55 protein-coding genes, 1 pseudogene and 2 riboswitches (1 of these 58 only partly in view) are annotated in these 56,232 nt (G+C 71.4%); of the genes and pseudogenes, 40 read left to right on the top strand and 16 right to left on the bottom strand.

What is annotated here, in order from left to right; translation table 11 throughout:
* The 5 genes from IO33_RS0135740 to IO33_RS0135720 form a co-directional block, all read left to right on the top strand.
* A protein-coding gene (locus IO33_RS0135740) for an enoyl-CoA hydratase/isomerase family protein (RefSeq protein WP_031172892.1) crosses the window boundary here: on the top strand, positions 1-65 show its 3' end. It extends 703 nt beyond the left edge of the window; the window shows 65 of its 768 coding nt (coding positions 704-768); its start codon lies off the left edge, out of view; its stop codon occupies positions 63-65.
* Positions 66-413: 348 nt separating this feature from the next.
* Entirely contained in the window at positions 414-917 is a 504-nt protein-coding gene (locus IO33_RS0135735; protein ID WP_031172891.1) for an ATP-binding protein, read from the top strand.
* A gap of 77 nt (positions 918-994) precedes the next feature.
* Positions 995-1,792 (top strand): polysaccharide deacetylase family protein, encoded by a 798-nt coding sequence (locus IO33_RS0135730; protein ID WP_031172889.1) that lies wholly within the window; start codon positions 995-997, stop codon positions 1,790-1,792.
* Positions 1,792-2,976, top strand: a complete 1,185-nt coding sequence (locus tag IO33_RS0135725; protein WP_031172887.1) for a YncE family protein — start codon at positions 1,792-1,794, stop codon at positions 2,974-2,976. Before IO33_RS0135730 ends, IO33_RS0135725 begins: the two co-directional genes overlap by 1 nt.
* A gap of 149 nt (positions 2,977-3,125) precedes the next feature.
* Entirely contained in the window at positions 3,126-3,338 is a 213-nt protein-coding gene (locus IO33_RS0135720) for an EF-hand domain-containing protein (protein WP_031172885.1), read from the top strand.
* 40 nt (positions 3,339-3,378) lie between these two features.
* Here IO33_RS0135720 and IO33_RS0135715 read toward each other — a convergent pair whose 3' ends face one another.
* Entirely contained in the window at positions 3,379-4,206 is an 828-nt protein-coding gene (locus IO33_RS0135715; RefSeq protein ID WP_031172883.1) for an ABC transporter ATP-binding protein, read from the bottom strand.
* A 233-nt stretch (positions 4,207-4,439) separates the two neighbouring features.
* The gene (locus IO33_RS0135710; RefSeq protein ID WP_031172881.1) at positions 4,440-5,360 is read right to left on the bottom strand and encodes an AraC family transcriptional regulator; all 921 of its coding nucleotides are present in this window, start codon (positions 5,358-5,360) and stop codon (positions 4,440-4,442) included.
* 101 nt (positions 5,361-5,461) lie between these two features.
* On the opposite strand from IO33_RS0135710, the gene IO33_RS0135705 reads away from it, so the two are divergent.
* Positions 5,462-6,454, top strand: coding sequence for a zinc-dependent alcohol dehydrogenase family protein (locus IO33_RS0135705; protein ID WP_031172879.1), 993 nt, complete (start codon positions 5,462-5,464; stop codon positions 6,452-6,454).
* Positions 6,455-6,467: 13 nt separating this feature from the next.
* The gene (locus tag IO33_RS0135700) at positions 6,468-7,223 is read left to right on the top strand and encodes an NADPH-dependent F420 reductase (RefSeq protein WP_078964022.1); all 756 of its coding nucleotides are present in this window, start codon (positions 6,468-6,470) and stop codon (positions 7,221-7,223) included.
* 12 nt (positions 7,224-7,235) lie between these two features.
* Here IO33_RS0135700 and IO33_RS0135695 read toward each other — a convergent pair whose 3' ends face one another.
* From IO33_RS0135695 to gcvT, 6 genes are all read right to left on the bottom strand, one after another.
* Positions 7,236-7,790 (bottom strand): glycoside hydrolase family 25 protein, encoded by a 555-nt coding sequence (locus tag IO33_RS0135695; protein ID WP_031172875.1) that lies wholly within the window; start codon positions 7,788-7,790, stop codon positions 7,236-7,238.
* A gap of 53 nt (positions 7,791-7,843) precedes the next feature.
* The gene (locus IO33_RS0135690) at positions 7,844-8,881 is read right to left on the bottom strand and encodes a phosphatidylinositol-specific phospholipase C domain-containing protein (protein ID WP_031172873.1); all 1,038 of its coding nucleotides are present in this window, start codon (positions 8,879-8,881) and stop codon (positions 7,844-7,846) included.
* Between the two features lie 212 nt (positions 8,882-9,093).
* Complete coding sequence (locus IO33_RS0135685) at positions 9,094-10,461, bottom strand: L-serine ammonia-lyase (protein WP_031172870.1); 1,368 nt, start codon at positions 10,459-10,461, stop codon at positions 9,094-9,096.
* Positions 10,462-10,522: 61 nt separating this feature from the next.
* A complete protein-coding gene (gene glyA / locus IO33_RS0135680) occupies positions 10,523-11,788 on the bottom strand; it encodes a serine hydroxymethyltransferase (RefSeq protein ID WP_031172868.1) in 1,266 nt (421 codons plus the stop codon).
* A 14-nt stretch (positions 11,789-11,802) separates the two neighbouring features.
* Positions 11,803-12,180, bottom strand: coding sequence for a glycine cleavage system protein GcvH (gene gcvH, locus IO33_RS0135675; protein WP_031172866.1), 378 nt, complete (start codon positions 12,178-12,180; stop codon positions 11,803-11,805).
* Between the two features lie 115 nt (positions 12,181-12,295).
* Entirely contained in the window at positions 12,296-13,414 is a 1,119-nt protein-coding gene (gene gcvT / locus IO33_RS0135670; protein WP_031172865.1) for a glycine cleavage system aminomethyltransferase GcvT, read from the bottom strand.
* Positions 13,415-13,458: 44 nt separating this feature from the next.
* A riboswitch (glycine riboswitch) is annotated at positions 13,459-13,570 on the bottom strand.
* A riboswitch (glycine riboswitch) is annotated at positions 13,571-13,668 on the bottom strand. It abuts the riboswitch before it with no gap.
* Between the two features lie 178 nt (positions 13,669-13,846).
* On the opposite strand from gcvT, the gene IO33_RS0135665 reads away from it, so the two are divergent.
* From IO33_RS0135665 to IO33_RS48175, 10 genes are all read left to right on the top strand, one after another.
* Positions 13,847-14,515 (top strand): AAA family ATPase, encoded by a 669-nt coding sequence (locus IO33_RS0135665; RefSeq protein ID WP_078964020.1) that lies wholly within the window; start codon positions 13,847-13,849, stop codon positions 14,513-14,515.
* Positions 14,516-14,626: 111 nt separating this feature from the next.
* The gene (locus IO33_RS0135660; RefSeq protein ID WP_031172863.1) at positions 14,627-15,418 is read left to right on the top strand and encodes an enhanced serine sensitivity protein SseB; all 792 of its coding nucleotides are present in this window, start codon (positions 14,627-14,629) and stop codon (positions 15,416-15,418) included.
* Positions 15,419-15,605: 187 nt separating this feature from the next.
* On the top strand, positions 15,606-16,391 hold the full coding sequence (locus tag IO33_RS0135655) for an enhanced serine sensitivity protein SseB C-terminal domain-containing protein (protein WP_390991697.1): 786 nt from the start codon (positions 15,606-15,608) through the stop codon (positions 16,389-16,391).
* A gap of 269 nt (positions 16,392-16,660) precedes the next feature.
* Entirely contained in the window at positions 16,661-17,668 is a 1,008-nt protein-coding gene (locus IO33_RS0135650; protein WP_031172858.1) for an ABC transporter permease, read from the top strand.
* 70 nt (positions 17,669-17,738) lie between these two features.
* Complete coding sequence (locus IO33_RS0135645) at positions 17,739-19,523, top strand: ABC transporter substrate-binding protein (RefSeq protein WP_031172855.1); 1,785 nt, start codon at positions 17,739-17,741, stop codon at positions 19,521-19,523.
* Positions 19,524-19,635: 112 nt separating this feature from the next.
* Positions 19,636-20,634, top strand: a complete 999-nt coding sequence (locus tag IO33_RS0135640; RefSeq protein WP_031172853.1) for an ABC transporter permease — start codon at positions 19,636-19,638, stop codon at positions 20,632-20,634.
* Positions 20,631-21,728, top strand: a complete 1,098-nt coding sequence (locus IO33_RS0135635; RefSeq protein ID WP_031172851.1) for an ABC transporter ATP-binding protein — start codon at positions 20,631-20,633, stop codon at positions 21,726-21,728. Before IO33_RS0135640 ends, IO33_RS0135635 begins: the two co-directional genes overlap by 4 nt.
* The gene (locus tag IO33_RS0135630; RefSeq protein WP_037686821.1) at positions 21,725-23,131 is read left to right on the top strand and encodes an ABC transporter ATP-binding protein; all 1,407 of its coding nucleotides are present in this window, start codon (positions 21,725-21,727) and stop codon (positions 23,129-23,131) included. Before IO33_RS0135635 ends, IO33_RS0135630 begins: the two co-directional genes overlap by 4 nt.
* Positions 23,132-23,231: 100 nt before the next feature.
* Positions 23,232-24,623, top strand: coding sequence for a M1 family metallopeptidase (locus IO33_RS0135625; protein WP_031172848.1), 1,392 nt, complete (start codon positions 23,232-23,234; stop codon positions 24,621-24,623).
* A 47-nt stretch (positions 24,624-24,670) separates the two neighbouring features.
* Positions 24,671-25,330 (top strand): trimeric intracellular cation channel family protein, encoded by a 660-nt coding sequence (locus IO33_RS48175; RefSeq protein ID WP_209438974.1) that lies wholly within the window; start codon positions 24,671-24,673, stop codon positions 25,328-25,330.
* On the opposite strand, the gene IO33_RS0135615 is transcribed toward IO33_RS48175, so the two are convergent.
* Positions 25,239-26,528, bottom strand: a complete 1,290-nt coding sequence (locus IO33_RS0135615) for an alpha/beta hydrolase (RefSeq protein WP_031172843.1) — start codon at positions 26,526-26,528, stop codon at positions 25,239-25,241. The genes IO33_RS48175 and IO33_RS0135615 overlap by 92 nt on opposite strands.
* Positions 26,529-26,701: 173 nt before the next feature.
* Here IO33_RS0135615 and IO33_RS0135610 point away from each other — a divergent pair, with 173 nt between their 5' ends.
* Positions 26,702-27,565, top strand: a complete 864-nt coding sequence (locus tag IO33_RS0135610) for a thioesterase family protein (RefSeq protein ID WP_031172839.1) — start codon at positions 26,702-26,704, stop codon at positions 27,563-27,565.
* Between the two features lie 40 nt (positions 27,566-27,605).
* Here IO33_RS0135610 and IO33_RS0135605 read toward each other — a convergent pair whose 3' ends face one another.
* Positions 27,606-28,205: a TIGR03086 family metal-binding protein gene (locus IO33_RS0135605; protein ID WP_031172836.1), complete on the bottom strand. Its 600-nt coding sequence runs from the start codon at positions 28,203-28,205 to the stop codon at positions 27,606-27,608.
* A gap of 100 nt (positions 28,206-28,305) precedes the next feature.
* Between IO33_RS0135605 and IO33_RS0135600 the strand changes: the two genes are divergently transcribed.
* A complete protein-coding gene (locus tag IO33_RS0135600) occupies positions 28,306-29,283 on the top strand; it encodes a helix-turn-helix transcriptional regulator (RefSeq protein WP_031172834.1) in 978 nt (325 codons plus the stop codon).
* 87 nt (positions 29,284-29,370) lie between these two features.
* Here IO33_RS0135600 and IO33_RS0135595 read toward each other — a convergent pair whose 3' ends face one another.
* Entirely contained in the window at positions 29,371-29,997 is a 627-nt protein-coding gene (locus IO33_RS0135595) for a TetR family transcriptional regulator (protein ID WP_031172833.1), read from the bottom strand.
* A gap of 144 nt (positions 29,998-30,141) precedes the next feature.
* On the opposite strand from IO33_RS0135595, the gene IO33_RS51425 reads away from it, so the two are divergent.
* From IO33_RS51425 to IO33_RS0135580, 3 genes are all read left to right on the top strand, one after another.
* The gene (locus IO33_RS51425; protein ID WP_023546589.1) at positions 30,142-30,309 is read left to right on the top strand and encodes a hypothetical protein; all 168 of its coding nucleotides are present in this window, start codon (positions 30,142-30,144) and stop codon (positions 30,307-30,309) included.
* A 47-nt stretch (positions 30,310-30,356) separates the two neighbouring features.
* The gene (locus IO33_RS0135585) at positions 30,357-30,635 is read left to right on the top strand and encodes a hypothetical protein (protein ID WP_031172830.1); all 279 of its coding nucleotides are present in this window, start codon (positions 30,357-30,359) and stop codon (positions 30,633-30,635) included.
* A 274-nt stretch (positions 30,636-30,909) separates the two neighbouring features.
* A complete protein-coding gene (locus tag IO33_RS0135580) occupies positions 30,910-32,079 on the top strand; it encodes a cysteine desulfurase family protein (protein WP_031172828.1) in 1,170 nt (389 codons plus the stop codon).
* Positions 32,080-32,363: 284 nt separating this feature from the next.
* Here IO33_RS0135580 and IO33_RS0135575 read toward each other — a convergent pair whose 3' ends face one another.
* Positions 32,364-32,993 (bottom strand): N-acetylmuramoyl-L-alanine amidase, encoded by a 630-nt coding sequence (locus IO33_RS0135575; RefSeq protein WP_031172826.1) that lies wholly within the window; start codon positions 32,991-32,993, stop codon positions 32,364-32,366.
* A 101-nt stretch (positions 32,994-33,094) separates the two neighbouring features.
* Between IO33_RS0135575 and mnmA the strand changes: the two genes are divergently transcribed.
* Positions 33,095-34,219 (top strand): tRNA 2-thiouridine(34) synthase MnmA, encoded by a 1,125-nt coding sequence (mnmA, locus tag IO33_RS0135570; protein WP_031172825.1) that lies wholly within the window; start codon positions 33,095-33,097, stop codon positions 34,217-34,219.
* A gap of 28 nt (positions 34,220-34,247) precedes the next feature.
* Here the strand turns inward: mnmA and IO33_RS0135565 are convergent, their stop codons facing one another.
* Positions 34,248-35,030, bottom strand: a complete 783-nt coding sequence (locus tag IO33_RS0135565; protein WP_031172824.1) for an alpha/beta fold hydrolase — start codon at positions 35,028-35,030, stop codon at positions 34,248-34,250.
* 37 nt (positions 35,031-35,067) lie between these two features.
* Positions 35,068-35,391, bottom strand: coding sequence for a DUF427 domain-containing protein (locus IO33_RS0135560; RefSeq protein ID WP_031172822.1), 324 nt, complete (start codon positions 35,389-35,391; stop codon positions 35,068-35,070).
* Between the two features lie 74 nt (positions 35,392-35,465).
* Here IO33_RS0135560 and IO33_RS0135555 point away from each other — a divergent pair, with 74 nt between their 5' ends.
* The 5 genes from IO33_RS0135555 (at position 35,466) to IO33_RS0135535 (ending at position 42,479) form a co-directional block, all read left to right on the top strand.
* Positions 35,466-36,005, top strand: a complete 540-nt coding sequence (locus IO33_RS0135555; RefSeq protein ID WP_031172820.1) for an LOG family protein — start codon at positions 35,466-35,468, stop codon at positions 36,003-36,005.
* A gap of 16 nt (positions 36,006-36,021) precedes the next feature.
* On the top strand, positions 36,022-36,711 hold the full coding sequence (locus IO33_RS0135550; protein ID WP_209438973.1) for an SDR family oxidoreductase: 690 nt from the start codon (positions 36,022-36,024) through the stop codon (positions 36,709-36,711).
* 31 nt (positions 36,712-36,742) lie between these two features.
* The gene (locus tag IO33_RS0135545; RefSeq protein WP_031172817.1) at positions 36,743-37,750 is read left to right on the top strand and encodes a methionine synthase; all 1,008 of its coding nucleotides are present in this window, start codon (positions 36,743-36,745) and stop codon (positions 37,748-37,750) included.
* A gap of 15 nt (positions 37,751-37,765) precedes the next feature.
* The gene (gene ligA, locus IO33_RS0135540) at positions 37,766-39,961 is read left to right on the top strand and encodes an NAD-dependent DNA ligase LigA (RefSeq protein ID WP_031172815.1); all 2,196 of its coding nucleotides are present in this window, start codon (positions 37,766-37,768) and stop codon (positions 39,959-39,961) included.
* Positions 39,962-40,220: 259 nt separating this feature from the next.
* Positions 40,221-42,479 (top strand): putative bifunctional diguanylate cyclase/phosphodiesterase, encoded by a 2,259-nt coding sequence (locus tag IO33_RS0135535; protein WP_031172812.1) that lies wholly within the window; start codon positions 40,221-40,223, stop codon positions 42,477-42,479.
* A 58-nt stretch (positions 42,480-42,537) separates the two neighbouring features.
* On the opposite strand, the gene IO33_RS53860 is transcribed toward IO33_RS0135535, so the two are convergent.
* Positions 42,538-42,786 (bottom strand): WHG domain-containing protein, encoded by a 249-nt coding sequence (locus IO33_RS53860; RefSeq protein WP_051927149.1) that lies wholly within the window; start codon positions 42,784-42,786, stop codon positions 42,538-42,540.
* 182 nt (positions 42,787-42,968) lie between these two features.
* Between IO33_RS53860 and IO33_RS49745 the strand changes: the two are divergent.
* From IO33_RS49745 to IO33_RS52920, 12 genes and pseudogenes are all read left to right on the top strand, one after another.
* Positions 42,969-43,124 (top strand): annotated as a pseudogene (locus IO33_RS49745) (DUF4267 domain-containing protein); the annotation flags it as partial.
* A gap of 26 nt (positions 43,125-43,150) precedes the next feature.
* Positions 43,151-43,645 carry a cupin domain-containing protein gene (locus IO33_RS0135520; RefSeq protein WP_031172808.1) on the top strand — a complete coding sequence of 165 codons (495 nt, stop codon included), beginning with the start codon at positions 43,151-43,153 and terminating at the stop codon, positions 43,643-43,645.
* Positions 43,646-43,738: 93 nt separating this feature from the next.
* Positions 43,739-44,035 carry an Asp-tRNA(Asn)/Glu-tRNA(Gln) amidotransferase subunit GatC gene (gatC, locus tag IO33_RS0135515; protein ID WP_006130840.1) on the top strand — a complete coding sequence of 99 codons (297 nt, stop codon included), beginning with the start codon at positions 43,739-43,741 and terminating at the stop codon, positions 44,033-44,035.
* A 5-nt stretch (positions 44,036-44,040) separates the two neighbouring features.
* A complete protein-coding gene (gatA, locus tag IO33_RS0135510; RefSeq protein ID WP_031172805.1) occupies positions 44,041-45,540 on the top strand; it encodes an Asp-tRNA(Asn)/Glu-tRNA(Gln) amidotransferase subunit GatA in 1,500 nt (499 codons plus the stop codon).
* Positions 45,537-45,776, top strand: coding sequence for a hypothetical protein (locus IO33_RS0135505; protein ID WP_031172803.1), 240 nt, complete (start codon positions 45,537-45,539; stop codon positions 45,774-45,776). Before gatA ends, IO33_RS0135505 begins: the two co-directional genes overlap by 4 nt.
* 16 nt (positions 45,777-45,792) lie before the next feature.
* The gene (gene gatB, locus IO33_RS0135500; protein WP_031172800.1) at positions 45,793-47,307 is read left to right on the top strand and encodes an Asp-tRNA(Asn)/Glu-tRNA(Gln) amidotransferase subunit GatB; all 1,515 of its coding nucleotides are present in this window, start codon (positions 45,793-45,795) and stop codon (positions 47,305-47,307) included.
* 265 nt (positions 47,308-47,572) lie between these two features.
* The gene (locus tag IO33_RS0135495; protein ID WP_031172798.1) at positions 47,573-49,804 is read left to right on the top strand and encodes an MMPL family transporter; all 2,232 of its coding nucleotides are present in this window, start codon (positions 47,573-47,575) and stop codon (positions 49,802-49,804) included.
* Positions 49,782-50,357: a GNAT family N-acetyltransferase gene (locus IO33_RS0135490; protein WP_031172796.1), complete on the top strand. Its 576-nt coding sequence runs from the start codon at positions 49,782-49,784 to the stop codon at positions 50,355-50,357. Before IO33_RS0135495 ends, IO33_RS0135490 begins: the two co-directional genes overlap by 23 nt.
* 35 nt (positions 50,358-50,392) lie before the next feature.
* Positions 50,393-50,968 carry a hypothetical protein gene (locus IO33_RS0135485; protein ID WP_031172794.1) on the top strand — a complete coding sequence of 192 codons (576 nt, stop codon included), beginning with the start codon at positions 50,393-50,395 and terminating at the stop codon, positions 50,966-50,968.
* Positions 50,969-51,166: 198 nt separating this feature from the next.
* A complete protein-coding gene (locus IO33_RS0135480) occupies positions 51,167-51,358 on the top strand; it encodes a hypothetical protein (RefSeq protein WP_031172792.1) in 192 nt (63 codons plus the stop codon).
* Positions 51,359-51,561: 203 nt separating this feature from the next.
* A complete protein-coding gene (locus IO33_RS0135475) occupies positions 51,562-54,633 on the top strand; it encodes a helix-turn-helix transcriptional regulator (RefSeq protein ID WP_107069461.1) in 3,072 nt (1,023 codons plus the stop codon).
* Positions 54,634-54,684: 51 nt separating this feature from the next.
* Positions 54,685-54,912: a DUF6191 domain-containing protein gene (locus IO33_RS52920; protein ID WP_031172788.1), complete on the top strand. Its 228-nt coding sequence runs from the start codon at positions 54,685-54,687 to the stop codon at positions 54,910-54,912.
* On the opposite strand, the gene IO33_RS0135465 is transcribed toward IO33_RS52920, so the two are convergent.
* Entirely contained in the window at positions 54,909-56,078 is a 1,170-nt protein-coding gene (locus tag IO33_RS0135465) for a PQQ-dependent sugar dehydrogenase (RefSeq protein ID WP_209438972.1), read from the bottom strand. The two genes, IO33_RS52920 and IO33_RS0135465, sit on opposite strands and share 4 nt — an antisense overlap.
* Positions 56,079-56,232: the final 154 nt, after the last annotated feature.

The following is a 56,232-nucleotide window of genomic DNA, read 5'->3' as shown; positions in this document are numbered from 1 at the left end:
AGGACCGCGAGCGGGGCATGCGCAGCTTCGTGGAGGAGGGGCCGGGCAAGGCGAAGTTCCTCTGAGGCCCCTCGAGCCCTCTCAGGCCCTCGCCGGTCCACCGCGGTTCACCGCTCGTCAGCGGTGTGAACTCTCCCGTAACTCCTGCGGGTTCTCTTGCCCTTGACGCCTCGTCTCATCCGGGTACCTCGATGGGGCGGTTTATGGGAGCCTTAAGGCGGCCTTAAGCCTGCTCTGTCGAGGGAGCCTGTTGATTGCCCGGAAGTAAGCCGTCTTCGCAGGTCAATCGGAATGTACTGGCGAGCAACATGCCGTCGGCATATGTCGGCAGACCGGCGGAGAGCGGGGGCGCACGGAGGGCGTATTCCTCCGGAACGGCCCCCGAGGCGGCTCCGGGCCGCCATGATGGGGGCATGGCGGGGCTGGAGGGCATCGAACAGCCGCGGGGACACAGCCGTGCGGCCGCGGCGCGCTGGTCGCCCGCGGTCGAGGACGAACAGGCGCTCAAGGCGCTCGAACTGTTCGGCAACCCGGCGGAGGCGGAAGTACCGCTGCCGTCCCGCCCCGAGTCCGCGGCCACCGCCCGCCGGCTCGCCCAGGTCGTCGTCCTGCGCACCTGGCGGCTGTCGCCCAAACTGGCGGAGGACGCCGTCTTACTCGTGTCGGAACTGGTCGGCAACGCCGTACGGCACACCGGGGCCCGGGTCTTCGGCCTCCGGATGCGCCGCCGCACCGGCTGGATCCGCATCGAGGTCCGCGATCCCTCCCGCGGCCTGCCCTGTCTGATGCCGGTCCAGGAACTGGACGTCAGCGGCCGCGGACTGTTCCTCGTGGACAGGCTCTCCGACCGCTGGGGCGTGGACCTGCTGCCGCGCGGCAAGACCACCTGGTTCGAGATGCGGGTCGCCGACCGGTAGCACCGACAAGGCGAATACGACCCGAAATCATCCCCCTTTCGGGGCAATCGGACGTTTTCTTACCTACCGCCCCTTAAATGGTGCGGGTGACCACCACCAACCGACGCGAGGTGCTGCGCGCGGGCGCCGGGCTCGCCGCCGGCGGCGCGCTCGCCGCCGGTTGCGGCGCGGGCCACGCCGCCCCGTCCCCCACCCCGGCCGCCCCGTCCCCACCCCCCTCAGGCCGGCCCGCGGCCAGCGCCAAGGCCGCCCCCGCCCCCCGCGCGTACCCCGGACAGCCCGCCCAGATCACCCACGGCCCGCGCACCCGGTCCCAGGTCGCCCTCACCTTCCACGGCCAGGGCGACCCCGCCGTCGCCCACGCCCTGCTCGCCACGGCGGAGCAGCACGGCGCCCGGCTCACCGTGCTCGCCGTCGGCACCTGGCTGGACGAACACCCCGACGTCGCCCGCCGGATCCTCGACGGCGGTCACGACCTCGGCAACCACACCCAGCGGCACATCTCCGTCAACGACCTGCCCGAGGCAGGCGCCCGCAAGGAGATCGCCGACTGCGCGGACCGGCTGAAACGGCTCACCGGTTCCATCGGCACCTGGTTCCGCCCCTCCCGCTCGCCGACCGCCTCCCCGCTGGTCGCCCGGCTCGCCCGCACCGCCGGCTACCCGCACGTGCTGTCGTACGACGTGGACTCGCTCGACTACACCCGCCCCGGAGCGGCCGCCGTCACCCGCAACGTCCTCGCCGACGTGCGCGGCGGGTCGGTGGTGAGCCTGCACTTCGGATACCCGGACACGGTCGCCGCCCTGCCCGCCCTCCTCCACGAACTCGACCGCCGTGGACTGCGCGCGGTCACCACCACGGAGCTGCTGAGCTGATGCGAACCTTGAAAGCCGCCCGCCTGCTGGCCGCCGGTGCCGCCCTCACCGCCCTGACGCTGCTGTCCGCATGCGATTCCGGCTCCCCGCACCACGCGAACGAGGCCGGCAGCAAGGCCCCGGTCCAGCCCCGGGTGGACCAGCCGCGGGTGAACGTGCTGCCCGGGATGCCGCCGGTCGAGGACCTGAAGGACCTCTACTCCGCCGACCGCCCGGGCCGGCTCTCACCGGTCGTCAGAGGCTTCCCGTCCCGCGTGTACGTCCCCAACACCAACTCGGACACCGTCACCGTCATCGACCTGGAGACCTACAAGGTCATCGACACGATCCCGGTCGGCCGCCAGCCCCAGCACGTGGTGCCGTCCTGGGACCTGAAGACCCTCTGGGTCAACAACGACCTCGGCAACAGCCTCACCCCGATCGACCCGCGGACCGGCCGGGCCGGCAAGGCCGTCGATGTGCACGACCCCTACAACCTGTACTTCACGCCCGACGGCAGATACGCCGTCGTCATGGCCTCCATGGACCGCGCGCTGGTCTTCCGCGACGCCCACACCATGAAGACCGTCAAGTCCCTGCCGGTCAGCTGCTACGGCGTCAACCACGCCGACTTCTCCCCGGACGGGCGCTACTTCATCGTCTCCTGCGAGTTCAGCGGCGAGGTCCTCAAGGTCGACACCGCGAAGATGAAGGTCATCGAGCAGGAGAAGCTCCCGTACCACGGGGCGATGCCGCAGGACGTCAAGATCTCCCCGGACGGCAAGCTGTTCTACATCGCCGACATGATGGCCAACGGCCTGTGGATCCTCGACGGCGACAAGTTCACCCGGCCCCGCTTCCTCTACACCGGCAAGGGCGCCCACGGTCTCTACGTCAGCCGTGACTCCCGTGAGATGTACGTCTCCAACCGCGGCGAGGGCACCATCTCCGTCTTCGACTTCGCCCAGAACCGGCTGACCAGGAAGTGGCACCTGCCCGGCGGCGGCAGCCCCGACATGGGCGGCGTCTCCGCCGACGGCAAGGTGCTGTGGCTGTCCGGCCGCTACAACGCCGAGGTGTACGCCATCGACACCCGCACGGGGACGGAACTGGCCCGCATCAGGGTCGGCAGCGGCCCGCACGGACTGGCCGTCTATCCGCAGCCGGGCCGCTACTCGCTCGGACACACCGGCATCTTCCGCTGACCCCGTTCCGGCCGGACATGCCGCACGGGCCGACCGGGTCGAGGTCGCTTGCACCGGCCGTGGCACCGAGGGGTCGTCCCGGGCCGTTAATCTGACCAGCGTCAGTACGCCAGCACGGCATGAGAAACACGAGCAAAAGGGGCGGATCGGTGGCGGACATCGAGGAAGCACGCAAGCAGTTCCAGCGGATCGACGCGGACGGTGACGGATTCATCACCGCCGCCGAGTTCAAGTCCGCCCTGGCCCAGGAGGGTGACTGGAACGTCACCGAGACGGTCGCGGCGGCCATCATCAAGACCCGCGACCTCAACGGCGACAAGGTCCTGTCCTTCGACGAGTTCTGGGCCTACCTGAACAAGTGACGTGCGCGAAGGGGGCCCTCGCAGGCGAGGGCCCCCTTCGTCATGCCCGCCGGATCCTGACGCTCCAGCGCCCCTCGTGCCGCTCCAGCGCCAGCGGCAGGTCGAAGCACTTGCCGACCTGGTCGCCGGTGAGGACCTTCTCGGCGCGCCCCTGCGCGATCACCCGCCCGTCCCGCAGCAGCACGGCGTGCGTGGTGCCGGCCGGCAGCTCCTCCAGGTGGTGGGTGACGAGCACGGTCGCCAGCGCCGGATGGGCGAGCCGCAGCTCCTCCAGCGCCTCGATCAGCTGCTCCCGGCCCTGCAGGTCGAGTCCGGTCGCCGGCTCGTCCAGGAGCAGCAGCCGCGGCTCCGGCATCAGCGCCCGCGCGATCAGGGTCCGGGCACGCTGGCCCTGCGAGAGCGTCGGCCAGCGGGCGTCCCGGAGCGCGCCGAGCCCCAGCGTGACCATGAGTGCCTCGGCCCGTTCCCGCTGATCCGGGGACGGCCGCCACCGCGGCACCGGCTCCACGGAGTTCGTCACCCCGGTGAGCACCACGTCCCGCACGGCCAGCGGCGAGGTCAGCGGATGCCGCGGATTGACATGCCCGACGTGCGCCCGCAGCTCCCGCAGGTCCACCCGGCCCAGCCGCCGCCCGAGCACCTCGACCGCGCCCCGGGTCGGATGGACGACGGCACCGAGCAGGCCCAGCAGCGTGGACTTGCCCGCGCCGTTCGCGCCGAGCAGCGCCCAGTGCTCCCCGGCCCGGACGGTGAGGGACACCTCCTGGAGGATGGGCCGCCCGTCCCGGACGAAGTCGACGCCGTCGGCGCGCAGCACCTCACTCACCGGCCCACCGCCCGGTTCCGGCACGCCTGCGGCACGCACCATGGCGTTCGCGTGCCCCGGACGGCCGTCATGGCGGCGGTGTCACCGAAGCCGGCCATCGGGCCGGCCCCTTGCGCGAAGAGATGCAGAACGAGGTTCACCGGAGCGACGTTACCGGTCCGCTCCCCGTCGGCACAGCGGCATCACGGCCACGGTCACGGGACCGGCCGGCTCCGGCTCCCTCCCGCAACTCGGCCGCGACGCCGAGCAGTTCGGGGAGTGAGCCGGCGGCCGGCCTACGCCGCGCCCCTGCGGTACCGGCCCGGTGCCACCCCGTACTCCCGCTTGAAGGCCTTGGCGAAGGCGAACTCCGAGGTGTAGCCGACGCGTCCGGCGATCTCGCGCAGCGAGAGGTCGTCGTGGCGCAGCAGCCGGCCCGCCGTCGTCATCCGCCACCAGGTCAGATACGCCAGTGGCGGCTCGCCCACCAGCGTCGCGAACCGGCGCGCGAAGGCCGCGCGGGACAGCCCGCCGACGGCGCCGAGCTCCGCCACCGTCCAGGCGCGCGCCGGCTCGCCGTGGATCGCGCGGAGCGCCGCCGCGACCGCCGGATCGCCCAGCGCAGCCGCCCAGCCCCGCGCCCGGCCCGCCGCGCGCTCGCTCTCCCACCAGGCCCGCAGGATGTACAGCAGCAGTGTGTCCAGCAGCGAGGTGACGATCGCGTCGGTGCCCGGGCGCTGCTCCTCCAGCTCCATCCCGAGCAGCTCCACCGCGGCCCGCAGCGAGCGGTGGCTGCCGACGCGGGCGGGCAGGTGCACGACCTCCGGCAGCTCGGCCAGCAGCCGGTGCGCCCGGTCCCGGTCCAGCCGGTAGGTCCCGCACAGGGTGACGGTGTCCGGGCAGCCCTCCCGCGGTTCCTCGGGCGGCACCCCGCTCCAGGTGCCGTCCGGCAGCAGCCGTATCTCCTGCGTGCTCACGCCGGGCGCGCTGACCAGCGAGTGCCCGAACCCGTGCGCGAGGAAGACGACGTCGCCCGGGGCCAGCGCCACCGGCTCCCCGTCGTGCGGGACCAGCCAGGCCGAGCCGCGCAGCACCACATGGAACCCGGCCTCGTCCGCGGCGGCGAACCTGAGCCCCCAGGGTGCGTACTTGTACCGGCGCGAGGAGTGCGGCCGGCCGATGCGCATGGCCGCGACGACATCGCTGAGTACGTCCATGCCCCGCACCCTAGCGGGGCCGCCGTGCGGAAGACGTACGGACAGGAAACGAAGACCAGGGGACATGGAACGTCTTCCCCGCCGGACTTAGCGTCGACGGCATGACAACTTCCGCACACACTGTGCTCTTTCACGAGACCGGCGGCCCCGACGTCTTCACGGTCGAGGAGGTCGCCCTGCCGGACCCCGGGCCGGGCGAGGTGCTGGTGAAGGTCGAGGCGCTCGGGCTGAACCGGGCCGAGGCGATGCTGCGCGCCGGGACCTACTGGTACCAGCCGGCCCTGCCGGGCTCTCGCAACGGCTACGAAGCCGCCGGCGCGGTGGCGGCCGTCGGCGAGGGCGTGACGGCGTTCGCGCCCGGCGACCCCGTCCTCGCCGCGGCGAACTTCAACCTCAGCTCCCACGGCGTCTACGGCGACCTGGTGCTGCTGCCCGAGACGTCGGTCGTGCCGCGCCCGGCCGGCATCGACGCGGTCACCGCGGCCGCCGTCTGGCTCACCTACACGACGGCCTACGGGGCCCTCATCGAGCGGGCGGGCCTGGCGGCCGGGGACCATGTGCTGATCACCGGGGCGTCCAGCGGGGCCGGCACCGCGGCGATCCAGGTGGCCCGGCGGGCCGGTGCGGTGCCGATCGCCACCACACGCACCGAGGCCAAACGCAAGGCGCTGCTCGACCTGGGCGCCGAGCATGTGATCGTCACCGACGAGGAGGACCCGGTCGAGGAGACCCGGCGGCTGACCGGCGGCCGTGGCGCCGAGGTCATCATGGACGCGATCGGCGGTCCGGTCTTCCGGGAACTGGGCGGAGCCGCCGCCGCCGACTCCACCATGATCAGCTACGGCTGGCTGTCGGAGCGGCCCATCGAACTGCCCCGGAACTGGCCCGTCACCGTCCACGGCTACAGCAACTTCACCGTGACCGGCACCGCCGAGGGCCGGCGCCGCGCGGCCCACTACGTCGGCTCCGGCCTCACCGACGGCACCCTGCGCCCGGTGATCGCCGAGGTGTTCGACGGCCTCGGCACCATGGCGGACGCGCACCGCCTGATGGAGTCCAACCGCCACACGGGCAAGATCGTCGTACGCCCCTGAGCCCGTTCGTCCGATCGCCGCGGCGCGGAATAGTGCCCGCGCCGACGGGGTTGTCGCCCGACAACAGACGCATGCACATGCATGGAAGAACCCTGGAGGGTCTGTCATGAAGATCGGCATCATCGGCGCGGGGAACATCGGCGGCAACCTCACCCGGCGGCTCACCGCCCTCGGCCACGACGTCTTCGTGGCCAACTCCCGCGGCCCCGAGACACTGAGGGAACTGGCCGAGGAGACCGGCGCGACCGCGGTCCGGGCCGAGGAAGCGGCCAGGGGAGCCCAGGTCGTGGTCGTCACCGTGCCGCTCAAGGCGGTCCCGGACCTGCCCTCCGGTCTGCTGGACGGCGCCGCCGAGGGCGTGGCGGTGATCGACACCGGCAACTACTACCCGCAGCAGCGCGACGGCCGTATCGCGGCCATCGAGGACGAGGGCGTGACCGAGAGCCGCTGGACCGAACGGCACCTCGGCCACCCGGTGATCAAGGCGTTCAACGGCACCTACGCCCAGGACATCCTGGACCGCCCGCGCCCCGCGGGCGACCCCGGGCGCATCGCCCTCCCGGTCGCCGGCGACGACGAACGGTCCAAGCGCACCGTCCGCGCCCTCATCGACGAACTCGGCTTCGACACGGTCGACGCGGGCCCCCTCGACACCTCCTGGCGCCAGCAGCCCGGAACCCCGGTCTACGGCCTCCGCGCAGGTGTGGAGGGAGTGCGCAAGGCCCTGGCGGAAGCCTCCCCGGAACGTCCGGCGGACTTCCGGGGCTGAGGCCTCGCCGCCTCAGGGCGTGGCCCACTCCTTCAGCGCGGCCTTGCCGGCGAAGTCGGCCACGTCCTTGTCGTGCGGCTCGCTGGCGTACTGGTGGAACCGCCACTTCGCCTTGATGCGGGGCTTGCCGGCGGTGACGTAGTCGGCGATCCACAGGCCGTCGCCCGCGTAGGAGGTGGTGTCGATGTTCAGCCAGAAGTCGCGATTGCAGTAGAGCACGACCCGGTTGTGCGGCCGTAACTCCTTCAGTATGCGGATGAAGTGGTCCTTCTCCGCGTTGCTGGCGTGCGTCCCGTCGCCCGTGGTCTCCCAGTCGACCGCGAGGATGTCGCCCGCGCGGTCCGGGGCGTGCTGGACGAAGTACTCGGCCTGGGCGGTGAGGTCGCCGGGCCACAGGAAGTGGTAGAAGCCGACGACCAGTCCGGCGTCACGGCCCCTCTTGGTCTGGGCGGCGAGCCGGGGATTGACGTACGAACGGCCCTCCGTCGCCTTGATGAAGACGAAGGAGAGGCCGTCCGTGTCGTACGCGGAGGACTGATACGCGCTGACGTCGATGCCGTGGAGCATGCAGGAGTTGTGCCCGCCCCGGCGTCGGCGGAATCCTCAGCTCCGAGTGGTCGTCAGCTCCTGGGTGCCGTCGAACTCAGCACCGGTGCCGGCTTCGCCGACCAGTCGGACGTGATGAGGCTCGCGTGCCCCTTGGCCAGCAGGGCCAGCCGGGCGGCGACTTCGGCGTCCGTCGGGTCGGTGGAGGAGATGGCGGGGGACACCCCGTCGGCGCCGGTCATGATCGAGATGTAGTGGTTCGTCGAGTAGAACGAGGTGTCGTAGCCGTTGTTGACGTACGTCGCCGCGTCACCGTCGAAGAACACGAACCAGGCCCGGATCGAGGTGTCGGAACTCCAGCGGGTCGCCCGCGGGTCACCGTTCGCCGCGCCGAGCACAGCGGGGAAGGCCTGGGCCTGTGCGATGTTCCCGGCCGCGTACAGGTCGCGCAGGTGGTCGCCGTACTCCTGGTCCGTCCAGTAGTGGTCGAACGGGTTGGCCTGCTCCACCGTGCCCGGGATCAGGTCGAAGAGGAACTTGCCCCTCAGGGAGTCACGGGAGGGCCAGGCGTTCGCCCTGGCCGCCGCGTCGAGCGAGGAGTACGTCCCGCCGAGCAGGTCGGCCGGCCTGTAGACGCTGCCGCCGAGCTTGTGGGACACGAGCGTGTCGAACTCGTGGGGCCCCATCCCCGCCTTGCCGTTGAAGCCCACCTTCATCTCGACCTTGATGAGGATCGGCGGGTGGTCGGGGTGGAGCTGGTTCCAGGCGGCCATGTTGTCCAGGCAGCTGCCGAGGTCCTGGTTGCGGCTCTTGCTGTACAGCTCGCCCGGGGTCTTCGCGGCCTCGCAGTTGTTGTCGTCGCCCAGCGGATTGCTGTGGCTGACCCGCCAGCGGTGCGTGATGCTGTCCACGTACACGTCCAGCTCCAGCAGTGAGGCGCCGGAGTCCAACGCCTGGGCGAAGTACGTGTACTTGGCCTTGTCGTAGGCGTTGTGCGTGCCGATGGCCGTCGTCTCGGAGAACTTCGGCGCCGCCGCGTGGGCGTTGCCCGGTCCCCCCACCAGCACAGCCGCCGCCCCCACGAGTGCCGCGACCCGTCTCCCTGCGCCCATCGCCCAACTCCCCTTCGCTTCCGTCAAGTTGGCGGAAGCGTAGGGGTGAGCGGTTACTGTGCGGTAGCCCCCGGGGGAACATCCGTCATTTCCCGGCCCGGCAAGGGCGGCGGGCCCGGCTTGCCGTATCGACGGCCTGTGCCTGTCGGCGGGAGAGGAACTGCTGTCGGCCCGGGCCTGATCGCGTCACGCGCGGCGCCGGGCCCGTGTGCTCAGCACTCGATGATGTTCACGGCCAGCCCGCCCCGGGCCGTCTCCTTGTACTTCACGGACATGTCCGCGCCGGTGTCCTTCATCGTCTTGATGACCTTGTCCAGGGACACCTTGTGGGAGCCGTCGCCGCGCATGGCCATCTTGGCCGCGGTGACCGCCTTGACCGCGGCCATGCCGTTGCGCTCGATGCACGGGATCTGGACCAGGCCGCCGACCGGGTCGCAGGTCAGGCCGAGGTTGTGCTCCATGCCGATCTCGGCGGCGTTCTCGACCTGCTCGGGGGAGCCGCCGAGGACCTCGGCGAGGGCGCCCGCGGCCATGGAGCAGGCGGAGCCGACCTCGCCCTGGCAGCCGACCTCGGCGCCGGAGATGGAGGCGTTCTCCTTGAAGAGCATGCCGATCGCGCCGGCGGCCAGCAGGAACCGCACCACGCCGTCCTCGTCGGCGCCCGGGACGAAGTTGATGTAGTAGTGCAGCACCGCCGGGATGATGCCGGCCGCGCCGTTCGTGGGGGCCGTCACCACGCGCCCGCCCGCCGCGTTCTCCTCGTTCACCGCCATCGCGTAGAGCGTGATCCACTCCATCGCGTGGGCCAGCGGTTCTCCCTCGGCACGCAGCTGGCGCGCGGAGACGGCCGCGCGGCGGCGGACCTTCAGACCGCCGGGCAGGATGCCCTCGCGGGACATGCCGCGCCCGACGCACTCGCGCATCACCCGCCAGATCTCCAGCAGGCCCGCCCGGATCTCCTCCTCGGTGCGCCAGGCCCGCTCGTTCTCCAGCATCAGGGAGGAGATCGACAGGCCGGTCTCCTTCGTCAGGCGCAGCAGCTCGTCGCCCGTGCGGAAGGGGTACTTCAGGACCGTGTCGTCCAGCTTGATCCGGTCCGCGCCGACCGCGTCCTCGTCCACGACGAAGCCGCCGCCCACCGAGTAGTACGTCTTCGACAGCAGCTCGGCGCCCGAGCCGTCGTACGCCCATATCGTCATGCCGTTGGCGTGGTACGGCAGGGCCTTGCGGCGGTGCAGGACCAGGTCGTCGTCGAAGGAGAACGGGATCTCGTGCGCGTCGAGGAGACGGATGCGGCCCGCCTCCTTGATCTTCTCCACCCGCTCGTCCGCGGTCTCCACGTCGACCGTGCGCGGGGAGGCGCCCTCCAGGCCGAGCAGGACCGCCTTCGGGGTGCCGTGACCGTGGCCGGTCGCGCCGAGGGAGCCGTACAGCTCGCAGCGGACGGAGGCCACGGAGGCCAGCAGGTCCTCATTGCGCAGCCGGAGGGCGAACATCCGCGCCGCGCGCATCGGACCCACCGTGTGGGAGCTGGACGGGCCGATGCCGATCGAGAACAGGTCGAAGACCGAGATGGCCACGGTCACTCCTCAAGACAGGGGGGTGGTGGGGCACCCTTCCTCCGGGTACCCCACCGGGGACTTACTTGTTCAGACCCGGGTACAGCGGGTGCTTGTCGGCGAGCGTCTTCACGCGCGCCTTGAGGGCCTCGGCGTCGTAGGACGGCTTCAGCGTCTCGGCGATCACGTCCGCGACCTCGGCGAAGTCCTCGGCCGTGAAGCCGCGGGTGGCGAGGGCGGGCGTACCGATGCGCAGACCCGAGGTGACCATCGGCGGGCGAGGGTCGTTCGGGACCGCGTTGCGGTTGACCGTGATGCCGACCTCGTGGAGGCGGTCCTCGGCCTGCTGACCGTCCAGCTCGGACGCGCGCAGGTCGACCAGGATCAGGTGCACGTCCGTGCCGCCGGACAGCACGTTCACCCCGGCCTCACGCGCGTCCGCCGCCGTCAGGCGCTCGGCGAGGATGCGGGCACCGTCCACGGTACGCCGCTGGCGCTCCTTGAACTCCTCCGAGGCCGCGACCTTGAAGGAGACCGCCTTCGCCGCGATCACGTGCTCCAGGGGACCGCCCTGGAAGCCCGGGAAGACGGAGGAGTTCAGCTTCTTCGCGAAGTCCTTCTTCGCGAGGATGATGCCGCCGCGCGGGCCGCCGAGGGTCTTGTGCGTGGTGGAGGTCACCACGTCCGCGTACGGAACCGGGTTCGGGTGCAGGCCCGCGGCGACGAGACCGGCGAAGTGCGCCATGTCGACCCACAGGTGGGCCTCGGTCTCGTCGGCGATCCGGCGGAACTCGGCGAAGTCCAGCTGCCTCGGGTACGCCGACCAGCCGGCGATGATCACCTTCGGGCGGTGCTCCTTGGCCAGGCGCTCGACCTCGGCCATGTCGACCAGGCCGGTCTCGGCGTCCACGTGGTAGGCGACCACGTTGAACTGCTTGCCGGAGAAGTTCAGGCGCATGCCGTGGGTCAGGTGGCCGCCGTGGGCGAGGTCCAGGCCGAGGATGGTGTCCCCGGGCTGGGCCAGCGCGAACAGGGCCGCCTGGTTGGCGGAGGCACCGGAGTGGGGCTGGACGTTGGCGTACTCGGCGCCGAACAGCTCCTTGATCCGGTCGATGGCGATCTGCTCGGCGACGTCGACGTGCTCGCAGCCGCCGTAGTAGCGGCGGCCCGGGTAGCCCTCGGCGTACTTGTTGGTCAGCACCGAGCCCTGCGCCTCCATCACCGCGAGCGGCGCGAAGTTCTCGGAGGCGATCATCTCCAGCGTGGACTGCTGGCGGTGCAGCTCGGCGTCGACCGCGGCGGCGATCTCCGGGTCCAGCTCGTGCAGGGACGTGTTCAGGACGGTCATACGGCTACGACTCCTCAGCCGGCGTTCTGGGCGGTGTACTCGTCGGCGGAGAGCAGGTCGGCCGGCTCCTCCGTGACGCGCACCTTGAACAGCCAGCCGCCCTCGAAGGGGTCGGAGTTCACCAGCGACGGGTCGTTGACGACGTCCTCGTTGATCTCGGTGATCTCACCGGTGACCGGCGAGTACAGGTCGGAGACCGACTTGGTGGACTCCAGCTCGCCGCAGGTCTCGCCCGCGGCCACGGTGGAGCCGACGTCGGGGAGCTGGGCGTAGACCACATCGCCGAGCGCGTTCGCCGCGAACTCGGTGATGCCGACCGTCGAGACGCCGTCCTCGGCGGCCGACAGCCACTCGTGCTCCTTGCTGTAGCGCAGGTGCTGGGGGTTGCTCATGGCCTGAATTCTCCTGTACGCGCGGGAGTGCTGGTGAAGGGGGGACTGCTGGACCTGCTCGTGAGCAGGGGAGATGTGCGCAGGGTCACGTCACGCGACGCCATGCGCCCAGTGTCTACTTCTGTCGCTTGTAGAACGGCAGGGCCACGACCTCGTACGGCTCATGGCTGCCGCGGATGTCCACGCCGACGCCCTCGGTCCCCGGCGCCGCGTGCGCCGCGTCGACATAGGCCATGGCGATCGGCTTGCCCACGGTGGGGGAGGGGGCGCCGGAGGTGACCTCGCCGATCACCTCGCCGCCCGCGACGACGGGGTACCCGGCGCGCGGGACGCGCCGGCCCTCGGCGATCAGGCCGACGAGGACCCGCGGCGGGTTCTCCTGGGCCTTGGCGGCGGCCTCGGCGAGCGCCTCGCGTCCCACGAAGTCGCCCTCCTTCTCGAACTTCACCACCCGGCCGAGCCCCGCGTCGAAGGGGGTGAGCGAGGTGGTCAGCTCGTGCCCGTACAGCGGCATGCCCGCCTCCAGGCGCAGGGTGTCCCGGCAGGACAGGCCGCAGGGGACCAGGCCGACGCCCTCGCCGGCCTCGGTCAGCGCCTGCCACAGCTCCACGGCGTGCTCCGGCTTCACGAACAGTTCGAAGCCGTCCTCGCCGGTGTAGCCGGTGCGGGCGATGAGGGCCGGGACGCCGGCGACCGTGCCGGGCAGGCCGGCGTAGTACTTCAGGCCGTCGAGGTCGGCGTCGGTCACCGACTTCAGGATGCCGGGGGACTCCGGGCCCTGCACGGCGATCAGCGCGTACGCGTCCCGGTCGTCGCGGACCTCGGCGTCGAAGCCGGCGGCGCGCTCGGTCAGCGCGTCCAGCACCACCTGGGCGTTGGAGGCGTTGGCGACCACCATGTACTCGGTCTCGGCGAGGCGGTAGACGATCAGGTCGTCCAGGATGCCGCCGTCGGCCTGGCAGATCATGGTGTAGCGGGCCCGGCCGACGCCCACGGAGGCGATGTTGCCGACCAGGGCGAAGTTCAGCAGGGCGGCGGCCTGCGGGCCGGTCACGGTGATCTCGCCCATGTGGGAGAGGTCGAACAGACCCGCCTTGGTGCGCACGGCCACGTGCTCGTCGCGCTCGGAGCCGTAGCGCAGGGGCATGTCCCAGCCGGCGAAGTCGGTCATCGTCGCGCCGAGCGAGCGATGCAGGGCATCGAGCGCGGTACGACGGATTTCGGTACTGCTCATCGGACGGTCGTCTCCCAGGGCGAAGGCATGACGGGCGAGGTCGTTCCTCCCCATCTGTCATCGGAACCTGAGAGGTTCGCCAGGACCGCCCAGGGACGATCACGGCTTGCACCTTGGGTGGAGCCACTGTCGCAGCGGCCCGCTTTTCAGATGTGCCTCGCCCGCGCGGTAACGGGGCCTGAGAGATTCAAGGGAGGGACTTGCTCCTTCGGCGCCCCAGCGAAGACTGCTGGGAACTCTCCCGCGCGGATTCAAGCGGCCGGTATGCAGTTGGCGGCCACATCATTGCACGCCACACCCCCGCCCGTCAGGGCCCGCATCTGTAACCGGGCTGTGGCACTACGCGCACCGAACCGCCGAAGACCGTCCATTACCTTCTCTTTACATTAGATGGGCATGGGATGACCGAGCCGACAGGGGAGGACGATCACGGTGACCAGCACCCCGGCGTACGCCGCCACCACCGGTATCCCGGTGCCGAAGCAGCCCTCCGCCCCGGCCCGCGAGTGCTGCGCCGACCGCCCGGCCCCGGTCGTGCGCGACCTGCGCGAGGGCGCCGGCCGCAGCCCGCACGTCCTGCGCTTCGGCCCCGCGGACCTGGTGGTGATCACCGGCCTGCCCGGCAGCGGCAAGTCCACCCTGATGCGGCGCGCGGCCACCGGCCGCCGCATCGACTCCCAGGACGCCCGCGACCGCTTCGCGACCCGCCTGCCCCGCGCCCTCCCGTACGCCCTCTACCGCCCCCTGGTCCGCCTCGCCCACTACGCCCGCCTGCGCCGCGCCCTGCGCGCCGGCGAGGGCGTCGTCGTCCACGACTGCGGCACCCAGCCCTGGGTGCGCGCCTGGCTCGCCCGCGAGGCGCGCCGGCGTGGCGGCACCCTCCGTCTGCTCCTGCTCGACGTTCCGCCGCAGACCGCCCGCGACGGCCAGCGGACGCGCGGCCGGGGCGTCTCGCGCTACGCCTTCCGCCGCCACCGCCGTACGACCGCCCGGCTGCTCGACGCGGTCGAGCGGGGCGAGCTGCCCGCGGGCTGCGGCTCGGCGGTGCTGCTGGACCGTGCCGCGGCGGACGTCCTGCAGCGGATCGAGTTCAGCGGGTGAGGGGCCTCGTGACCGGCGGGTGGGAGGACGGCGTGCGGAGGGTGAGGGGCTGTCACGGGCACCCGCTAGCCTTCATGGTCACAGCAGTGGTTTCCAGCAGGCGGTAGGCAGATGGACTTCCCGGCGGACATTCCCGCGGACTTCCCGGCACAGGCGCACCCCCAGCCGCACGGCGGCTGGCCCGGCAACGAGCTGGAGGAGGTGCTCTCGGCCTCCCTCGGCGTACCCGCCGCGGCCGGCCGGATCATCGAGGTGCTGGGGCGCAGCCTGCTGTGGATCCCGCTGCCGAGCGGCGGCGGCCCGGACAGCGGCCCGCTGGACCTGCCCACGCTGGACCTCGGCGGCCAGGTGTACGTCCCGGCGTTCAGCTCCGAGGAGCAGCTGCGCCAGGCGGCCGGCCCGCACATGGCGTACACCATCGCCCCCGCCGTGGAGTTCGCCCGCGGTCTGCCCCCGCAGGTCGGCATCGCGGTCAACCCCGACGCCCTGGTCGGCATCCCGCTCCCGCCCGAGGCGGTGGCCGAGCTGTGCCGGGCCGGCCGCACCTCGCTCGACGGCCCCGGCACCGGCGGCCGGGTCCGCCTCTTCGAGCCCGACTGGCAGGACGACCCGGTCGACTTCCTCTCCGCCGCGTCCGCCGAGTTCGCCGAGACCGGTGTGGTCCTCACCGCCCGCCGCTGCCTGGCCGCCGTCGAGACGGCCGACCCGGTGATGTTCGTGGGCGTGGAACTCTCCCAGTGGGAGGGCGACCTGCGCGCCCTTCCCCTGCAGGCCCTCGGTAAAGCCCTCGGAAAGATACCGGTGCGGTGGCCGGTCAACCTCGTCCTCCTGGACGTGACGGACGACCCGGTGGCCGCATGGCTGAAGGCCAACGTCCGCCCCTTCTATCAGTACGGTCACTGATCAGCGGGCCAGGGGGCGGCGGAGCTCGGGGGTGCGGGGAAGCGCGCGTGTACCCACCGCGTCCCCGCGCCCGCGTACGGACAGAAGGCCCCGAGCCGCCGGGCCCTTAAGCTGTCTCCGAACGCGGGGCATCAAACAGAGAAGGGCACGACAGGTGAGCGCGAGCCACAGCGGCAGCGTCGAGCACATGCTGCGCCAGGTCACGCCCGGACGCTACGACGCCTACGAGGCCCTGTTGCGTGCCCTCGCCGCCCCGTCCGCCGGTCAGATCTGGATGCTCCTGTGGCACGGCCAGGCCGGCTCCCCGGACGCCCAGTACGGGAACATGGAGATCGACGGCTTCCAGTACGCACCCTGCGTCACCTCCGCCCAGGAGCTCTCGGCCAGCGGCTGGAACCGGTCGTACGAGGTCGTCGACGGCCTCGACGTGGCCCGCACCCTGTATCCCGACCACTACGGTCTCTGGCTCAACCCGCACAGCCCCGGCGGTGGCGTCGGCATCCCCTGGCTGGACCTGCGCCGCATCGCCACGGGCCTGGACCGCCAGCCCGCCGGTCCCCTCCGGCTGAGCGAACCCGGCATCGAGATCCCGCAGTTCTACGCCCTGCTCGCGCAGAACGCCCACCGCACCCCGGCCCTGCGCTCCCTGCGCCGCGCCTGGGTGCAGCCGGCGCTCGGCGCGCCGTACCTCGCCATCGGCCTGGACGTGTACGACACCTCGCCCGCCGCGGTCGACTCGGTGCGCGCGATGATGCAGCAGTCCGTCGGCGCGGTCCCGGAGGGCCTGCCGGTGTCGACGGTCGCGATGACCGACGACTACGACCCGGTCGTGATGTGGATGCGGGCCAGCGCCCGCCCGTTCTACGACCGTGAGGCCCACGCGGCCGCCCCCCAGCCCCAGCCCCAGGCTTCCCCGCGGCCGCAGGCGCCCGCCGCCGGGTACGGCTACCCACCGGTGCACGGCGGCTACTGACCTGGGCTTATGGCCCATACGCACCTTTTGGACCCCCGGCTCTTCCGTCAGGTCCCGTCCGTTCGCCGTGACTTCCTGTCCGCATAACAGGAAACGCCAGCTTGCATCACGGTTGCGCATCCATTCCCCGCCAAGGCTGGCGGCTGATCGCGCAAGCGTTGAAGACTCCCCCTTCAAGGGGTTCGCCCCTGTGTACGACGGACTGTTTGATGCCGCTACCAGCGGCAAGTGCGGGCCGGCTACCGCCGGTTGAGAGGGGTCCCAGCCTGATGACGGCACCATTGCACGAGCCGACCGCGGAAGCGGCCCCGGGTGCGGCAGAGGAAGCGGCTGTCGCGGCCACCGACGCGAAGGCCGTTCAGGGCCGGTCCCTGGGCCGGATCGCCTGGGAACGCCTCAAGCGGGACAAACTCGCCCTGTCGGGCGGCATAGTCGTGCTGCTCCTCATCGTGGTCGCGCTGCTCGCACCCGTGATCACGGACCTCCTCGGGCAGGACCCGGACGCCTACCACCAGGGTCTGATCGACCCGCTGTTCAGCACCCCCAAGGGCTCGCTGGGCGGTCTGAGCGGCGACCACCTGCTCGGTGTCGAACCGGTCAACGGCCGCGACATCTTCGCCCGTATCCTCTACGGCGCCCAGATCTCGCTGCTCGTCGGCTTCCTGTCCGCGGTGGTCGCCGTCGTCCTCGGCACCGTCCTCGGCATCCTGGCGGGCTTCTTCGGCGGCTGGGTGGACTCGGTCATCAGCCGGGTCATGGACGGCCTCCTCGCCTTCCCGCAGCTGCTGTTCATCATCGCCCTGGTCTCCGTCATGCCCAACCAGATGCTGGGGCTCACCGGCACGGGCGTGCGCGTCTTCGTGATGATCCTGGTCATCGGCTTCTTCGGCTGGCCCTACATCGGCCGCGTGGTGCGCGGCCAGACGCTCTCGCTGCGCGAACGCGAGTACGTCGAGGCGGCCCGCTCGCTCGGCGCCGGGCAGTTCTACATCCTCTTCAAGGAGCTGCTGCCCAACCTCGTCGCGCCCATCATCGTGTACACGACGATGATGATCCCCACCAACATCCTGACCGAAGCGGCGCTCAGCTTCCTGGGTGTGGGCGTCAAGCCGCCCACCTCCTCCTGGGGACAGATGCTCTCGAGCGCGATCGACTACTACGACTCGGACCCCATGTACATGGTGATCCCGGGCGTGGCGATCTTCATCACGGTTCTGGCCTTCAACCTCTTCGGCGACGGCGTGCGGGACGCGCTCGACCCGAAGGGCTCCCGCTGAAGTGCCGTACCCCCAGCGTCCCGTGAGCTCACCCACGGGGTCTCTCATCAAATCCGGAGGATCCGAGATCGTGAACACCCAACGCACCTCAGGGCGGCGCAAGCAGGCCCTCGCCGCTGCCGCAGTGGTCGCCGGGCTGCTGACCACGGCGGCGTGCGGCGGAGGCAACGGCGGCTCGAAGGACGGGGCGGCCGGCTTCGACGCGGCGAACAACAAGGTCGCCCAGGCCGACCAGGTCAAGAAGGGCGGCACGCTGAAGTTCGTGAGCACGCAGGACGCCGACTCGTGGGACACCACGCGCGGCTACTACGGGTTCATGTGGGACTTCTCGCGCTACTACAGCCGCCAGCTGCTCACCTACAAGACCGAGCCGGGTGCGGAGGGCGCGAAGCTCACCCCGGACCTCGCCACGGACATGGGCAAGGTCACGGACGGCGGCAAGACGTACACCTTCACGCTGCGTGACGGCGTCACGTGGGAGGACGGCAAGCCGATCACCTCCCAGGACATCAAGTACGGCATCGAGCGCGTCTGGGCGCAGGACGTCCTGTCCGGCGGTCCGATCTACCTGCAGCAGATGCTGGACCCGAAGAACACCTACAAGGGTCCCTACAAGGACTCCGCGAAGGACCACCTGGGCCTGAAGGCGATCAGCACGCCGGACGCCAAGACGGTCGTCTTCCACCTGCCGTCGCCCAACTCGGACTTCCTCCAGGCGCTGGCGATGACCTCGGGCTCGCCGGTCCGCCAGGACATGGACACCAAGTCCAAGTACGGCCTGCACCCGTTCTCCTCGGGTCCGTACAAGTTCCAGTCGTACGCCCCGGGCAAGAACCTGGTCCTGGTCCGCAACACCAGCTGGAAGGCGTCCTCGGACCCGGTCCGCAAGGCGTACCCGGACAAGATCACCCTGGACATCTCCACCAACCAGGCCGACTCGGACCAGCGCCTCATCAACGGCGACTACGACCTCGACGCCTCGCAGACCGGTCTCGGCGCCCAGGGCCGTCAGATCGCCCTGAAGGAGCACAAGGACAACCTGGACAACCCGGTCTCCGGCTTCATCCGGTACGCGGTCTTCCCGCAGAGCGTCAAGCCGTTCGACAACCTGCACTGCCGCAAGGCCGTGATCTACGCCGCCGACCACGTGTCGCTGCAGACCGCCCGCGGTGGCCCGGTCGCCGGTGGTGACATCGGCACCAACATGCTCCCGCCGTCGGTCGCCGGTGGCGAGGGCCAGAAGTACGACCCGTACAAGATCGCGACGAAGAACAAGAACGGCAACGTCGGCCTGGCCAAGCAGGAGCTCAAGGCCTGCGGTCAGCCGAACGGCTTCAAGACCACCATCGCGGTCCGCAACAACAAGCAGCAGGAAGTGGCCACGGCCGAGTCCCTGCAGGCCGCGCTGAAGAAGGTCGGCATCGACGCCGACATCTACCAGTACGACGGTTCGCAGAGCCCGGGCATCATCGGCTCCCCCTCGAACGTCGCGAAGAAGAAGCTCGGCATCATCATCATGGGCTGGGGTCCGGACTTCCCGACCGTCCAGGGCTACGGCATCCCGCTGTGGAGCAGCAAGTACATCCTGCAGAGCGGTAACAACAACTACGCCCTGATCAAGGACAAGTCGATCGACGGTCTGTTCGACCAGTACACCAGCACGCTGGACGAGTCGAAGAAGACCCAGATCGCCACGCAGATCAACCACAAGGTGATGGAGGGCGGCTACTACCTGCCCTTCGTCTTCGAGCGGCTGCTCAACATCCGCTCCTCGCGTCTGGCCAACGTGTACACGACGAACGCGTACAGCGGTTACTACGACTTCGTCAACCTCGGCCTGAAGTCCACGAAGTAAACCCCGGCACACCCGCCGAACGGCACGAAAGGCAGGTGAAGGCCGGCGCGGCGAGATCGCGGGCCCCCCGGACGACCTCCGGGGGCCCGCGGTCCGCGGCGGGCCGTAAGCTGTGCTCGCTTACCTCATCAGGCGGCTGTTCGCCGCCGCAGTGATGCTGGTGGTCATCATCCTGGTGGTCTTCAGCATCTTCTTCCTCGTCCCCAAGTGGGCGGGCGTGGACATCGCCACGAGCTTCGTGGGCAAGCAGGCAGACCCGCACGCCGTCGAGGCGGTGCGCGAGAAGCTGGGTCTCGGCGACCCGATCTACGTGCAGGTCTGGCACTTCTTCAAGGGCATCTTCGTGGGCCGCACCTACGCGGCCGGCGGCGATGTCACCCACTGTGCCGCGCCGTGCTTCGGCTACTCCTTCCGCAGCGAGCAGGCCGTCTGGCCGGTGCTGACCGACCGCTTCCCGGTGACCCTGGGTCTCGCGCTCGGCGCCGCCGTGCTGTGGCTCATCTTCGGTGTCGCGGCGGGTGTGCTCTCGGCCCTCAAGCGGGGCAGCCTGTGGGACCGCGGCGCGATGGTCGTCGCCCTGAGCGGCGTCTCCCTGCCGATCTACTTCACCGGCCTGCTCTCACTGGCGATCTTCAGCTACGGACTGCACTGGATCGACGGCAAGTACGTCTCGGTCGGGGACAGCTTCGGCGGGTGGTTCAGCGGCATGCTCCTTCCCTGGATCACGCTCGCCTTCCTCTACGCGGCGATGTACGCCCGTATCACCCGCGCCACGATGCTGGAGATCCTCGGCGAGGACTACATCCGCACCGCCCGCGCCAAGGGCCTCACGGAGCCGGTCGTCATCGGCAAGCACGCCATGCGCTCCACGATGACCCCCATCCTGACCATGCTCGGCATGGACCTCGGCGCCCTGATCGGCGGCGCGATCCTCACCGAGACCACGTTCAGCATCCCCGGCCTCGGCCAGGCCGTGCTGACCGCCATCAAGAACCAGGACCTGCCCATCATCCTGGGCGTCACCCTGATCACCTCCCTCGCGGTGCTCATCGCCAACCTTGCGGTGGACGTCCTGTACGCCGTGATCGACCCCCGAGTGAGGCTCGCATGACCGAACTCAGCAAGACCGGAGCGGCCGTGGGCGAGCCCACCAGCTCCTCGCCCGCGCCGTCCTCCTTCCTGGAAGTGCGCGACCTGAAGGTGCACTTCCCGACCGACGACGGCCTCGTGAAGTCCGTCGACGGGCTCAGCTTCCAGCTGGAGAAGGGCAAGACCCTCGGCATCGTGGGCGAGTCGGGCTCCGGCAAGTCCGTGACCTCGCTCGGCATCATGGGCCTGCACACCGCCGGCCAGTACGGCAAGCGCAAGGCGCAGATCTCCGGCGAGATCTGGCTGAACGGCACCGAACTGCTGTCCGCCGACCCCGACCACGTGCGCAAGCTGCGTGGCCGCGAGATGGCGATGATCTTCCAGGATCCGCTGTCGGCGCTGCACCCGTACTACACGATCGGCGCGCAGATCGTGGAGGCCTACCGGATCCACCACGACGTCGACAAGAAGACCGCCAAGCGCCGTGCGGTCGAGATGCTCGACCGTGTGGGCATCCCGCAGCCGGACAAGCGGGTCGACAGCTACCCGCACGAGTTCTCCGGCGGTATGCGCCAGCGCGCCATGATCGCCATGTCGCTCGTGAACAACCCCGAGCTGCTGATCGCGGACGAGCCGACCACCGCGCTCGACGTGACGGTCCAGGCGCAGATCCTGGACCTGATCCGCGACCTGCAGAAGGAGTTCGGCTCCGCGGTCATCATCATCACCCACGACCTGGGCGTCGTCGCCGAACTCGCCGACGACATCCTGGTGATGTACGGCGGCCGCTGCGTCGAGCGCGGCCCGGCCGAGAAGGTGTTCTACGAGCCCCGCCACCCCTACACCTGGGGTCTGCTCGGCTCGATGCCGCGCCTGGACCGCGACCAGCAGGAGCGCCTGATCCCGGTCAAGGGCTCCCCGCCCTCGCTGATCAACGTCCCGTCCGGCTGCGCCTTCAACCCGCGCTGCCCGTACGCCGACGTCCCCAAGGACAACCTGACCCGCACGGTCCGCCCGGAACTGACCGGGGTCGGCGACAAGCACTGGGCCGCCTGCCACATGTCGCAGGAGCAGCGGGAACGGATCTGGACCGAAGAGATTGCGCCGAAGCTGTGAGTGAGAACGCAGAGGACAAAGCAGGGAGCATTCCCGCACAGAGCGACGGCGCGGAGGCCGACCCCGCGGGCGAGACCTCCGGTACGGCCACCCTCACCAAGGACGCCGCGCCCGGCGAGATCCTGCTGAAGGTGACCGGGCTGCAGAAGCACTTCCCCATCAAGAAGGGCCTCTTCCAGCGTCAGGTCGGCGCCGTGCGCGCCGTCGACGGGATCGACTTCGAGGTCCGCTCCGGTGAGACCCTCGGTGTCGTGGGCGAGTCGGGCTGCGGCAAGTCGACGATGGGCCGGCTGATCACCCGCCTGCTCGAACCGACCGCCGGTGCCATCGAGTTCGAGGGCAAGGACATCACGCACCTCGGCGTGAGCGGCATGCGTCCCATGCGCCGCGACGTGCAGATGATCTTCCAGGACCCGTACTCGTCGCTGAACCCGCGCCACACCATCGGCACGATCATCGGGGCCCCCTTCCGGCTCCAGGGCGTCGAGCCCGAGGGCGGCGTCAAGAAGGAAGTCCAGCGGCTGCTGTCGGTGGTCGGCCTCAACCCCGAGCACTACAACCGCTATCCGCACGAGTTCTCCGGCGGTCAGCGCCAGCGCATCGGCATCGCCCGCGCGCTCGCCCTGAAGCCGAAGCTGGTCGTCGCGGACGAGCCGGTCTCCGCGCTGGACGTGTCGATCCAGGCGCAGGTCGTGAACCTCATGGACGACCTCCAGGAGGAACTGGGCCTGACCTATGTGATCATCGCGCACGACCTCTCGGTCGTCCGGCACGTCTCGGACCGCATCGCGGTGATGTACCTCGGCAAGATCGTCGAACTGGCCGACCGGGAGTCGCTGTACAAGGCGCCGATGCACCCGTACACCAAGGCGCTGATGTCGGCGGTGCCGATCCCGGACCCGGCGCGCAAGAACGCCAAGAGCGAGCGCATCCTGCTCAAGGGTGACGTGCCCTCGCCGATCTCGCCGCCCTCGGGCTGCCGCTTCCACACGCGGTGCTGGAAGGCGACGGAGATCTGCCGGACCACCGAGCCGGCGCTGCTGGAGCTCAGGCCCGGTCAGCGCGTCGCCTGCCACCACCCGGAGAACTTCGAGGACCAGGCCCCGCAGGACACGGTGCTGCTGGCCGCCGCGAAGGAGGCGGCGGAGCTGGTCGCCGACGAGGTCCTCGCGGAGTCGGCGGAGACGTCGGCGGCGGTGGCGGCGGAACTGGCCGAGGAGTCCGCAGCCGAGGCGGCGGCCTCTGAGGAGACGGCTTCTGAGGAGGTGGCCGCCTCTGAGGAGACGCCCTCCGAGGAGACGCCCTCCGAGAAGGCGGCGTCCGAGGAGGCGGCGTCCGCGGAGACCGCCGAGGCCTCCGAGCCCGGGTCCGGGTCCGGATCCCAGGAGTCAACCGACAAGTAGCGCATGACAACTGGGCAAAGTCATGCACATGCCTGAACGGGAGAGTGCACAGTCGTCCGTGTCCGACCACTGATCGGTACACGCTCGAAAGGGACGACTCATGGCACTCTCCCGTTCGGCACGCCTGGGGGCCGTCGCGACCGCGGCGGCCTCCTTCCTCGTCATCGGCGCTTCCGCCGCCCCCACCCCGGGCGCGCCCGGCACCGGCGACCCCTACTTCCCGGACCTCGGCAACGGCGGCTTCGACGCGCTGCACTACGACCTCGACGTCGCCTACGCCCCCGACACCGGCCGCCTGGACGGCCGTACCACCCTCACCGCCCGCGCCACCCAGAACCTCTCCTCCTTCGACCTGGACCTGCAGCAGCTGAGCATCACCCGGGTCGACGTGAACGGCAGACGCACCCCGTTCACGCGCGAGGGCGACGAGGTCACCGTCACCCCGCGCCAAAGCCTGCCGCGCGGACGGACGTTCGAGGTCACCGTGACCTACGGCGGCATACCCCAGCCGCTCGGCGGGCCCATCGTGTTCGGCTCCAAGTACGGCTGGATGAAGACCGCCGACGGCGTCTTCGTCGCCTGTGAACCCAACGCCGCCTCCACCTGGTTCCCGTCCAGCGACCACCCCTCCGACAAGGCCACCTACGACATCCGGATCCGGGCGCCGAAGGGCCTGACCGGTGTCTCCAACGGCCGGCTCCTGTCGACGTACGACAAGGGCGGCTCGACCTACACCCACTGGCGCGAGTCGAGGCCGATGGCGACCTACCTCGCGACCGCCACCATCGGGAAGTTCGACGTGCGCACCGGCCGCACCCCCGGCGGCATCCCCGTCTACGTCGCGATCGACCCGGTGCTGAAGAACAGCAACAGCGTCGACGTGTACGCCGTCACCGCCGCCGCGACCGACTACTGGTCGCAGGTCTTCGGGCCGTACCCGTTCGAGGAGACCGGCGCGATCGTGGACGACATGCCCGAGGCCGGGTTCTCGCTGGAGGTGCAGAGCAAGCCCGCCTACTCGGCCGTGCGCAGCGAGACGACCATCGTGCACGAGCTGGCCCACCAGTGGTTCGGCGACTCGGTCAGCGTGCGGCAGTGGAAGGACATCTGGCTCAACGAGGGCTTCGCCTCCTACGCCCAGTGGCTGTGGGCCGAGCACCAGGGCACCCGCTCGGCGCACGACTCCTTCCTCGCCGCCTACGACGCCCGCCCGGCCGACTCCGCCTTCTGGCAGATCAAGGTCGCCGACCCGCAGCGGGACACGATGTTCGCCTCCGCCGTCTACCAGCGCGGCGCGATGACGCTCCAGATGCTCCGCGAGCGCATCGGCGACAAGGCGTTCTTCAGGCTGCTGCCCGCCTGGACCCGCCTGCACCGGTACGGCAACGCGGACACGGCCGACTTCATCCGCCTCGCCGAGCGCGTCAGCGGGCAGCAGCTGGACGACCTGTTCGACACCTGGCTCTTCACCACGGGGAAGCCCGCCCTGTGAGCCTGGCTTTGTAAGGTTCACGCCCCGCGACAGGTGAGAATACCTGGGTGCAGCTGCAGCAACTCTTCAGTCCCTCCGTCCAGCACACGCTCGATGTCGTCGGCATCTTCGTGTTCGCGATCTCCGGCGCCCTGCTGGCCGTCCGCAAGAACTTCGACGTGTTCGGCATCGCCGTGCTCGCCGAGGTCACCGCGCTGGGCGGAGGGCTGTTCCGCGACCTGGTCATCGGTGCCGTGCCCCCGGCCGCCTTCACCGACCTCGGGTACTTCCTGACCCCGCTGCTCGCCGCGCTCGTCGTCTTCTTCCTGCACCCGCACGTGGAACGCATCCAGACGGGGGTGCTGGTCTTCGACGCGGCCGGCCTCGGCCTGTTCTGCGTCAGCGGTACGACGAAGGCGTACAGCTACGGCCTCAATCTGACCGCCTCGGCGACGCTGGGCCTCGCCACCGCGGTCGGCGGCGGTGTGCTGCGCGACGTGCTCGCCAACGAGGTGCCCTCACTGCTGCGCTGGGACCGCGATCTGTACGCGGTCCCAGCGATCGTCGGCGCCACGATGGTCGTGCTGTGCCTCCACTACGACGTCCTGACCCCCCTCACCAGTGGACTCGCCGCCGTCACGGCTTTTGTGCTGCGCCTGCTCGCGATGCGGTTCCACTGGCGAGCTCCGCGCGCGTGGAACCGCCGGTCGACGGTGACCGAGGAGTAGTCCCGGTGGTTCCGGCGGCGCTCCCGGTAAGAGAACCCGTGGTTCCGGTAAGAGAACGGTCCTGGCCCCTGGCGTGGTTCTGGCCCATCTGCAGGGTCAGCCAGCGGAACACCGTGTCGACCTGGGGCCGCCACAGCGCCATGTTGTGACCGCCCGCGCTGCGCGGCAGGAACACCACGTGCACGGTCGTCGGCGCCTTGGCGATGGACTCCAGCGCCACGCCCGCCTGATAGCCGTCGCCGGACTCGCCGGAGACGTAGAGCGCGATCCGGGGCGGTACGGCGGACTTCTTCAACAGCAGGTAGGGGTTGTTCTCGGCGCGCAGGGCGGGGCTCTGCGCGGCGAGGGAGTTGCGCTCGCCGATCGGGTCGTTGTAGCCGGACAGGCTCACCGCGGCCCGGTACCGGTCCGGGTGCGCCACGGCCAGCTTGACCGCGCAGTGGGCGCCCGCCGAGTACCCGGCGACGGCCCAGCCCTGCGGCGCCGGCTGGGCACGGAAATTGTCCGTGACCATCTTCGGCACGTCGATGCTCAGCCAGGTGTCGGCGTTGACCTGGCCGGGGATGTTGGCGCAGCCGGTGTCCACGCCGGCCAGCAGGTTGGTGCGCGGGGCGACCAGGATGAAGGGCGCCACCTGGCCGCTGCGCATCAGCGGCAGCAGCTGCTCGTGCGTCTTCATGGAACCGAACCAGGCCTTCGCCGAACCGGGGTAGCCCGGCAGCAGCTCCACCACCGGGAACTTCTTGTTGCGGTAGGCCGGATCGTTGTACTGCGGCGGCAGCCAGACGTAGACCTCGGCGTTCACGCCCGAGACCCGGCCCTTGAGCTGTGTGACGCGCACCCCGCCGGCCGCCTGCATACCGGGCCCGCCGGCCGCCGTGAAGGTCTGCTTGACCTTGGGCAACCGTTTCACCGCTATGCCGCCGGTGCCGTCCCGGCCCAGGTCCTGGGCCTGCTGGACGTGGTTGCCGGTGCCGAGCAGGTCGGCCCAGTTGTCGTACAGGTTGTTCTGGTTGTTGACCAGAACGAAGATCAGTGTGACGGCGGTGCCCTGGGCGAACAGCAGCATCAGTACTCGGGCCGCGGCACGCAGGGGCTTGGGCCCGCGCACTCGCGACCAGAGCACGAGCGGCAGTATCAGTGCAACCACGGCCAGCACGATGGTCGTGTAGAGGAACGGAGTCCCGGTGAGGCTCATGTCCCCATAGAGGGGAATCAGGGGTCCGAGGTTGTGGACGAGTCGGGACACTTACCGAGAAATTGCCGGAACCTCACCCGGCAGAGGGATCCGACGCCGTCCCGGGGGCCGCGTTCACGCGTGCGCAACAGAAAAAGCTACCGCTTAGTAATTTCCTGTTGTACCGTTCACCCATGCCAGAAGCAGCTTCCGCCCCCTCCCCGTCGCGGGCCGTGATCGGCGACAGCGAGTTCGACCGCGACACCGCGGTCGTCCGGCGCGGGCCCGGTGTCTACGACATCGACCTCTCGGCCGGCTGGACCATCATCAGCGCCGTCAACGGCGGCTACCTGCTGGCCGTGCTGGGCCGCGCCCTCGCGGACGCCCTCCCGCACCCGGACCCCTTCACCGTCTCCGCGTACTACCTGACCGCCTCGCAGCCCGGTCCGGCGGTCGTCCGCACCGAGACGATCCGCACCGGCCGCACCCTCTCCACCGGCCAGGCCTCGCTCTTCCAGTACGACGACCAGGGCGACGAGGTCGAACGCATCCGCGTCCTCGCCTCCTACGGCGACCTCGCGAGCCTTCCCGACGACGTCCGCACGACGGCGACGCCGCCCGCGATCCCGCCGCCGGACCAGTGCTTCGGCCCGGCGGACGGCCCCGCCCCGATCGAGGGCAGCAACGCCATCGCCGACCGGCTGATGCTCAAGCTGGACCCGGCGACCCTCGGCTGGGCCCTGGGCGCTCCCTCGGGCAAGGGCGAGATGCGCGCCTGGTTCGGCCTGGCCGACGGCCGCGACCCCGACCCGCTCTCCCTCCTCCTCGCGGTGGACGCGCTGCCGCCCACCGCCTTCGAGATCGGCCTCAAGGGCTGGGTCCCCACGGTGGAGCTCACCGTCCACGTCCGCCGCCGCCCGGCCCCAGGTCCCCTGCGGGTCTCCATCACCACCCGCAACCTGGCCGGCGGCTTCCTGGAGGAGGACGCCGAGGTCTGGGACAGCGAGAACCACCTGGTCGCCCAGTCCCGCCAACTGGCCCGGGCCAGGCTCGCCTGATCCGGCCGGACCGGGCCGTCGTCGGTCTACCGGCGGGGGGTCAGGGCCGGTTGAGCGGGGTGCGGCCGAGCCAGGCGGCGAGTTCGGTGTAGGGGTCGGCGCCTTCGGGGGCCTCGCGGCGGGTGTCGAAGGGGGTGTCCTCGTCGCGGGGGCGGGAGTCCGGCAGTACCTTGCGGGCGTTGGCGAGGGCGAACTCGGCGAGTTCCGCGTCGAGCCGGTGCGGATGGCCGACGGCCTCGGAGAGGTCCCAGGTGTGCGTCACGATCTCCATGACGTAACCCGAAAGCGCCGCATGGCCCGGTACCTCGCCCCACGGCACGCGCACCGACGTCGTCATCCGCTCGTCGCTCTCCCACGCCTTCAGGACGCGGACGCGCACCTCGTCGTAGGCCGCCGCCCAGCCGTCGTCCTCGACGCCGTCGGCGACGGGCCGCACGGCCAGTCCGTCGCCGCCTTCGCCCACCACGGCGATCCGCCGGGTGCCGCCGACGATGTGGCTCAACAGGGCCCGCACGTCGAACTCCGTACACGGCGTGGGGCCGTCGAGCTGGTCCGGCCGTACGGTCTTGATGAGGGCCGCCGCCTGCTCGGTGGCGCGGGTGTAGAGGGGGCGGGGGTCGACGAACTCGTTGGTGGTCATGGTGTGCCTCTCGGTAGTCGGTGCCCTGAGGATGGCGCGATAACCTGACATCCGCCGTCAACATTTGCGCGCGGATCCGTCCCGGCGCGATCCTGGGCGCGTGAAGTCCGACCGGCTGCTGTCGATCCTGCTGCTCCTGCAGACCCGGGGCCGTGTGCCCGCGCACGAACTCGCCGACCGGCTGGAGGTGTCGGTCCGCACCATCTACCGGGACGTCGAGGCGCTGTCGGCCTCCGGTGTCCCGGTCTACGCCGAGCGCGGCCGGCACGGCGGCATCGAACTCCTCGCCGGTTTCCGCACGGACGTCACCGGACTGACCGCCGACGAGTCCCGCGCCCTGTTCATCCTGGCCGCACAGGGCGCGCACGCCGCGCTGGGTCTCGACGCGGCCCTCGGCTCGGCCCTGCGCAAGGTGATGGCCGCACTGCCGGCGCCGTACCGGCCCGCCGCCGAGGTGACCAGCCGGCGCATCCTGGTCGACGCCACCCGCTGGAAGAGCGGCCCCCAGCGGTCCGTCGACCTGGAGGTGATGCAGGACGCCGTCTTCTGTGACCGGCGGCTCAGGCTCCGCTACCGGCACAGCGGGGAGCGGGAGCCGCGGATGTACACCGTGGATCCGTACGGCCTGGTCGCGAAGGCCGGGGTCTGGTACCTGGTCGCCGACCGGCGGGGCGTGCCGCGGCTGTTCCGGGCCGACCGGATCCGCTCGGCCCGCCCGCTGGACGAGCCGGTACGGCGCCGGCCCGGAGTCGAACTCGCCGACGCCTGGGAGGTGTTGCGGCGTCAGGTGGAGGAGCGGCAGGGCGGCATCGAGGTGACCGTGCGGGTCCGGCGTGAGCGGTTCGACATGTTCCAGCGGATGATGGCCGCCGAACTGACCGCCCCGCCCGACGACGACGGCGAGAGCGACTGGGTCACCGCCCGGCTGGCCTTCCCGGCGCTGCGCGCGGTGCGCCAACTCCTCGGGTTCTCCGACCAGGTGCGGCTGCTGGATCCGCCCGAGGCCCGCGCGGAACTGCTGGCGGCGGCCCGTTCCGTCACGGCCCTGTACCGGCAAGCGGACCCGGACGAGGCATGAAACCGCAGGTCACGGGCGGTGCTTGGGCACCGCGAGGGGCGGCGCGCACCGGACACGCGCCGCCCCTGACGCGTCTGCGGGCGCGGCTCAGCCCGGCCAGTGACTGCGGCCGATGCTGATCAGCCGCAACTGCCGGGTGGCGAGCTGTGTGACGCGCTCCCGCTCCTCGGCGGGGGACTCCAGTGCCTCCAGGAACAGCGAGGCGGTGATGAGCATCTGGTCGACGTAGAGGTGCGCGAGCATCAGCAGGTCGTCGTCGCTCCAGCCGGCCGCCTCGGGGTCCTTGGCCAGCTCGGCCTTCACCTCCTCGGCGAACCGGAGCAGTTGCGCCCGGATGGCCTCCCGCACCGGCTGCACCCCGCCATGCCGTTCCCGGGCGATGAACCGGACGTGTGCGGGGTACATGTCCACGTGGTGGGCGATCAACTCGATGGCACGCGCGATGCGTTCCTCGCTGTCGCCCGCGGTGGACACCGTCGTCCGCACCATCGGGTGCAGGCTGCCCAGCGCCTCGTCGACCAGTGCGACGCCGAGGTCGGCGGTCGAGCGGAAGTGCCGGTAGAAGGCGGTCGGAGCGACGCCGACGGCCCGGGTGACCTCGCGCAGGCCCAGGCTGCTCAGGCTCTGCTCCTCCAGCAGCGCGAGCGCCGCGTCGAGGAACGCCTGCCGGGTCTTCTGCTTCTGGGCCTGCCGGATGCCGAGGGTGTGACTCATGTCATCCAGTTAACAACTGTTCTCTGGAATTGAAAAGCCGTGGAGCGCGCTAGAGTAGAAGTCAGTGAACAACTGTTACTACAACTGTTCACCGAAATTTCACACCGGCCCGATACGAGGTATCCCGGAGGGGGATTCGATCCCATGCTGTTCCTCGTCGCCGCACTCATGCTGCTCGGTGTCGTGCTGGGCACCGTCGCCCACGCGCCGCTGACCGTCACCGCCGTCGTGGCCGCGGTCATCGCCGTGTGGCTCGGCGTCTTCGCGATCCGCGAGCGCCACGGCCGCCGACGCCGTACGCCGGCCAACTGACCGTCCGCCACGACTTCCAGGACCACGACTTCCAGGAGCTGAGCACCATGCAACTCACCGCACCGGTCACCAGCCGCAACGACGCCCGGCCGACCGCCCGCGACGCCGACGGCATGGCTGTGGCGTCCTTCATCCTCGGCCTTCTCGGCCTGCTCGTCCTCAACATCTTCCTCGGCCCGATCGCGATCGTCCTGGCCGCGGTCTCCCTCTGGCGCGGCACCGCCCGCCGCGGCCGCGCCCTCCTGGGCCTGACGCTGGGCGTCGCCGACCTGGCCGTCCTGGCCGTGGCGATGGAGGTCTCCCACACCCTGTCGTGGAGCCTGTGACGCCGGGCGACACCGCCTGACCCCGCCGGACCCCGAGGACGACGGGGCAGCCGGCCGACGGCCGGGCGCAGGCGACCCCACCGCCTCCGCCGCCACGCCGTCGTCGCCCACGCCATCGTCACCACCGCCGCGCGGCAGCCGGACCACCACCGCGGTGAGGCAGCGCCGGGCACCTCGCCGGCAGGCCAAAGTGCGTCCCGCGCAAGCCGCTCCCGGCCAAGAGGGACCTCGCAGCCGAGGGGAGCGGGAGAGTCGCCGTAGAATCGGCGTCACCATGGCTTACCTCGACCACGCCGCGACAACCCCGATGCTCCCGGAGGCGGCAGAGGCCCTGACCGCCCGGTTGAGCATCACGGGCAACGCATCCTCCCTCCACGCATCCGGCCGCCAGGCACGCCGCACGGTCGAGGAATCCCGCGAATCCCTCGCGGAAGCGCTCGGCGCCCGCCCCAGCGAGGTCGTCTTCACCTCGGGCGGAACCGAAGCGGACAACCTCGCCGTCAAGGGCCTGTACTGGTCCCGCCGCGCCGCCGACCCGGCCCGCACCCGCGTCCTGGCCAGCCCCGTCGAGCACCACGCCGTCCTCGACGCCGTCCACTGGCTCGGTGAACACGAGGGCGCGACGGTCGAGTACCTCCCCGTCGACTCCTACGGCCGCGTCCACCCCGAGGCGCTGCGCGAGGCCGTCGCCCGTAACCCCGACGACGTCGCCCTGGTCACCGTGATGTGGGCCAACAACGAGATCGGCACCATTCTGCCGGTCCGCGAACTCGCCGACGTGGCCGCCGAGTTCGGCATCCCGATGCACGCCGACGCGGTCCAGGCCCTCGGCCAGGTCCCGGTGGACTTCGCCGCCTCCGGTCTCGCCGCGATGACCGTCTCCGGCCACAAGATCGGCGGCCCGTACGGCATCGGCGCGCTGCTGCTCGGCCGTGACCACACCCCCGTACCGGTCCTGCACGGCGGCGGCCAGGAGCGGCACGTCCGCTCGGGCACCCTCGACGTCCCGGCGGTCGCCTCCTTCGCCGTCGCCGGCCGGCTCGCCACTGAGCGCCGCGCGTGGTTCGCCCGGGAGGTCGGCGCCCTGCGCGACCGGCTGATCGACGCCGTCCGTACGGCCGTACCGGACGCCATACTCGGCGGCGACCCCGCGTCCGAGGGCCGGCTGCCCGCCAACGCGCACTTCACCTTCCCCGGCTGCGAGGGCGACTCCCTGCTGCTCCTGCTGGACGCCCAGGGCATCGAGTGCTCGACCGGATCCGCCTGCACCGCGGGCGTCGCCCAGCCCAGCCATGTGCTGCTCGCCACCGGCACCGACCCGGACCTGGCCCGCGGCACCCTGCGCTTCTCCCTCGGTCACACCTCCACGGAGGCGGACGTCGAAGCGGTGGCCAAGGCGATCGGCCCGGCGGTGGAGCGGGCGCGGGCGGCGGGGCTCAGCTGAGACAGCGGCGCGTACGGACGCCGGGCGCACGAGAACGACCTACGAGGCGGGTTCCCTTCGCCGGTATTGTCCGGATCAGGTGATGGGGGTCGCCGTCTGGTCCAGTCCTTGCGACCTTTCGGCCTCTCAGCCCGAGCGTCGATGTCGGCACCAGCGGAGAAGGTGTACCTCTCGTTGAAGAGATCATGTATCTCTCGCTGACGTCGGCTACTCCGCTTGAACTCCCTCACTCGTCCCGTAGGTCTTCCACCAGAATAGATCCGCCTCTTCCGGACAAAAAGGGGCTAGACCTTGATTTTTTTCAGATATCGCTCCCAGTCCCAGTGCGGCCCCGGATCGGTGTGGTCCGTCCCCGGCACCTCCACGTGCCCGATGATGTGCTCGCGGTCCACGGGTATGCCGTAACGCCCGCATATCGCCGCCGTCAGGCGCGCCGAGGACGCGTACATGGCGTCCGTGAAGGAGGAGGCGTCGTCCACGAAGCCCTCGTGCTCGATGCCGACACTGCGTTCGTTGTACGCGCGGTTGCCCGCGTGGAAGGCCACGTCCAGCTCCCGGATCAGCTGGGTGATCCGGCCGTCCCTGCGCACGATGTAGTGCGCCGCCGCACCGTGCGCGGGGTCCTGGAAGACCTTCACCGCGCTCGCGTAGCCGCCCTGGGTGACATGGATGACGACCCGGTCCACGGAGTAGTCGTCCGGCCGGTCCGCGCGCCGGTAGTTGGCCGGGGAGGCCGGCACCCAGCGCGCCCCCCGGAAGTCCACGGCCCCCGCCACCCGGGGCTTCTCCACCCCCGGCAGCCGCCACCACAGGTGCTTGAGCTCGTCGCGGGCCAGCGCGGCCGTGCCCACGGCGGCCGCCACGCCGCCGACGAGCAGGGCCCGCCGCCCCAGCCGCCGATCCGCGTCGCTCATGCCCTCCCCTTCCGCCTCCGGCCGCCCGCGTCGCGCCCCCTGTGACCGTCAACGGATATCCGGCGGTCCCGGTTCCCGCGGCCCCGTACCCTGGAAGGGCTATGACTGAGACCCCGCAGCGCCCCCTCCGCGTCCTCGCCGCCATGTCCGGTGGAGTCGACTCCGCCGTCGCCGCCGCGCGCGCCGCGGAAGCCGGCCACGACGTCACCGGCGTCCACCTCGCGCTCTCCGCGAACCCGCAGTCCTTCCGGACCGGCGCGCGGGGCTGTTGCACCATCGAGGACTCGCGTGACGCCCGCCGCGCGGCCGACGTCATCGGCATCCCGTTCTACGTCTGGGACCTCGCCGACCGCTTCCGCGAGGACGTCGTCGAGGACTTCGTCGCCGAGTACGAGGCCGGCCGCACCCCCAACCCCTGCCTCCGCTGCAACGAGAAGATCAAGTTCGCCGCGCTGCTCGACAAGGCCCTCGCCCTCGGCTTCGACGCGGTCTGCACCGGCCACTACGCCAAGGTGATCGTGGGCGAGGACGGCGCCCGCGAACTGCACCGCGCCTCCGACATGGCGAAGGACCAGTCGTACGTCCTCGGTGTGCTGGACGACAGGCAGCTCGCCCACGCGATGTTCCCGCTCGGCGACACGGTCACCACCAAGGAGGAGATCCGCGCCGAGGCCGAGCGCCGGGGACTGGCCGTGGCCAAGAAGCCCGACTCGCACGACATCTGCTTCATCGCCGACGGCGACACCCAGGGCTTCCTCGCCGGCCGCCTCGGCAAGGCGGAGGGCGACATCGTCGACGAGTCCGGCGCCAAGGTCGGCACGCACGAGGGCGCCTACGGCTTCACCATCGGCCAGCGCAAGGGCCTGCGCATCGGCACCCCGGCCCCCGACGGCAAGCCCCGCTACGTCCTCGACATCTCCCCGGTCACCAACACGGTCACCGTCGGCCCCGCCGCCGCCCTGGACGTCACCGCCCTCACCGCGATCAAGCCCCGCTGGTGCGGCACCGCCCCCACCGGCCCCGGCACCTACACCGCCCAGCTGCGCGCCCACGGCGGCGAGACAGAGGTCACCGCGCAGCCGGTCGGCGGCGAACTGCGCGTGACCTTCACGGAGCCGGTCCGCGGCGTCGCCCCCGGCCAGGCGATCGTCCTGTACGACGGCACGCGCGTGGTGGGCTCGGCGACGATCGCGTCGACCACACGCGCGACGGCCGCGGCGGTGTGACCGGTCCCCGGTCCGGGTACGACCGGCGCTACTCCGTGAGGAACCCGGCCAGGACCGGTCCGAGCACGTCCGGCTCCACCATGTGGGACTGCCCCGCCAGCTCGCGGTACGTGCCCTCGGGCACCACCCTGGACACCTCCCGGGACGCCTCGCGCATCCACTCCGGGCTCGCCCCGCCCGCGACCGCCAGCACGGGCACGGAGATCGCGGCGAGCCGGTCCCGGGGCAGCAGCCCGTCGCCCATGACCGTGTCGTCGTAGGCGAGGCTGGGCGCGACGGCCTCCATACCGGCCCACATCGGCGACTGGCGGGCGCGCTGGATCATCTCCTCGGCCAGGCCCGTCAGCCGGAGGAACAGCTCCACCGCGTCCCCGCGCCGGCCGTCCGCGAGGGCCTTGTCCAGCTGCTCCTTGTACGCGGCCTCCCGCTCGGCGCCGCCGTGCAGGAAGTCGGCGTACGGCACCTCGTAGACGGCGGCGCGGACGGCCGGCAACCCCCTCGCCACCGCCTGGAGCACCAGCGCACCGCCCGAGGAGACCCCGAACAGCGCCGCCTCGCCCCCCACGGCGTCGAGCAGCGCGGCCAGGTCCTCCACCTCGCGCTCGACCGCGTACGGCTTCGTGTCACCGCTCTCCCCGCGGCCCCGGCGGTCGTAGACGACGGCGGTGCAGCGGTCAGCGAGCCGCTGGGCCAGGGGTGCCACGGTGCCGCCGGTGGACATCGCGCCGCTCACCAGGATCACCGTGGGCCCCTGGCCGATCACTTCGTACGCGAGCAACGTGCCGTCGCGGGAAGTCGTCTTCTTGTCCATGCCCGTGCAGACTGCCGCACCGGCCCCGACTCATCGGTCACGACACGTCGGTTTCGTAGAAGCAGAAGTGGTCCTTGATGCCGGCGACGTCCGGCTTCGGGTCCGGGTACGCCCAGACCAGGTCGGGCGCGTCCGGCAGCGACCAGTAGGACGCCGTGCCCTTGAAGGGGCAGACGGTGTGCGTGTCGGAGGGGGTGAGCAGATCGACGCGTACGTCCTCGGCCGGGATGTAGTACCGCGGCGGGCAGCCCGTCTCGCGCAGCACCAGCGGCCGGTCGGTCTCCGCGAGCACCTGGTCGCCGTGCACCACGCGCACGTGCCGCTCTTCTTCGTCGATGGTGATGGTGTGTCCTCGGGTCATACCGGGACAGCACCGGCGGGCCCGTGCTTCTTCCCGCGTACGGCGAAGCGGGGGCGGACCGTACGGTAGGGGGCATGAACATCTGCGTCTTCCTGTCCGCCGCCGACCTCGACGAGCGGTACACGCGTCCCGCGCGCGAGTTCGCGGAACTGCTCGGCAAGGCCGGTCACACCCTGGTGTGGGGCGGTTCCGACGTCGGTCTGATGAAGGTCGTCGCCGACGGGGTGCACGAGGCCGGAGGCAGACTGCTGGGCGTGTCCGTGGAGTTCCTCGCGAACAAGGCGCGGCCCGGCACCGACGAGATGGTCATCGCCGCCGACCTCGCCGAACGCAAGAAGCTGCTGCTGGAGAAGGCCGACGCCGTGGTGATCATGGTAGGCGGCACCGGCACGCTGGACGAGGCCACCGAGATCCTGGAGCTGAAGAAGCACGGCCGCACCGAGAAGCCGGTCGTGCTGCTGAACACCGCGGGCTTCTACGACGGGCTCCAGCAGCAGTTCCGCCGCATGGAGGACGAGGGATTCCTGCCCCGCCCGCTGTCCGAACTGGTCTTCTTCGCCGAGGAGCCGGCCGGCGCCCTGGCCTACCTGGAGGAGCAGACCGGCGAGCGCTGATGCGAGCATGGCGGGCATGGCTACTCATGTGATCACCGGGGCCGGATCCGGCATCGGCGCGGCCGTCGCCCGCCGTCTGCACGCGCGCGGGGACGAACTCGTCCTGCACGCGCGCGACGCGGGCCGCGCGAAGGAACTGGCGGCCGAGTTCCCCGGCGCCCGCACCCTGGTCGGCGACCTCGCCGACCCGGACAAGCTGTCCTGGGCGTTCTCCCACCAGACACTGCCCGACCGGGTGGACTCCCTGCTGCACATCGCCGGCGTCGTCGACCTGGGCGAGGTCGGCGACCTGACCCCCAAGGCCTGGCGCCACCAGCTCAACGTCAACCTGATCGCCCCCGCCGAGCTGACCCGGCACTTCCTGCCCCAGCTGCGTGCCACCCGCGGCCATGTGATCTTCGTCAACTCCGGCTCCGGTCTCAACGCCCACGCCGGCTGGTCCGCCTACGCCGCCTCCAAGCACGGCCTGAAGGCCCTCGCCGACTCCCTGCGCCAGGAGGAGCACGCGAACGGCGTCCGGGTCACCTCGGTCTACCCCGGCCGCACGGCCAGCCCCATGCAGGCCAAGGTCCACCAGCAGGAGGGCAAGGAGTACGACGCCTCGCGGTGGATCGACCCCGAGTCGGTCGCCACGACGCTCCTCATGGCCCTGGACCTGCCCAGGGACGCCGAGGTCAACGACCTGACGGTGCGACCGGGACGCTGACCCCGGCCGCGAGGTTCCGTAGGCTTCCCCGGTGAGCGAAAACAGCCAGTTCAGCTTCGCCGGGGCCACCGGTGTCGGGTCCATGCCCGGTGACGACGCCCGCGAGGCCGCCAAGACCGTCACCGGCACCTTCGAGGACTTTCCGTTCCTGCCCGAGCTGCCCGCGCGCGGCCCCGGCGCCGACATGATCGGCCGTACCGCGGGGATGCTCGTCGAGCTGTACGCGCGCGTGGAGCCCAGCGGCTGGCGGATCGGGGACCGGCCGGGCCGGGACACCAAGCGGGCGCGCTCCTGGCTGGTGGAGGACCTGGATGCCCTGGAGGAGTTCACCCAGGGCTACGAGGGCGACCTGAAGGTGCAGGCGGTCGGCCCCTGGACACTGGCCGCCGCGCTGGAGCTGAGGAACGGCGAGTCCGTGCTCTCCGACGCCGGTGCCTGCCGTGATCTCGCCGCCTCGCTCACCGAGGGGCTGCGGCTGCATCTCGCGGAGATGCGGCGCCGGGTGCCGGGCGCGCGGCTCGTCCTCCAGCTCGACGAGCCCTCCCTCACGGCCGTCCTGCGCGGACAGGTGCGCACCGCCAGCGGCTACCGCACCCACCGGGCCGTGGACCGCCAGGTCGTGGAGGCCACCCTGCGCGATGTCGTCGGGGCCCACGCCGGCGGCCCCGTGGTCGTCCACTCCTGCGCCCCCGACGTGCCGTTCGCGCTGCTGCGGCGGGCCGGCGCCGCCGCGGTCTCCTTCGACTTCGCCCTGCTCACCGAACGTGATGACGACGCGATCGGCGAAGCCGTCGAGGGGGGCACGAGGCTGTTCACCGGTGTCGTGAGCGGCACTCAAGGGCCATTGTCAGACCCTGCCGGTAGCGTCATGGGTGTCAGGACGCTGTGGCGCAGGCTGGGTCTGCACCCGGGGCTGCTCGCGGAGGCGGTCACGGTGACCCCGGCGTGCGGGCTGGCGGGAGCTTCCCCCGCCTACGCACGCCAGGCGCTCGCCCACTGCGTCCGGGCGGCGAGATCCCTCGCGGACAACCCAGAGTAACGGGAGGACGACACGGTGGCCGGCGACAAGCAGCAGGCGGAGACGGCAGTGCCCGCCGAGGCACGTGACAAGCACGCGCAGCTCGCTGAGCAGATCGAGGAGCACCGCTTCCGGTACTACGTGAAGGACGCCCCCGTCATCAGCGACGCCGAGTTCGACAGGCTGCTGAAGACCCTGGAGGCCCTGGAGGAGCAGTATCCCGAGCTGCGCACCCCGGACTCGCCGACCCAGAAGGTCGCGGGGTCGTACGCGACGGAGTTCACCGCGGTCGAACACCGCCAGCGCATGCTGTCCCTGGACAACACCTTCAACGACGAGGAGCTGGCCGCCTGGGCCGAGCGCATCGCGCGTGAACTCGGCGACCAGGACTACCACTTCCTGTGCGAGCTGAAGGTCGACGGCCTCGCGGTCAACCTCACCTACGAGAACGGCCGCCTCACGCGTGCGGCGACCCGCGGCGACGGCCGTACCGGCGAGGACATCACTCCGAACGTCCGGACCATCGCGGAGATCCCGGACCGCCTCAAGGGCGACGAGGTCCCGGACCTCGTGGAGATCCGCGGCGAGGTCTACTTCCCGATGGAGAAGTTCCTCGAACTGAACGAACGCCTGGTCGCGGTCGGCGACAAGCCGTTCGCCAACCCCCGTAACGCCGCCGCCGGTTCCCTGCGCCAGAAGGACCCGCGGGTCACCGCCACCCGCCCGCTGCACATGGTGGTCCACGGCATCGGCGCCCTGGAGGGCTACACGGGCATGACCCGGCTCTCCCAGGCCTACGACCTGCTGAAGTCCTGGGGCCTGCCCACCTCCCCGCACAACCGCGTGGTCGAGGACCTCGACGGCGTACGGGAGTTCATCGCGCACTACGGCGAGAACCGCCACTCGGTGGAGCACGAGATCGACGGGGTGGTCGTCAAGCTGGACGAGATCCGGCTCCAGGGCCGCCTCGGCTCCACCGCACGCGCGCCGCGCTGGGCGATCGCCTACAAGTACGCGCCGGAAGAGGTCAACACCAAGCTCGTCGACATCAAGGTGGGTGTCGGCCGCACCGGCCGCGTCACGCCGTACGCCCAGGTCGAGCCGGTCACGGTCGCGGGCAGCGAGGTGGAGTTCGCCACCCTGCACAACCAGGCGGTCGTCAAGCTCAAGGGCGTCCTCATCGGGGACACGGTCGTGCTGCGCAAGGCCGGTGACGTGATCCCGGAGATCCTCGGTCCGGTGGTCGACCTCAGGGACGGCAGCGAGCGGGAGTTCGTGATGCCGGGCGAGTGCCCCGAGTGCGGCACGCAGCTGCGGCCCATGAAGGAGGGCGACGTCGACCTGCGCTGCCCCAACGCCCGTACCTGCCCGGCCCAGTTGCGCGAGCGCGTCTCCTATCTGGCGGGCCGTGAGTGCCTGGACATCGAGCACTTCGGCGGGGTGGCCGCCGCCGCGCTCACCCGCCCGCTGGAGCCGGCCGACCCGCCGCTGGTGGACGAGGGCGACCTGTTCGACCTGACGGTGGAGAAGCTGCTGCCGATCAAGGCCTATGTGCTCGACCCCGACAGCGGTCTGCCCAAGCGGGACCCCAAGACGGGCGAGGAGAAGGTCGTCACGGTCTTCGCCAACCAGAAGGGCGAGCCGAAGAAGAACACCCTCGCGCTGCTGGAGCACATCGAGGCGGCCAAGTCCCGTCCGCTGGCCCGCTTCCTGAACGGCCTGTCCATCCGGCACGTCGGACCGGTCGCGGCCCAGGCGCTCGCCCGCGAGTTCCGTTCCGTCGACCGCATCGAACAGGCCACGGAGGAGGAGCTGGCGACCACCGACGGCGTCGGCCCGACCATCGCCGCCGCCCTCAAGGAGTGGTTCGCCGAGGACTGGCACCGCGAGATCGTCCGCAAGTGGAAGGCCGCCGGAGTCCCGCTGGAGGACGCCGCGACCGGCGAGGAGGAGGGACCGCGGCCGCTGGAGGGGCTCACGGTCGTCGTCACCGGCACCCTGGAGACCTTCACCCGGGACGGCGCCAAGGACGCACTGCAGAGCCGGGGCGCGAAGGTGACCGGTTCGGTGTCGAAGAAGACCTCGTTCGTCGTCGTGGGCGACAACCCTGGATCGAAGTACGACAAGGCCATGCAGCTGAAGGTTCCGGTCCTGAACGAGGACGGATTCCGCGTCCTCTTGGAGCAGGGGCCGGACGCCGCGGCCGAAGTCGCGCTTTCGACCGGGGAGTAGCGGTTGAAGGCCACCCGTTCGGTGCATATCAGTTGCATACGGGTGGCCCGGGCGCATTCGGGCAACCGTCGACGACCGGTGCCCGTGGAAGCCTTCCGCGGCCTACTGTTGAGGTGTGCACCTGCCGTGCCCGGCTGCGGTTGGGGCATCCCCGTGCGCTCTCAGGGTGCGCGGAAGGTTTCTTCAACGCGGAACTGCTGATGGGCGTCGGACATCGGGCCGCGTGGCGTGGGCACCGCCGGCTGTGAGAGGGACGGGAATGGAACCGACCGAGAGCGCCGCCCCCGACTCATGGCTGCGCCTGCGCCGTCGCGTGGGCACCTGGCGCGGGACCCGCTGGACGGGACGGGGCCACGGGCGCACGGGCGGCCGGGCCCCCGCGGGCGGACCGGGCGCCGCCGCCGACGCCCACCCGCCCATACCCCTGGCCATCGCGCCCGCCCCCGGCCTGGCCGGCACGGCAGCCGGTACCGACACCGACACCGAACGGCACCTGTCCTGGCCCGCCCTGCCCGCGGCCGTCGTGGCCTTTGCCGCGTTCGTCCTCGGCGCCGGCTTCTACCGCGCCTTCACCGGCCACCACGCTCTCTTCCCGTGCGGCACGGTCGGCTGGTCGCTGGCCCTGCTCACGGGCGTCATCGTCGGCCATCTCGTCATGCTGGGCCGCGCCCGCTGGTGGGGCGGCACCGGCTCCGGCGCCGCCCTCACCCTCGCCGTCCTGCTGCTGTACGGCTGGGTGCCCGCCGGCATGGTCAGCCTGACCGTCGTCGTCCTGGTCGGTATCGCCCGGCGCCACCGCTGGCGGCAGGGCGTGCTGCTCGGCGCGGTGGACCTCCTCGGCATCGCCGCCGGCGCGCTGCTGCTCGGCGCGTTCGGCCGGGTGCCGAGCGTCGAGACGCCCTGGCGTCCGGACACCTGGAGCGTCGCCACCGCCCCCGAGGTCGTGCTCGTCGCCGTCGCCTACCTCGCGGTCAGCCGCGGCCTGCAGTGGTACCTGTACGCCCCGCGCAGCGGCAAGGTGCCCACCGTGGTCCGTACCGCCCTGGTCAGACAGGGCCTGGTCGCCGTCGCGCTGCTCGGCATCGCACCGCTGCTGTGCGTCGTCGCCGACGCCGAGCCGATCCTGCTCCCGCTGTTCGCCATCCCGCTCGTCGCCCTCGACTCCAGCCTGTGGATGGCACGCGCCCGTGCCGAGGAGCAGCTGCGCGACCCGCTGACCGGGCTGCCCAACCGGCAGTGGCTGCTGGAGCGGATCTGGACGGCCCTCGACGACGCCGAGCGCATCGGTGCCCGCTCCGCCCTCATGCTGATCGACCTCGACCGGTTCCGGTCGGTGAACGACACCCTCGGTCATCTCGCCGGCGACCGGCTGCTGCTGCAGATCGCCGACCGGCTGCGGCTGGCCCTGCCGCGCGGGGCGGAGGCCGCCCGGCTCGGCGGTGACGAGTTCGCCGTGTTACTGCCCGTCGCCGACTCCACCACGTCGGCCACGCGCGTGGCGCGCGGTCTCGTCGCCGCGCTCAGTTCCCCGCTGGACCTCGACGGGCTCACCCTCGTCCTGGAGGCCAGCGCCGGCGTCGCCGTCTTCCCCGACCACGCCCTGGACGCCGAAGGCCTGCTGCGCCGGGCGGATGTGGCCATGTACCAGGCCAAGCGGGACCGTACGGGCGTGGAGGTGTACGAGTCCAAGCGGGACTCCAACACCCCGGACCGGCTCGGCCTGCTGGGCGACCTGCGCCGGGCGCTGGACGCGCACGAGGTGCAGCTGCACTACCAGCCCAAGGTCCGCTTCGACGGTCAGGTCGCCGGCCTGGAGGCACTGGTCCGCTGGGTGCATCCCGAGCGAGGGAAGGTTCCGCCGGACGAGTTCATAGCGATCGCCGAGTCCTCCGGGCTGATGCCCCATCTGACGGAGTACGTCCTGGAGACCGCGCTCGCGCAGGTCGCCAGGTGGCGCGCGCAGGGGCTGCGGGTCCCGGTCGCCGTCAACGTCTCCCCGCGTGACGTCCACACGCCCGGTTTCGCGGGGTCGGTCGCCGCGCGGCTGGCCCGGCACGGCGTCCCCGCGGGGGCGCTGCAGCTGGAGATCACCGAGCATGTGCTGCTGGAGGACCCGCAGCGGGCCGCGGACACCCTCGCGGGCCTGACCGGGCACGGCGTGAAGATGTCGCTGGACGACTTCGGCACCGGGTACTCGTCGCTGGTGCATCTGCGGCGGCTGCCGGTGAGCGAGCTGAAGATCGACAGGTCGTTCGTGGCCAGGCTCGCCGTCGACACCGAGGACGCCGAGATCGTGCGGTGCACGGTGGATCTGGCGCATTCGCTGGGGCTGCTGGTCGTCGCCGAGGGCGTGGAGGACGACGAGACGTGGGAGCGGTTGCGGGATCTGGGGTGTGACGCCGTGCAGGGGTGGCTGGTCGCCGCGGCGATGCCGCCGGAGGAGGCGACGGCGTGGCTGCGGGCACGGGGGTCGCGTGGGTGGCAACGGCCCCGGGCCGCGCTGCCGGCGGCCGAGTAGCCTTCCGCACCGCGGTTCGCACCCCTGACGGAGCGCTCCGCCGCGCCCCTGGATCCGTTCAGCCGCGCGTGAAGTGCGCGATCAGCAGGGCCGGCCGGCGTTCGTGTGCCTCCTGCGCCGGCCGCCCGCTCCTCGTCAGCGTGGCCAGCCCGTGCAGCCCCGCCCAGAACGTCTCCGTCAGCGGGCCCGGGTCCTCGCCCTCGGCGGTGATCGGCTGCACGGCGGCGAGCAGCTGGCCGAGCGCCTCGCAAAGCCGTGCGGGGGCCTCCTCCGTCGCGAACGGCAGGTCGGCCGGGCGGGTGGACATCGCGTCGTAGAGGGCGGGCCGGCCCGGGCGAAGGACGTGTAGGTCCCGGCCACCGCCGCCAGCCCCTCCCGCGTGCCCGACACCGACGTCCGCGCCTGCCGTAGCCCGGCCGCCGGCTCGGCGCACCCCTGCACGGCGACCGCCGCCATGATCGCGCCCTTGCCCCTGAAACAGCTGTAGACGCGGAGGCGTGGTTCATGGTCGCCGTGGCGCTCGTACCGTTCGGCGACACGCTGACGGTCCTGCGCGACGGCGGCACGAAAGCCGTCGCGTTCGGGATCCACTTCGCCACCGCGGTCGTGGTACTGATCAGTGCCGGACTGCTCTTCGCGGTCTGACCGCATCCGACAGGGGGAAACGCATCATGTCGCTGTTCGTGCCGAACTTCGACGACACCGTCCTCGTCCGGGACGCCGAGGCCGAGGTGGTCGGCCGGGCGCCCACCACCGTCAAGCTGCTCGCCGACAGCAGTGCCACCGGGGGCGCGCTGTCCACCGTGCGGGTCACCCTCGCCGAGGGCGCCGACGGGGCCCGCCCGCATGTGCACCACCACTCCGCCGAGATGTTCTACCTGCTCGACGGCGCCGCCGAGGTCCTCTCGGGTGACGACGTCGTCACCGCCGAGCGCGGCGACCTGGTCATCGTCCCGCCGGACAGGCCGCACGCCTTCGCCGCCGCACCCGGCGCCACCGCCGACCTGCTCATCGTCATCACCCCGGGGGTCGAGCGCTTCGAGTACTTCCGCCACCTCCAGCGCATCCGGCTCGGCGAGGCCACGGTGGAGAGCCTCCTGGAGGTCCAGGAGCGGTACGACAACCACTTCCTCAAGAGCGACGCCTGGGACGGCCGGCACCGCTGAGGGGGGAGGCCCGGCAAACCGTTTCACGGGCACCGGGCCCCGCCCCATAGGATTGGGCTCAAACCACACACACTCACCCCAGAGGATCGCTGCATGCCTGGCATCACGCGCGAGGAGGTCGCCCACCTCGCCCGGCTGGCGCGTCTGGAGCTGAAGCCCGAAGAGCTCGACCACTTCGCGGGACAGCTGGACGACATCATCGGCGCGGTCGCCCGCGTCAGCGAGGTCGCCGACCAAGACGTACCGCCGACCTCGCACCCGCTCCCGCTGACGAACGTCATGCGCGCGGACGAGGTCCGTCCCTCGCTCACCCCCGAGCAGGCGCTCTCCGGCGCCCCCGCCCAGGAGCAGCAGCGTTTCAAGGTGCCGCAGATCCTGGGGGAGGAGTGACCACCATGACGGACAGCAACATCATCAAGCTCACGGCCGCGCAGATCGCCGAGAGGATCGCCTCCGGCGAGCTCACGGCCGTCGAGGTCACCGAGGCCCACCTGGCCCGCATCGAGGCCGTCGACGAGAAGGTGCACGCCTTCCTGCACGTCGACCGCGAGGGCGCTCTCGCCCAGGCCCGCGCCGTGGACGAGAAGCGGGAACGCGGCGAGCGGCTCGGCCCGCTGGCCGGCGTCCCCCTCGCGCTCAAGGACATCTTCACCACCGAGGGCGTGCCCACGACCGTCGGCTCGAAGATCCTGGAGGGCTGGATCCCGCCGTACGACGCGACGCTCACCAAGCGGCTGAAGGCCGCCGACGTCGTCATCCTCGGCAAGACCAACATGGACGAGTTCGCCATGGGGTCCTCCACCGAGAACAGCGCCTACGGCCCGACCGGCAACCCGTGGGACCTCACCAAGATCCCCGGCGGCTCCGGCGGTGGTTCCTCCGCCGCCCTCGCCGCCTACGAGGCCCCGCTCGCCATCGGCACCGACACCGGCGGCTCCATCCGCCAGCCGGCCTCCGTGACCGGCACGGTCGGTGTGAAGCCGACGTACGGGGCGGTCTCCCGCTTCGGCATGGTCGCCTTCTCGTCCTCCCTGGACCAGGGCGGCCCCTGCGCCCGAACGGTCCTGGACGCCGCCCTCCTCCACGAGGTCATCGCCGGGCACGACCCGCTGGACTCCACCTCCATCGACGCCCCGGTCCCGCCGGTCGTCGAGGCGGCCCGCAACGGCAGCGTGCAGGGCATGCGCGTCGGCGTGGTCAAGCAGTTCCGCGGCGAGGGCTACCAGGCCGGTGTCATCCAGCGCTTCGACGAGTCCGTCGAGCTGCTGAAGGGGCTGGGCGCCGAGATCGTCGAGCTGGACTGTCCGTCCTTCGACCTCGCCCTGTCGGCGTACTACCTGATCGCGCCGTCCGAGTGCTCCTCCAACCTCGCCCGTTTCGACGGCCTGCGCTACGGCCTGCGCACCGGGGACGACGGCGGCCACTCGGCCGAGGAGGTCACCTCCCTGACCCGCGAGGCCGGCTTCGGTCCCGAGGTCAAGCGGCGCATCATGCTCGGCACGTACGCCCTGTCGAGCGGCTACTACGACGCGTACTACGGCTCCGCGCAGAAGGTCCGCACGCTCATCACGCGTGACTTCGAGAAGGCCTTCGAGCAGGTCGACGTGATCGTCTCCCCGACGACGCCGACCACCGCCTTCGCGATCGGCGAGCGCGCCGACGACCCGATGGCGATGTACCTCGCGGACCTGTGCACCATCCCGACCAACCTGGCGGGCAACGCGGCCATGTCCCTGCCCTGCGGTCTCGCCCCGGAGGACAACCTCCCGGTGGGCCTGCAGATCATCGCCCCGGCGATGCAGGACGACCGCCTGTACAAGGTGGGCGCCGCCGTTGAGGCCGCCTTCGTGGAAAAGTGGGGTCACCCGCTGCTGGAGGAGGCTCCGTCGCTGTGAGCAAGCTGTCCAAGGCCAAGGACTTCAAGAAGTCCAAGTCCGGTACGTACCTGTCGATGGGCACCACCGCGTTCGGCGCGTTCGGTGTCGCCAAGCAGATCAAGAAGGCCCGTGCCGAGCACGACACGCTGCGGCTGATCGACGCCACGGTCTCCGCCGTCGCGATCGTCACCGGCCTCGCCATCCTCTACCGCGAGCTGAAGCGGCTGGGCGACGACGACGTCCTGCTGGGCTGAGAGGGAAGTTTTCACCGTGACCACCACGACCGACCTGGTGTCGTACGAGGACGCGCTGGCGTCGTACGACCCCGTCATGGGCCTTGAGGTCCATGTCGAACTCGGCACCAAGACCAAGATGTTCTGCGGCTGTTCGACCGAGCTCGGTCAGGACGCCAACACGCAGACCTGTCCCACCTGCCTCGGCCTGCCCGGCGCGCTCCCGGTCGTCAACGCGACCGGCGTCGAGTCCGCGATCAAGATCGGTCTCGCGCTGAACTGCGAGATCGCCGAGTGGTGCCGCTTCGCCCGGAAGAACTACTTCTATCCGGACATGCCGAAGAACTTCCAGACCTCCCAGTACGACGAGCCGATCGCCTTCAACGGCTACCTCGACGTGCAGCTGGAGGACGGCGAGAGCTTCCGTGTGGAGATCGAGCGCGCCCACATGGAGGAGGACACCGGCAAGTCGACGCACGTCGGCGGCGCCACCGGCCGTATCCACGGCGCGTCCCACTCCCTGCTGGACTACAACCGCGCCGGCATCCCGCTCATCGAGATCGTCACCAAGCCGATCGTCGGGGCCGGCGAGCGCGCGCCCGAGGTGGCGAAGGCGTACGTCCGCGAGCTGCGCGAGCTCATCCGTGCCCTCGGCGTGTCCGAGGCCCGCATGGAGATGGGCCAGATGCGCTGCGACGTCAACCTCTCGCTGATGCCCAAGGGCAGCGAGAAGTTCGGCACGCGCTCCGAGACGAAGAACGTCAACTCCCTGCGCTCGGTCGAGCGTGCGGCCCGCTACGAGATCATGCGCCACGCGGCCGTGCTCTCCGGCGGCGGCACGATCGTCCAGGAGACCCGCCACTTCCACGAGGACACCGGGTCCACCACCTCGGGCCGCGTGAAGGAGGAGGCCGAGGACTACCGGTACTTCCCGGAGCCCGACCTCGTCCCGGTCGCGCCCTCGCGCGAGTGGGTCGAGGAGATCCGCGCGGCGCTGCCCGAGCTGCCGCTGGCCCGCCGCACCCGGCTGCTCGCCGAGTGGGGCATCTCCGCCACCGACATGCAGGCGATCCTCAACGCCGGCGCGCTGGACCCGATCGTCGCCACGATCGACGCCGGTGCCGACGCGGCCTCCGCCCGCAAGTGGTGGATGGGCGAACTGGCGCGCAGCGCCAACGAGTCCGGCAAGGCGCTGGACGAGCTGGCGATCACCCCGGCGCAGGTGGCCAGGATCGCCGAGCTCGTCGCGAAGGGCGACCTGAACGACAAGCTGGCGCGCCAGGTCATCGAGGGCGTCCTCGCGGGCGAGGGCACCCCGGACGAGGTCGTCGACAAGCGCGGTCTGAAGGTCGTCTCCGACGACGGTGCGCTGACCGCCGCCGTCGAGGAGGCCATCGCCGGCAACCCGGGCATCGCGGACAAGATCCGCGGTGGCAAGGTGGCCGCGGCCGGCGCCCTGGTCGGCGCGGTCATGAAGGCGACCCGCGGCCAGGCCGACGCGGCCCGCGTCAAGGAGCTGATCCTCCAGACGCTGGGCGTTAGCGAGGGCTGAGCACCTGTCGTACGGCCCCGGAGGCATGTCCTCCGGGGCCGTACGCCTTTTGTGATGTCCCGAAGTGCGCCCCGGGGCGACATAGTTCGGTGAAGTGTCCTGTGATGTCCCTCCCACTCTTGTGAATAACCCCACGATCACGGCAAACGATCACTTTCGCCTGCAAGAGTGTCCTGCGATTCCTCATACGTTCTTTGCGGGCTCTTCACCTCATGGACGATCGTTCCCGGTCAAAGATCCACGCACCATCACTGGGAGCACGTCCGTGGCAGACCTCGCCCGTTGGTGTGTCCGGCACCGGCTGATCGCCGTGCTGCTGTGGCTCCTCGCCTTCGGCGGGGTCACCGCGGCCGCCGCCGTGGCCGGTTCGTCGTACTCGAACGACTACGACGTCCCCGGTACCGAGTCCGGCCGCGCGGCACAGCTGCTCCAGGACGGCTTCCCGGGCCTGGGCGGGGACAGCGACACCGTCGTCTGGCACACCGTCAGCGGCAGCGTCCGCGCCGCCGGCGTGGAACGGACCATGACCCGCACCCTGCACCGGATCGCCTCGCTGCCCGACGTCGCCTCGGTGACCGGCCCGTACGGCAGGCACGGCGCGCACCGGATCAGCGCCGACGGCCGTACCGCCTACGCGACCGTCACCTTCGCCCGGCCGGCCGACCGCATCGGCGCGTCCGAGGCGCGCGCCGTGGTGCGCACCGCCAAGGCCGCCCAGGGCGACGGGCTCCGGGTGGAGCTGGGCGGCAGCGCGATCGGCCTCACGGAGTCCCCGCGCGAGCACACCGCCGAGGTGGTCGGTGTACTCGTCGCGGCCGTCGTGCTGTTCCTCGCCTTCGGTTCGCTCGCCGCCTCGGCGCTGCCCATCGCCACCGCCCTGGTCGGCGTGGGCACCGCCTACGCCGGTATCGGGCTGCTCGGACACGCCATGACGGTCGCCGACTTCGCACCGATGCTGGGCATGCTGATCGGCCTCGGCGTCGGCATCGACTACGCGCTGTTCATCGTCACCCGGCACCGGCGCGGCCTCAAACGCGGCCTGAGCGTCACCGAGGCCGCCGTGAACGCCGTGGCCACCACGGGACGCGCGGTCGTCTTCGCGGGTGCGACGGTGTGCATAGCCCTGCTGGGAATGCTGACCCTGCGGCTCGGCTTCCTCAACGGCGTCGCGGTCGCCGCCTCGTTGACGGTGGTGCTCACCGTCGCGGCCTCGGTCACCCTGCTGCCCGCCCTGCTGTCGTACATCGGCTCCCGGGCCCTCAGCCGCCGGGAGCGGCGCCGGCTCGCCGCGCACGGGCCCCGCCCGGAGCTGCCCACCGGCCTCGCCGCCCGCTGGTCGGCGCTCGTCGAACGCCGCCCCAAGCTGCTCGGCTCGCTCGCCGTTGCCGTCGTCGCGCTGCTCGCCCTGCCGACCCTCTCCCTCCACCTCGGCACCTCCGACCAGGGCAACGACCCGCGCGCCTCCACCACCCGCAAGGCTTACGACCTGCTCGCCGACGGTTTCGGCCCCGGAGTGAACGGACCGCTCACCCTGGTGACCCGGGTCGACGGCGGCGCCGACGAGCTCGCCCTGGACAACCTCGACACCACCCTGCGCGCCACCCGCGGCATCGCCTCCGTCACCCCGGCCACCTACTCGGCCGGCGGCGGCACCGCCTACCTCACCGTCGTCCCCGGCTCCGCGCCGCAGTCGCAGGACACCAGTGACCTCGTGGACCGGCTGCGCACCGAGGTGCTGCCGCGCGCGGAGACCGGCACCTCCCTCGACATCCAGGTCGGCGGGGTCACCGCCGGCTACGACGACTTCGCGGATGTGATCGTCGGCAAACTGCCGCTGTTCGTCGGCGCGGTCATCGGGCTCGGCTGTCTGCTGCTGCTCGTCGCGTTCCGTTCCCTCGGCATCCCGCTGAAGGCCGCCGTGATGAACATCGCCGCCGTGGCCGCCGCGTTCGGCATCGTGGTCGCCGTCTTCCAGTGGGGCTGGGGCAGCGAACTGCTCGGTCTCGGCCGGGCGGGCCCCATCGAGCCGTTCCTGCCCGTGATCATGGTGTCCGTCCTCTTCGGGCTCTCCATGGACTACCAGGTCTTCCTGGTCAGCCGGATGTACGAGGAGTGGCTGGAGACCGGCGACAACCGGCGCGCCGTGCGCGTCGGCCTCGCCGAGACCAGCCGGGTCATCAACTCGGCCGCGATCATCATGATCGCGGTCTTCCTCGCCTTCGTGCTCAGCGGCGACCGGGTGATCGCCATGTTCGGCATCGCCCTGGCCTCCGCCGTCGCCCTGGACGCCTTCGTGCTGCGCACCCTGCTCGTGCCCGCGCTGATGCATCTGCTCGGCGCCGCCAACTGGTGGCTGCCCGCCTGGCTGGAGCGCCTGCTGCCCCGCGTCAGCATCGAGCCGCCCGAGTGCCGCGCCGCGCATGAGAGGCTCGGCGAGGTCCCGGTGGACGAACTGCGGAAGGACGAGCAGCACGATGTACGCGATATCCCTGGGTGACGACGGAGCCGAGCTGCGGCCCCTGGAGGTCTGGCACGCCGAGGAGCTCCTCGCCGACATCGACCGGGGACGCGAGTTCATCGGCCGGCACATCGGGCTGCCGGACGTGATCACCGACCTGGACAGCGCCCGGGCCTATCTGAAGTCCTACGCCGACAAGCGCGGCGCCGACGCCGGCAGCCTGCACGGCATCTGGCTGGACGGGAAGCTGGTCGGCGGCCTGCTGTTCCGCGTGTGGGACACGTCCGGCGGGGTGTGCGAGGCCGGCTGCTGGCTGGAGCCGGCGGCGGCCGGGCGCGGACTGGTCACGCGGGGCATGCGGGTGCTGCTGGAGTGGGCCTTCGAGGAGCGCGGCATGCACCGCGTGGAGTGGCTCGTCTCCACGGCCAACGAGCCCAGCATCGGCGTGGCCCGGCGGCTCGGCATGACCCGCGAGGGCGTGCTCCGCGAGAACTACGCGTACCGGGGTGTGCGCGCCAGCACCGAGGTCTGGGCGGTGCTCGCCCCCGAGTGGCGTGCGGCACGCGCGCGGGACGCGCACAACGATCATTAAGGGACCTCTCAGACAGGGTCCGTACGGTGCCGGGCATGGCTACGAAGACAGAGGAAGGCGCCAAGACCGGTACCGAGGCGCAGGGCGACGAGACGGCGGCGGAGGCCGCCACCACCGAGGAGGAAGCCGCGCGGGCCGAGGCGCGCGAGGACGACTTCGAGCAGGCGGACACCCCTGAGGAAGAGGTCGGGGAGCAGGAACCCGGGGAGAAGGCGCCCTCCGGGGCCGGCCAGGGTGCCGGGGCCGTCGTCTCCGCCGCCCTGGGCCTCGTCTCGCTCAGCGGCGGCTGGATCGGCACCGTCGCCGGCGCCCGCGAGCAGCTCGTCGGCCAGCTGCGGACCCCCTCCACCGCGGGCGTCGCCACCCAGATCAAGGCGGTCTACGGCAACGCCTGGCACAGCACCGCGCTGTGGGCCGGCCTGTTCGCGCTGGCCGCGCTGCTCACCGGCGTGGTGGTGCTCGCCCGGCCCGCCTTCGGCGCCCCCGGCCGCCCCCAGGCCCCCTGGACCAAATCCGTCGCCTGGGCCGGTGTCTCGCTCGGTGTCATCGGGCTGCTGCTGGCGGGTCTGAAGTACTCCGACATCCTGCTCGGCCTGCCCTCGACCGGCTGAGAACCCGCAGGTCCCCCAGGGGCCTTAGGGAGTCCATGAGCACCTTAGGGACTCCCTGAGGCCCCTTACGCGCGCGTGCGGCCCCTACGCCGGCCGAAGATGCGGAACTCTCCCGATGTGGCGCACCCCCCTGGGAGACGAAGGTGGAGGCATCGCAGAAAGCGACGCACGACACCGACTCTCCTCGAAGGACACGCCGTGATCGAGATCGAGTACCACAAGATGCGCTCCGCCCAGCTGATCCGCGAGGCCGAGCAGGAGCGCCTGGCCCGCAAGATCGCCCGGATGCACCGCGCCGCCCGCCACGAGGGCCCGGCCGGCCACGACAGCGCCGCCGCCGAGTCCCATACCGACCGCCCCCGCCGGCACCGGATCCCACGCACCGCGTGAACACCGGCCCGGCGGACCGGGGCGGGACGGCGGGCGGCCGTACGGGGGTCGGCCGCCTCCCGGATCTCCCGGACCGGGGTCGTACGACTGCCCACCCCGGTCGTACGACCCCTCCGTCCGTCGGCACCACCCTCCCGGCCGCCGGTACGACGATCGCACCGGACCTGTGGAAAACCGGTGCCCCGACGTCCGCACCCCGTGCGATGCTCGGGCCCGTGGAGACCAGGTCCGTCAGTCCCGTGTTCGTCGGCCGCACCGAAGAACTGGACACCCTGAACAACGCGCTCGCCCGCGCCCGCGCCGGCGAGCCGCAGGCGCTGCTGCTCGGTGGCGAGGCCGGCGTCGGCAAGACCCGCCTCGTCGAGGAGTTCGCCACGGCCGCCGGCGGGCACGCCGTCGTCGCCGTCGGCGGCTGTGTGGAGATCGGCGCCGACGGGCTGCCGTTCGCCCCCTTCTCCACCGCTCTGCGCGCCCTGCGCGACGCCCTGCCCGAGGAGTTCACCGCCGCCGCGCGCGGCCAGGAGGAGGAACTGGCCCGCCTCCTGCCCGACCTGGGCGAGGCCGGCGCCGGCCGCCACGACGAGCAGGGCATGGCCCGCCTGTTCGAACTCACCGCCCGGCTGCTCGAAGGGATCGCCGCCGACCGTCCCGTCGTGCTCGTCCTGGAGGACCTGCACTGGGCCGACGCCTCCACCCGCCACCTCCTCGCCTACCTCTTCCGCACCCTGCGCGCCGGCCGGCTCCTCGTCCTCGCCAGCTACCGCTCCGACGACATCCACCGCCGCCACCCGCTACGCCCCCTGCTCGCCGAACTCGACCGGCTGCGCACCGTCCGCCGGATCGAACTCGCCCGCTTCACCCGCGAGGAGGTCGGCCGCCAGATCGCCGGCATCCTCGCCGCCGAACCGGACCCTGCCCAGGTGGACGAGATCTTCGAACGCTCCGACGGCAACGCCTTCTTCGTCGAGGAACTCGCCGTGGCCGCCTGCGACGGCTGCCGTACCGGCCTCACCGACTCCCTGCGCGACCTGCTGCTGGTCCGGGTCGAGGCGCTGCCCGAGAGCGCCCAGCGGGTCGCCCGGGTCGTCGCCGAGGGCGGCTCCACCGTGGAGTACCGGCTGATCGCCGCCGTCGCCGGGCTCGGCGAGGACGACCTCATCGAGGCGCTGCGGGCCGCCGTCGGCGCCAACCTGCTCACCGTCACCCCGGCCGGCGACGGCTACCGCTTCCGGCACTCCCTGGTCCGCGAGGCCGTCGCCGACGACCTGCTGCCCGGCGAACGCTCCCGGCTCAACCGGCGCTACGCCGAAGCCCTGGAGGCCGACCCCACGCTCGTCCCGGCCGACGCGCGGGTGATGCGCCTGGCCAGCTACTGGTACCACGCCCATGACGCCGCCAAGGCCCTGCCCGCCGTCCTGGACGCCTCCGTCGTGGCCCGCCGCCGGCACGCCTACACCGAGCAGCTCGGGCTCCTGGAACGGGCGATGGAACTGTGGGACAGCGCCCCGGAAGAGGTCCGCTCGGCCCTGCGCCCGGTCGACTACACCGAGGTCTACCCCCCGTGCGGCTGCGACCCCGCCACCACCCCGCTGCGCTACCTCGACCTCATGGCCGAGGCCGCCGTCGCCGGCCGCTTCGGCGGCGAACGCGACCGCGCCCTGAAGATCACCAAGCGGGCCCTGCGCCTCCTCGAGGAGGAGCCGGACCCCCAGCGCGCCGCCTGGTTCTGGGTGCAGCGCTCCCGGCTGGTCCAGGTCCAGGCCCGCGGCGACGGCTGGCAGGAACTGGCCACCGCCCGGGACCTGGTGCGCGGTCTGCCCCCGTCCGAGGTGCACGCCGAGGTGCTGGCCCTCGCCGCCGGCTGGTCCATGCTGCACCGGCCCGGACCCGAGGCCTTCGCCGCCGCCGAGCGGGCCGTGGAGTACGCGCGCATGGTCGGCGCCCGCGACATCGAACTGCACGCCCGCCTCACCCTCGGCGGTCTCAGGGTCGACTCCGGCGACCCTGAGACCGGCCTTTCCGAGATGCGGCAGGTGCTGCGGGACACCCTCGCGGAGGGCGCGCACTACGTCGCGGGCCGCGCCTATGTGAACCTGCCGTCCGAGCTGCAGAGCATCGGCCGCGACCGGGAGGCCGCGCCGCTCATGCGCGAGGGCATCGCCTTCGCCCGCCGGTACGGCCTGCTGGACTCCGAGGCCTGGATATGGGGCAACCTGTCCGCCTCGCTCTACTCGCTGGGCCAGTGGCCCGAGGCCGCCGAGGCCGCCGCACACGCGACCCGGGGCGCCCACAGCGCCAAACCCCGTGGCGCGGGCGCCCTGCGTCTGGCACACCTCGCGCTGGCCCGCGGCGACCTCGCCGAGGCGGCCCGGCAACTCGCCGCCGCCCGCGCCCACTACGGCACGCACGACCCCATGCCCCAGCAGCTCCTGCCGCTGGCCCGGGTCTCCCTCGGTGTCGCCGCCGAGGAAGGCCGTATCGCCGACGCCCGCGCCGAACTGCTCCAGGCCCTGGACGGCGGCTTCCCGCCCGGCACCCACCAGTACGGCTGGCCGCTGCTGCGGGCCGCCGCCACCGCCGAGGCCGACGTCCGCGCCCTGCCCGCCGCGCAGCCGGGCCGCACCGAGATCCTCGACCGCCTCGGCGAAGCCGTACGCCGGCTCACCACCGGCGCCCCGCTCTGGCAGGCCTACGACCTGTGGACCCGCGTCGAACTGCGCCGGGCGGAGGGCGCCGACACCGCCGACGACTGGTCGCCGGTGGTCACCGCCTTCGAGTGCCTGGACCGCCCGTACGAACTCGCCCGGGTCCGCCACCGTCTCGCCGGAGCACTCCTGTCCTCCGGCGCCACACCCCTGGCGGGTACTCCCACCGGGGGCGACGACGAGCGCGACCGCGCGGTCGAACTGCTCCGGCTGGCGGGTGCGGTCGCCGCCCACCTCGACGCCCGGTCCCTCGCCGACGCGGTCAGCCGGCTCGCCCAGCGCGCCCGCCTCACCCTGACCCGCACCCCGCGGCAGGCCCTCGCCCCCGCGGACCCCGCCGCGGCCCTCGGACTCACCAGCCGCGAGCGGGACGTCCTTCGTCTGGTCTCGGCCGGCCGCACCAACCGCCAGATCGCCGAGGAGCTGTTCATCTCGCCGAAGACGGCGAGCGTCCATGTCTCCAACATCCTGAGCAAACTCGGTGTCTCGGGTCGCGGAGAGGCGGCCGCGGTGGCACATCGGCTCGGGCTGTTCCCGGCCGAGACGCTCACTGCCGGAACGGCGGGCTGATGCTTAGGCTGGAAAAAGGGCCATGAGGAGGAGAAAGCGGGGGGAGAGGCCGTGTTCAACGCCTTTGAGGAACTGTTCGCACCCAGTCGCAAACACACCCGGGACGAAGAGAACCGGCTTGAGCTGACCCGCGAGGACGTCGGCGACAACGATCCCGGACGGGGTCCGATAGACCTGGCGTCCGGGAAGGCCGTCATACGGCTGCCCGAACCACCGCCGGCCGCGACGGAGCCGGGGGCGGGCGGGGACGAGGGGAGTACGGCGGGCGCTGAGTCCTAGTTCACCCGTACCTCCAGCAGCCGGTCGTCCCCCTTCTTCGGGTGTCCCCGGCCGTCCGTGTTGCTCGTCACCAGCCACACCCGGTCGCCGCCCGCCGCGACCACCGTCCGCAGCCGGCCGTACGTCCCGGTGAGGAAGGCCTGCGGTGCCGCGGCGGCCTCCGTGCCCCGCAGCGGGACGCGCCACAGCCGCTGCCCCTTCAGGCCGGCCATCCAGATCACGCCGTCGACGCAGGCGATGCCGCTGGGGGAGGCGTCGTCGGTGTGCCACTGGGCTATCGGGTTCTGGAAGGCGGCGTCGGAGGACCTGCCCTCGGCCTTCGGCCAGCCGTAGTCCGCGCCCGGCTTGATCGCGTTCAGCTCGTCCCAGGTGTCCTGGCCGAACTCCGAGGCGAACAGCCGCTGTTTGTCGTCCCAGGCCAGGCCCTGGACGTTGCGGTGGCCGTACGAGTACACCGGGGAGCCGGGGAAGGGGTTGCCCGGAGCCGGTTCGCCCTCCGGGGTCAGACGCAGGATCTTGCCGCCCAGGGACTTCCTGTCCTGGGCCAGGCCGCGCTCGCCGCTCTCGCCGGTGCCCGCGTACAGCATGCGGTCCGGGCCGAAGGCGATGCGGCCGCCGTTGTGGATGACGCCCTTGGGGATGCCCTTGAACACCGTGTCGGGAGCGCCGAGTTGTTCACCGGCCGGCTTTCGCTCGTCGTAGAGCACGCGGACGATGCGGTTGTCCGAGGCGGAGGTGAAGTAGGCGTAGATCATGTGGTCCGAGGCGTAGCCGGGGGAGAGGGCGATGCCCAGCAGACCGCCCTCGCCGGCCGGGGAGACACCGGAGACCTTGCCCAGCTCGGTCGTGCGGCCCGTCTTCTCGTCGATCCGGGTGATCGTCCCGTCGTCGCGGGAGGAGACCAGCAGACCGCCGTCGGGCAACGGGGCCAGCCCCCACGGCGTCTTCAGGCCCTCGGCCACGGTGCGCAGCACCGTCACCGAGCCCTTGGCCGGCGGGGCCGGCTCGGTGGCCCGGCCGGAGGGGGGTGCGTCCGGCGCCGTACCCGTGGGCGGCGTCCCTCCGGCGCCGCTCGGGGACCCCCCTCCGTCTGAGGAGCAGCCGGCGGTCAGCAGGAGGGCGGCTGCGGCCAACACGGCCGGCACAGCTCGACGTTGCACGATCATGGTCCCTTCGAGGCGGTGGTCCAGCAGCAGGTGCTACCTCTCATACACCGCCCACCCCACCCGGGTTCCCGGTCCACCCGACCCGAACGCGGTGGCCCAGCCCGCGGGCCCGAGCAGCCGCCCCCCGGCCCCGCCCCGCAGCGGCCCCCCACCC

Origin of the sequence: Streptomyces durhamensis (genome assembly GCF_000725475.1) — a bacterium.
GTDB classification, from domain to species: domain Bacteria; phylum Actinomycetota; class Actinomycetes; order Streptomycetales; family Streptomycetaceae; genus Streptomyces; species Streptomyces filipinensis.
The sequence above is the reverse complement of the archived record's forward strand: the minus strand, read 5'-3'. Positions and strand labels throughout refer to the sequence as shown.

Excerpts from the sequence above, each read along its gene's own strand:
- IO33_RS51425 (WP_023546589.1), top strand. The coding sequence starts at position 30,142 with ATGCTGTTCCTCGTCGCCGCACTCATGCTGCTCGGTGTCGTGCTGGGC.
- IO33_RS0135635 (WP_031172851.1), top strand. The coding sequence starts at position 20,631 with ATGACCGAACTCAGCAAGACCGGAGCGGCCGTGGGCGAGCCCACCAGC.
- IO33_RS0135490 (WP_031172796.1), top strand. The coding sequence starts at position 49,782 with ATGTACGCGATATCCCTGGGTGACGACGGAGCCGAGCTGCGGCCCCTG.
- IO33_RS0135650 (WP_031172858.1), top strand. The coding sequence starts at position 16,661 with ATGACGGCACCATTGCACGAGCCGACCGCGGAAGCGGCCCCGGGTGCG.
- IO33_RS0135485 (WP_031172794.1), top strand. The coding sequence starts at position 50,393 with ATGGCTACGAAGACAGAGGAAGGCGCCAAGACCGGTACCGAGGCGCAG.
- IO33_RS0135610 (WP_031172839.1), top strand. The coding sequence starts at position 26,702 with ATGCCAGAAGCAGCTTCCGCCCCCTCCCCGTCGCGGGCCGTGATCGGC.
- IO33_RS0135535 (WP_031172812.1), top strand. The coding sequence starts at position 40,221 with ATGGAACCGACCGAGAGCGCCGCCCCCGACTCATGGCTGCGCCTGCGC.
- IO33_RS53860 (WP_051927149.1), bottom strand. The coding sequence starts at position 42,786 with ATGTCCACCCGCCCGGCCGACCTGCCGTTCGCGACGGAGGAGGCCCCC.
- IO33_RS0135655 (WP_390991697.1), top strand. The coding sequence starts at position 15,606 with ATGCTGCGCCAGGTCACGCCCGGACGCTACGACGCCTACGAGGCCCTG.
- IO33_RS0135660 (WP_031172863.1), top strand. The coding sequence starts at position 14,627 with ATGGACTTCCCGGCGGACATTCCCGCGGACTTCCCGGCACAGGCGCAC.
- IO33_RS0135585 (WP_031172830.1), top strand. The coding sequence starts at position 30,357 with ATGCAACTCACCGCACCGGTCACCAGCCGCAACGACGCCCGGCCGACC.
- gcvH (WP_031172866.1), bottom strand. The coding sequence starts at position 12,180 with ATGAGCAACCCCCAGCACCTGCGCTACAGCAAGGAGCACGAGTGGCTG.
- IO33_RS0135705 (WP_031172879.1), top strand. The coding sequence starts at position 5,462 with ATGACAACTTCCGCACACACTGTGCTCTTTCACGAGACCGGCGGCCCC.
- IO33_RS0135580 (WP_031172828.1), top strand. The coding sequence starts at position 30,910 with ATGGCTTACCTCGACCACGCCGCGACAACCCCGATGCTCCCGGAGGCG.
- IO33_RS0135715 (WP_031172883.1), bottom strand. The coding sequence starts at position 4,206 with ATGGTGCGTGCCGCAGGCGTGCCGGAACCGGGCGGTGGGCCGGTGAGT.
- IO33_RS0135710 (WP_031172881.1), bottom strand. The coding sequence starts at position 5,360 with ATGGACGTACTCAGCGATGTCGTCGCGGCCATGCGCATCGGCCGGCCG.
- IO33_RS0135475 (WP_107069461.1), top strand. The coding sequence starts at position 51,562 with ATGCTCGGGCCCGTGGAGACCAGGTCCGTCAGTCCCGTGTTCGTCGGC.
- IO33_RS0135575 (WP_031172826.1), bottom strand. The coding sequence starts at position 32,993 with ATGAGCGACGCGGATCGGCGGCTGGGGCGGCGGGCCCTGCTCGTCGGC.
- IO33_RS0135605 (WP_031172836.1), bottom strand. The coding sequence starts at position 28,205 with ATGACCACCAACGAGTTCGTCGACCCCCGCCCCCTCTACACCCGCGCC.
- gatC (WP_006130840.1), top strand. The coding sequence starts at position 43,739 with ATGCCTGGCATCACGCGCGAGGAGGTCGCCCACCTCGCCCGGCTGGCG.
- IO33_RS0135615 (WP_031172843.1), bottom strand. The coding sequence starts at position 26,528 with ATGAGCCTCACCGGGACTCCGTTCCTCTACACGACCATCGTGCTGGCC.
- IO33_RS0135560 (WP_031172822.1), bottom strand. The coding sequence starts at position 35,391 with ATGACCCGAGGACACACCATCACCATCGACGAAGAAGAGCGGCACGTG.
- IO33_RS0135520 (WP_031172808.1), top strand. The coding sequence starts at position 43,151 with ATGTCGCTGTTCGTGCCGAACTTCGACGACACCGTCCTCGTCCGGGAC.
- IO33_RS0135550 (WP_209438973.1), top strand. The coding sequence starts at position 36,022 with ATGGCTACTCATGTGATCACCGGGGCCGGATCCGGCATCGGCGCGGCC.
- IO33_RS0135690 (WP_031172873.1), bottom strand. The coding sequence starts at position 8,881 with ATGGGCGCAGGGAGACGGGTCGCGGCACTCGTGGGGGCGGCGGCTGTG.
- IO33_RS0135465 (WP_209438972.1), bottom strand. The coding sequence starts at position 56,078 with ATGATCGTGCAACGTCGAGCTGTGCCGGCCGTGTTGGCCGCAGCCGCC.
- mnmA (WP_031172825.1), top strand. The coding sequence starts at position 33,095 with ATGACTGAGACCCCGCAGCGCCCCCTCCGCGTCCTCGCCGCCATGTCC.
- IO33_RS0135725 (WP_031172887.1), top strand. The coding sequence starts at position 1,792 with ATGCGAACCTTGAAAGCCGCCCGCCTGCTGGCCGCCGGTGCCGCCCTC.
- IO33_RS0135735 (WP_031172891.1), top strand. The coding sequence starts at position 414 with ATGGCGGGGCTGGAGGGCATCGAACAGCCGCGGGGACACAGCCGTGCG.
- IO33_RS0135595 (WP_031172833.1), bottom strand. The coding sequence starts at position 29,997 with ATGAGTCACACCCTCGGCATCCGGCAGGCCCAGAAGCAGAAGACCCGG.
- gatA (WP_031172805.1), top strand. The coding sequence starts at position 44,041 with ATGACGGACAGCAACATCATCAAGCTCACGGCCGCGCAGATCGCCGAG.
- IO33_RS0135730 (WP_031172889.1), top strand. The coding sequence starts at position 995 with ATGGTGCGGGTGACCACCACCAACCGACGCGAGGTGCTGCGCGCGGGC.
- IO33_RS0135695 (WP_031172875.1), bottom strand. The coding sequence starts at position 7,790 with ATGCTCCACGGCATCGACGTCAGCGCGTATCAGTCCTCCGCGTACGAC.
- gcvT (WP_031172865.1), bottom strand. The coding sequence starts at position 13,414 with ATGAGCAGTACCGAAATCCGTCGTACCGCGCTCGATGCCCTGCATCGC.
- IO33_RS0135625 (WP_031172848.1), top strand. The coding sequence starts at position 23,232 with ATGGCACTCTCCCGTTCGGCACGCCTGGGGGCCGTCGCGACCGCGGCG.
- glyA (WP_031172868.1), bottom strand. The coding sequence starts at position 11,788 with ATGACCGTCCTGAACACGTCCCTGCACGAGCTGGACCCGGAGATCGCC.
- IO33_RS0135565 (WP_031172824.1), bottom strand. The coding sequence starts at position 35,030 with ATGGACAAGAAGACGACTTCCCGCGACGGCACGTTGCTCGCGTACGAA.
- IO33_RS0135555 (WP_031172820.1), top strand. The coding sequence starts at position 35,466 with ATGAACATCTGCGTCTTCCTGTCCGCCGCCGACCTCGACGAGCGGTAC.